43 protein-coding genes, 1 tRNA gene and 2 pseudogenes are annotated in these 45,200 nt (G+C 65.5%); 26 read left to right on the forward strand and 20 right to left on the reverse strand.

The features are described from left to right. The 4 genes and pseudogenes from VKG81_RS16785 to VKG81_RS16800 form a co-directional block, all read right to left on the reverse strand. Window positions 1–778, reverse strand: a pseudogene (locus VKG81_RS16785) (adenylate/guanylate cyclase domain-containing protein); the annotation flags it as partial. Between the two features lie 39 nt (window positions 779–817). Beyond that, on the reverse strand, window positions 818–1,363 hold the full coding sequence (locus VKG81_RS16790; protein WP_324397726.1) for a chromate transporter: 546 nt from the start codon (window positions 1,361–1,363) through the stop codon (window positions 818–820). Further along, a complete protein-coding gene (locus VKG81_RS16795) occupies window positions 1,360–1,923 on the reverse strand; it encodes a chromate transporter (protein WP_324397688.1) in 564 nt (187 codons plus the stop codon). Before VKG81_RS16795 ends, VKG81_RS16790 begins: the two co-directional genes overlap by 4 nt. Next, on the reverse strand, window positions 1,916–2,905 hold the full coding sequence (locus VKG81_RS16800) for a phospholipase D-like domain-containing protein (protein ID WP_324397689.1): 990 nt from the start codon (window positions 2,903–2,905) through the stop codon (window positions 1,916–1,918). The genes VKG81_RS16795 and VKG81_RS16800 overlap by 8 nt, the downstream gene beginning before the upstream one ends. Before the next feature lie 1,059 nt (window positions 2,906–3,964). Here VKG81_RS16800 and VKG81_RS16805 point away from each other — a divergent pair. The 5 genes from VKG81_RS16805 to VKG81_RS16825 all read left to right on the forward strand — a co-directional run bounded on the left by VKG81_RS16805 (window position 3,965) and on the right by VKG81_RS16825 (window position 8,368). Next, entirely contained in the window at window positions 3,965–4,141 is a 177-nt protein-coding gene (locus VKG81_RS16805) for a hypothetical protein (RefSeq protein WP_324397690.1), read from the forward strand. Between the two features lie 151 nt (window positions 4,142–4,292). Beyond that, complete coding sequence (gene ponA2, locus VKG81_RS16810; RefSeq protein ID WP_324397691.1) at window positions 4,293–6,764, forward strand: transglycosylase/D,D-transpeptidase PonA2; 2,472 nt, start codon at window positions 4,293–4,295, stop codon at window positions 6,762–6,764. A gap of 297 nt (window positions 6,765–7,061) precedes the next feature. Next, window positions 7,062–7,520, forward strand: a complete 459-nt coding sequence (locus tag VKG81_RS16815) for a hypothetical protein (RefSeq protein WP_324397692.1) — start codon at window positions 7,062–7,064, stop codon at window positions 7,518–7,520. Between the two features lie 13 nt (window positions 7,521–7,533). Continuing rightward, the gene (locus VKG81_RS16820; RefSeq protein ID WP_324397693.1) at window positions 7,534–7,767 is read left to right on the forward strand and encodes a hypothetical protein; all 234 of its coding nucleotides are present in this window, start codon (window positions 7,534–7,536) and stop codon (window positions 7,765–7,767) included. Between the two features lie 244 nt (window positions 7,768–8,011). After that, on the forward strand, window positions 8,012–8,368 hold the full coding sequence (locus VKG81_RS16825) for an amino acid aminotransferase (RefSeq protein ID WP_324397694.1): 357 nt from the start codon (window positions 8,012–8,014) through the stop codon (window positions 8,366–8,368). Window positions 8,369–8,804: 436 nt separating this feature from the next. Here VKG81_RS16825 and VKG81_RS16830 read toward each other — a convergent pair. After that, window positions 8,805–8,878: transfer RNA gene (locus VKG81_RS16830), tRNA-Leu, on the reverse strand. Between the two features lie 93 nt (window positions 8,879–8,971). On the opposite strand from VKG81_RS16830, the gene VKG81_RS16835 reads away from it, so the two are divergent. The 6 genes from VKG81_RS16835 to VKG81_RS16860 all read left to right on the forward strand — a co-directional run bounded on the left by VKG81_RS16835 (window position 8,972) and on the right by VKG81_RS16860 (window position 14,710). Continuing rightward, entirely contained in the window at window positions 8,972–9,595 is a 624-nt protein-coding gene (locus VKG81_RS16835) for an ANTAR domain-containing response regulator (protein ID WP_324397695.1), read from the forward strand. Between the two features lie 83 nt (window positions 9,596–9,678). After that, window positions 9,679–10,890 carry a branched-chain amino acid ABC transporter substrate-binding protein gene (locus VKG81_RS16840; protein WP_324397696.1) on the forward strand — a complete coding sequence of 404 codons (1,212 nt, stop codon included), beginning with the start codon at window positions 9,679–9,681 and terminating at the stop codon, window positions 10,888–10,890. Window positions 10,891–10,961: 71 nt separating this feature from the next. Next, on the forward strand, window positions 10,962–11,999 hold the full coding sequence (locus tag VKG81_RS16845; RefSeq protein ID WP_324397697.1) for a branched-chain amino acid ABC transporter permease: 1,038 nt from the start codon (window positions 10,962–10,964) through the stop codon (window positions 11,997–11,999). Further along, window positions 11,996–13,168: a branched-chain amino acid ABC transporter permease gene (locus VKG81_RS16850; RefSeq protein WP_324397698.1), complete on the forward strand. Its 1,173-nt coding sequence runs from the start codon at window positions 11,996–11,998 to the stop codon at window positions 13,166–13,168. Before VKG81_RS16845 ends, VKG81_RS16850 begins: the two co-directional genes overlap by 4 nt. Beyond that, window positions 13,165–13,992 carry an ABC transporter ATP-binding protein gene (locus VKG81_RS16855; protein ID WP_324397699.1) on the forward strand — a complete coding sequence of 276 codons (828 nt, stop codon included), beginning with the start codon at window positions 13,165–13,167 and terminating at the stop codon, window positions 13,990–13,992. Before VKG81_RS16850 ends, VKG81_RS16855 begins: the two co-directional genes overlap by 4 nt. Further along, window positions 13,976–14,710, forward strand: a complete 735-nt coding sequence (locus VKG81_RS16860; RefSeq protein ID WP_324397700.1) for an ABC transporter ATP-binding protein — start codon at window positions 13,976–13,978, stop codon at window positions 14,708–14,710. The genes VKG81_RS16855 and VKG81_RS16860 overlap by 17 nt, the downstream gene beginning before the upstream one ends. A 41-nt stretch (window positions 14,711–14,751) precedes the next feature. Here the strand turns inward: VKG81_RS16860 and VKG81_RS16865 are convergent, their stop codons facing one another. Both VKG81_RS16865 and VKG81_RS16870 read right to left on the reverse strand, forming a co-directional pair. Next, window positions 14,752–15,951 carry a lipid-transfer protein gene (locus VKG81_RS16865; RefSeq protein ID WP_324397701.1) on the reverse strand — a complete coding sequence of 400 codons (1,200 nt, stop codon included), beginning with the start codon at window positions 15,949–15,951 and terminating at the stop codon, window positions 14,752–14,754. Then, entirely contained in the window at window positions 15,948–16,391 is a 444-nt protein-coding gene (locus VKG81_RS16870) for a Zn-ribbon domain-containing OB-fold protein (protein ID WP_324397702.1), read from the reverse strand. The genes VKG81_RS16865 and VKG81_RS16870 overlap by 4 nt, the downstream gene beginning before the upstream one ends. Window positions 16,392–16,593: 202 nt before the next feature. Between VKG81_RS16870 and polA the strand changes: the two genes are divergently transcribed. The 3 genes from polA to coaE all read left to right on the forward strand — a co-directional run bounded on the left by polA (window position 16,594) and on the right by coaE (window position 22,024). Continuing rightward, complete coding sequence (gene polA / locus VKG81_RS16875; RefSeq protein ID WP_324397727.1) at window positions 16,594–19,257, forward strand: DNA polymerase I; 2,664 nt, start codon at window positions 16,594–16,596, stop codon at window positions 19,255–19,257. Window positions 19,258–19,399: 142 nt separating this feature from the next. Further along, window positions 19,400–20,842: a 30S ribosomal protein S1 gene (gene rpsA, locus VKG81_RS16880; RefSeq protein ID WP_324397703.1), complete on the forward strand. Its 1,443-nt coding sequence runs from the start codon at window positions 19,400–19,402 to the stop codon at window positions 20,840–20,842. 12 nt (window positions 20,843–20,854) lie between these two features. Then, window positions 20,855–22,024, forward strand: coding sequence for a dephospho-CoA kinase (gene coaE / locus VKG81_RS16885; protein ID WP_324397704.1), 1,170 nt, complete (start codon window positions 20,855–20,857; stop codon window positions 22,022–22,024). Here the strand turns inward: coaE and VKG81_RS16890 are convergent. Next, on the reverse strand, window positions 22,002–22,484 hold the full coding sequence (locus tag VKG81_RS16890; RefSeq protein ID WP_324397705.1) for a hypothetical protein: 483 nt from the start codon (window positions 22,482–22,484) through the stop codon (window positions 22,002–22,004). The genes coaE and VKG81_RS16890 overlap by 23 nt on opposite strands. A 375-nt stretch (window positions 22,485–22,859) precedes the next feature. Between VKG81_RS16890 and VKG81_RS16895 the strand changes: the two genes are divergently transcribed. Then, window positions 22,860–23,162: a hypothetical protein gene (locus VKG81_RS16895; RefSeq protein WP_324397706.1), complete on the forward strand. Its 303-nt coding sequence runs from the start codon at window positions 22,860–22,862 to the stop codon at window positions 23,160–23,162. A gap of 16 nt (window positions 23,163–23,178) precedes the next feature. Here VKG81_RS16895 and ligD read toward each other — a convergent pair whose 3' ends face one another. Both ligD and VKG81_RS16905 read right to left on the reverse strand, forming a co-directional pair. Then, window positions 23,179–24,099: a non-homologous end-joining DNA ligase gene (gene ligD / locus VKG81_RS16900; RefSeq protein ID WP_324397728.1), complete on the reverse strand. Its 921-nt coding sequence runs from the start codon at window positions 24,097–24,099 to the stop codon at window positions 23,179–23,181. A gap of 71 nt (window positions 24,100–24,170) precedes the next feature. After that, entirely contained in the window at window positions 24,171–24,677 is a 507-nt protein-coding gene (locus tag VKG81_RS16905; RefSeq protein WP_324397729.1) for a DUF402 domain-containing protein, read from the reverse strand. 223 nt (window positions 24,678–24,900) lie between these two features. Here VKG81_RS16905 and VKG81_RS16910 point away from each other — a divergent pair, with 223 nt between their 5' ends. From VKG81_RS16910 to VKG81_RS16920, 3 genes are read left to right on the forward strand one after another with little or no spacing between them, the layout of a single operon-like run. Next, window positions 24,901–25,389, forward strand: a complete 489-nt coding sequence (locus tag VKG81_RS16910) for a class I SAM-dependent methyltransferase (RefSeq protein WP_324397707.1) — start codon at window positions 24,901–24,903, stop codon at window positions 25,387–25,389. Further along, window positions 25,373–27,532 carry an excinuclease ABC subunit UvrB gene (uvrB, locus tag VKG81_RS16915; protein ID WP_324397708.1) on the forward strand — a complete coding sequence of 720 codons (2,160 nt, stop codon included), beginning with the start codon at window positions 25,373–25,375 and terminating at the stop codon, window positions 27,530–27,532. Before VKG81_RS16910 ends, uvrB begins: the two co-directional genes overlap by 17 nt. 50 nt (window positions 27,533–27,582) lie before the next feature. Continuing rightward, window positions 27,583–28,977 (forward strand): MFS transporter, encoded by a 1,395-nt coding sequence (locus VKG81_RS16920; protein ID WP_324397709.1) that lies wholly within the window; start codon window positions 27,583–27,585, stop codon window positions 28,975–28,977. Here the strand turns inward: VKG81_RS16920 and VKG81_RS16925 are convergent. Next, the gene (locus tag VKG81_RS16925) at window positions 28,971–29,624 is read right to left on the reverse strand and encodes a TetR/AcrR family transcriptional regulator (RefSeq protein ID WP_324397710.1); all 654 of its coding nucleotides are present in this window, start codon (window positions 29,622–29,624) and stop codon (window positions 28,971–28,973) included. The two genes, VKG81_RS16920 and VKG81_RS16925, sit on opposite strands and share 7 nt — an antisense overlap. Window positions 29,625–29,688: 64 nt before the next feature. Here VKG81_RS16925 and VKG81_RS16930 point away from each other — a divergent pair, with 64 nt between their 5' ends. The 5 genes from VKG81_RS16930 (at window position 29,689) to VKG81_RS16950 (ending at window position 32,130) form a co-directional block, all read left to right on the forward strand. Then, window positions 29,689–30,135, forward strand: coding sequence for a nuclear transport factor 2 family protein (locus tag VKG81_RS16930; RefSeq protein ID WP_324397711.1), 447 nt, complete (start codon window positions 29,689–29,691; stop codon window positions 30,133–30,135). Between the two features lie 55 nt (window positions 30,136–30,190). Further along, window positions 30,191–30,523: an SDR family NAD(P)-dependent oxidoreductase gene (locus VKG81_RS16935; protein WP_324397712.1), complete on the forward strand. Its 333-nt coding sequence runs from the start codon at window positions 30,191–30,193 to the stop codon at window positions 30,521–30,523. Window positions 30,524–30,556: 33 nt separating this feature from the next. Continuing rightward, on the forward strand, window positions 30,557–30,907 hold the full coding sequence (locus VKG81_RS16940; protein ID WP_324397713.1) for an alcohol dehydrogenase catalytic domain-containing protein: 351 nt from the start codon (window positions 30,557–30,559) through the stop codon (window positions 30,905–30,907). Next, complete coding sequence (locus VKG81_RS16945) at window positions 30,859–31,578, forward strand: zinc-binding dehydrogenase (RefSeq protein WP_324397714.1); 720 nt, start codon at window positions 30,859–30,861, stop codon at window positions 31,576–31,578. Before VKG81_RS16940 ends, VKG81_RS16945 begins: the two co-directional genes overlap by 49 nt. A 240-nt stretch (window positions 31,579–31,818) precedes the next feature. Next, window positions 31,819–32,130, forward strand: a complete 312-nt coding sequence (locus VKG81_RS16950; RefSeq protein WP_324397715.1) for a hypothetical protein — start codon at window positions 31,819–31,821, stop codon at window positions 32,128–32,130. Window positions 32,131–32,137: 7 nt separating this feature from the next. On the opposite strand, the gene VKG81_RS16955 is transcribed toward VKG81_RS16950, so the two are convergent. Next, window positions 32,138–32,797 (reverse strand): UdgX family uracil-DNA binding protein, encoded by a 660-nt coding sequence (locus tag VKG81_RS16955; RefSeq protein WP_324397716.1) that lies wholly within the window; start codon window positions 32,795–32,797, stop codon window positions 32,138–32,140. 24 nt (window positions 32,798–32,821) lie between these two features. Next, window positions 32,822–34,381, reverse strand: coding sequence for a hypothetical protein (locus tag VKG81_RS16960; protein ID WP_324397717.1), 1,560 nt, complete (start codon window positions 34,379–34,381; stop codon window positions 32,822–32,824). A gap of 279 nt (window positions 34,382–34,660) precedes the next feature. Here VKG81_RS16960 and VKG81_RS16965 point away from each other — a divergent pair, with 279 nt between their 5' ends. Then, window positions 34,661–35,107 (forward strand): universal stress protein, encoded by a 447-nt coding sequence (locus tag VKG81_RS16965; protein ID WP_324397718.1) that lies wholly within the window; start codon window positions 34,661–34,663, stop codon window positions 35,105–35,107. 6 nt (window positions 35,108–35,113) lie between these two features. On the opposite strand, the gene VKG81_RS16970 is transcribed toward VKG81_RS16965, so the two are convergent. The 6 genes from VKG81_RS16970 to VKG81_RS16995 all read right to left on the reverse strand — a co-directional run bounded on the left by VKG81_RS16970 (window position 35,114) and on the right by VKG81_RS16995 (window position 43,983). After that, a complete protein-coding gene (locus VKG81_RS16970; RefSeq protein WP_324397719.1) occupies window positions 35,114–36,124 on the reverse strand; it encodes a dihydroorotate dehydrogenase-like protein in 1,011 nt (336 codons plus the stop codon). Continuing rightward, window positions 36,124–39,696: a pyruvate:ferredoxin (flavodoxin) oxidoreductase gene (nifJ, locus tag VKG81_RS16975; protein ID WP_324397720.1), complete on the reverse strand. Its 3,573-nt coding sequence runs from the start codon at window positions 39,694–39,696 to the stop codon at window positions 36,124–36,126. The genes VKG81_RS16970 and nifJ overlap by 1 nt, the downstream gene beginning before the upstream one ends. After that, window positions 39,693–41,321: an NAD(P)-binding protein gene (locus tag VKG81_RS16980; protein WP_324397721.1), complete on the reverse strand. Its 1,629-nt coding sequence runs from the start codon at window positions 41,319–41,321 to the stop codon at window positions 39,693–39,695. Before VKG81_RS16980 ends, nifJ begins: the two co-directional genes overlap by 4 nt. 106 nt (window positions 41,322–41,427) lie before the next feature. Then, the gene (locus tag VKG81_RS16985) at window positions 41,428–41,910 is read right to left on the reverse strand and encodes an RDD family protein (protein ID WP_324397722.1); all 483 of its coding nucleotides are present in this window, start codon (window positions 41,908–41,910) and stop codon (window positions 41,428–41,430) included. Next, window positions 41,907–42,395, reverse strand: a complete 489-nt coding sequence (locus tag VKG81_RS16990) for a hypothetical protein (RefSeq protein ID WP_324397730.1) — start codon at window positions 42,393–42,395, stop codon at window positions 41,907–41,909. The genes VKG81_RS16985 and VKG81_RS16990 overlap by 4 nt, the downstream gene beginning before the upstream one ends. A gap of 67 nt (window positions 42,396–42,462) precedes the next feature. Further along, window positions 42,463–43,983, reverse strand: a complete 1,521-nt coding sequence (locus VKG81_RS16995) for an Hsp70 family protein (protein ID WP_324397723.1) — start codon at window positions 43,981–43,983, stop codon at window positions 42,463–42,465. A gap of 168 nt (window positions 43,984–44,151) precedes the next feature. On the opposite strand from VKG81_RS16995, the gene VKG81_RS17000 reads away from it, so the two are divergent. Continuing rightward, on the forward strand, window positions 44,152–44,400 hold the full coding sequence (locus VKG81_RS17000) for a hypothetical protein (RefSeq protein ID WP_324397724.1): 249 nt from the start codon (window positions 44,152–44,154) through the stop codon (window positions 44,398–44,400). Window positions 44,401–44,521: 121 nt separating this feature from the next. Further along, window positions 44,522–44,956, forward strand: coding sequence for a DUF6632 domain-containing protein (locus VKG81_RS17005; RefSeq protein ID WP_324397725.1), 435 nt, complete (start codon window positions 44,522–44,524; stop codon window positions 44,954–44,956). A 167-nt stretch (window positions 44,957–45,123) separates the two neighbouring features. Here VKG81_RS17005 and VKG81_RS17010 read toward each other — a convergent pair. Continuing rightward, a pseudogene (locus tag VKG81_RS17010) lies at window positions 45,124–45,200 on the reverse strand (MBL fold metallo-hydrolase); the annotation flags it as partial.

A 45,200-nucleotide genomic window follows, 5' to 3' on the forward strand; every position in this document is an offset into this window, starting at 1 on the left:
CGATGTCGGCGAACAGCACCGACGCGTCGTCGTACTTGTCGGCGATGATCGTGGTCGCCTGGTTCTTCAACCGGTCCGCGATGCTGAGGGGCAGGATGTTCGACAGCAGTGATTCGGAGCGCTGGTACTCCATCTCCATGGCGTCTTCCGCTCGCCCGATCTCCCGCATCGCATAAGCCACCGTCGCAACGATCATCACACAGGAGCTGATCGTCGAGACGACAAAGCCGACGACGGTGGACCAGTGTGGTTGCCCGGCGACCTCGGCCGGCACCAGGAACTGCAGTGCGATCACGATTGCCGCGCCGATCGCCACCAGGATCGACGCCAGCACGATGTGCTCGATGCCCAGGATTAGCACCGCGACGGTGGCTCCGACCAAGAAGTAGAACTGGACTCCGGACCCGGTACCCACGTTCCAGCAGACGACGGTCAGCGACACGTAGGAGGTGAAAATCAGCGTGAGCGGCGCGACAAGCTCGCCGAATCGGTGCAGCAGCGGTATCAACGCGAAGACCACCGCGCTGAGCAGCTGAATCAGGGCGATGCGCCACGCGCCCCCGGTGACGAACTCCATCACGGCGAAGCTGAGACTGACGGCCGAGCCGATCCATGTGGTGATGTTGAGCACCTGTCGCCGCCGCCGGACGCTGTCGGCGTAGTGCTGATTGCGGGCCGGTGCCTGCGGGTTCAGGCGCGGGGGAGGACCGCAGTAAGACCTGATGACCGGGCCTTCTATCGGCTCTGGCGCCGCCGCGCCGTGAACCTCGACGGCCATGTCAGCCAGCGTATCCGACGGGCGCCGCAGGCAGCGCGATCAGACCACGCCGAGATAGCCGATCAACCCGGCAGCGCCGACCACGATCAGGGGATTCGTCTTGGTGAATACGAAGGTCAGTGTGCAAGCTCCGGTAAGGAGGTATGCCCGCCAGTCATGATCCGCGGCCCTGCTCATCACCAGCGCGGTGGCCAATATGAGGCCCACCGTGAGCGGCGCGAAGCCCTTCTCGACAGCATGTCGCAATCGCGACTTCCGCGCCTTCTGCCAGAAGAGCGTGACGACATACATCAGCGACGCCGCCGGGATGATCATCGAAACGGTTGCGATGACACCGCCGATAATTCCGCCGAGAACGCCGCCGACCGACAGTCCGGCGCCATAGCCGACCAAGGCGACGATGAGAATGCTCGGTCCCGGCGCGGCCTGCGAAATGGAGAACACATCAGCGAATTGAGAATTGGTCATCCAATGGTTCACTCGCACCGCTTGCAGATGCATTTCGGGTAGGACCGCATTTCCGCCGCCGATCGAGAGCAACGACAGCGAACCGAACAATGTCAGCAGATGGAGGCAGGTGTTCATGCGGCGCTCTTTCTTGGCCAAGCCCAGATCAGGCTGAGCGGGGCAAGAATGGCAAGTGTCAGCGGAAGTGGCCAGCGCACGATGCCGCTCAAAACGAAGCTCGCGGCGAAGAGCATGACAGGCACCAGCCGGTTCAGGCACTTCTGGCCGGTCTTGATGACCATGGCGAGGGTCAGAGCCACGGCTGCAGCAGATGCGCCGTGAAGTGTGCCCTTTACCGCCGGCACCTCTTTGAAGCGGAAATAAACGTATCCCATGGCCAGAATGAAGACGAGGGGCATGAGGCACAGGCCGATCAACGCCGCCGCCACGCCCGGGATGCCGCCCATCTTCGTACCGACAAACACCGCCATATTCACTTGGTTCGCGCCCGGCATGATTCGGCACATCGTCATGGCGCTGAGGAATTCTTCTTCGCCCATCCAATTCTTCTCGACCACCAGCACCTCACGCGACCAGGCGGAAAGCCCGCCGCCGAACGAAGCGAGTGCAATGTGGTTGAACGTCCACGCCAGCTCGAATAGCGAGACCTTCTCGCGCCGCGACTCGATCTCACTCATGCCTGAGGTCTTTGTCGTCCGGAAAGTCGTCCTCGTGGTGCTGGCTGGGATCGATTGGATCCGGAGGGTCATAGTGATGAGAAAGGTCCCAGTCCGTATCGAAAACGTGCCTCAGCCGGGCGACAACATCAGGGTTGGTTATCGTGATGCCCAGTTCCCGACGCAGATCGAAGGCACTACGGTCGATATTCATCGAACCAAGCAACGCCCGCTCCTCGTCCGCGATCAGCAGCTTCGCGTGGACCCGCAAGTTCTTCTGTTTGTGCACCTTGACGCCGAAGCGGCGCAACGTGCGCAGCGATGCGAAGGTGTCGAGAATGTCCCAATCGCTGATGCCGTGCCTGCCGCCGCACAGAACGTGCACCTTGACCCCGCGATCAGCGGCAGCCGCGAGGTGATCGAGAATGACCGCGTCGACATATTTCGGGTGCTGAACATCCAGTCGATACTTGGCGCCGTCGATGAATTGGGCCATGTGATAACGCGAATTCGAGTTACTCCAGAGAAGCCCCTCGTAGGCCGGGCATGTCCAGTCGAGGTGCTCCCAATCAGCGTCGAACACCTCGGCGATCTGCGCAACGTGCTGAGGATCGTGCGTGATGATGCCATAGTCGCGGGTCAGCGAGAAGTATTTGGGGCAGAGATTGAAGGTGGCGACCAGCGCGGCTTTCTGGTCCGCGACAATTGACTTTTCGTGGGTCACGTAAAACTTCGGATTTGACCACTGGACGTCTACACCGGCACTCCGTAACTTCTCATATGTCTCGTCGTTGGCGCGGTCTCCTCCCGACCTTTTCGCGTTGAGCATAACCCGCACGTGTACGCCAGAATTGTGCCGATCGATCACCGTCTGTATCAAGCCCTCCTCGGTGAACGTGAATTGCTTCATCAGAAGAGATGTATCGGCTGATTCAATGAATTCGCGGACCGGCTCCAGGCCGTCATCGGGCTGTACAATGAGACGCGGCGTGAATGGAAGCATAACTGTGAAATCTAGCACCACGACAATGCTGCCGCTTTACAAATCGCGTAAGCGCCAATGCCAGGTAGGGCTACCCGATGCCCACACCGATACCGAACCGCCTCGTGGCTTGGCTGCCCGGCGAGCGGTCCGGATTGTGGATCGCAGATACCGCGCACCGCGACAGCGGGGCCCTGCTGTAACTGGTGACCCAGTTGATCTGCACGTCATAACCCTGGGGCTTGCAGGTCTGCAATGCCGGCTCGGCCGGCTCGGCCGGCCAGACAGGGTCGCGCCTGCGATCGATGCTGCCGTTCCCTCAGCAGTCAACCCCGCCGCCTTTATGTCCCAGCTTGAGCGACTTGGCTATTAATCCCGACCTGGGCGTAATCCGCCAGTGAAGGGCGCGAGTCTAAAAGGTGCCGGTGTTACCCCCGCCGCCGTGGAACCCACCGCCGTGGCCCCCGCGGCCGTGGCATTGCTCGGCAGGGCCGATCACGGGTGATGTGAGTTGAACAGACATCTCACGAGGAACGTGGCACCGATGGTGGTAAACGGCGGACTTTGTACAACCCAGACGGTTCCCAGGCGGATGCGGATTCACGATGCCATTGGGCGGTGGGTCCGCTGGCCACACAGAATGGTCACCCATTCATATTGAAAGCAACCGCTCGCGGAGACGAAACGGGGCCGCAAGACGTGACGATCGCTCAGGGTGATGACGCTTTCGAGACCCTCGGCTGCCGCGACTGGAACCTGCGTTAGAAGCCTGTCGCGAAACTCAAACGGCTGCGGCGTTCGTCGGCGTGTTGTCGCAGCTGGTTGAGTGTCGCGGCCTCGGCGGTGTGCCCTCGGTGGGATTCGAACTGTTCGGGGTAGTCCTGGTCAGGGGACCGAAACTGTTCTGAACTGCACAGATAGCCTCTTTCTGCCTAACTAGAGATAACTGTGACTGTGCCCAGAGTGTGGCCAGAGTGTGTCCACGGCGGTCGGGGGATAGGCTGCGTTGGTGCCCTTGTCCCCCGCCCATGAGGTGGTCGGGCTGGCCACGTACCAGAGAGCCGGGGATCTCCGATCACCATGGATCTGGTGGACCGGGTGTTCACCGCATTGACGACCCGGTTGCTCGGCGCGTTCGCCGAGGGTCCGGCGGGCGAGAGGCACCCGGCGGTCGACAACCTCGTACAGCTGGGTGTAGCGGGGGCCACACCTGCGCCGGTGACCGCGTATATCCCGCCCGCGCTCGTATCGCAGTAAGCACCGCCGAGCCATCGTGTCATTGGGGCGGCCAGGAGGTTTGGCCCAATCCTCTGGCCGCCGCCGTACGCCTTGAATTCCGCACCATCAAAGGCAATCTGTTCTGGGCATTCGCCGCAATCGCCGGGGCGGGGCCGCGGATAATCTAGGCATGTCGGAGCGCGCGCCGATATCGGCAAGGGTCGCCAAGCTGGCGGGGTGCTGTCTGCTGGCCGGGGTGGTGGCGGCGGCATTGATGTTTCCGTTCGCGGGCGGCATCGGGCTGTTGTCCAACCGCGCCTCCGATGTTGTCGCCAACGGCTCCGCGCAACTCCTCGAAGGTGACGTCCCGCAGGTCTCGACGATGGTCGACGTCGCGGGGAACCCGATCGCGTGGTTGTATTCCCAGCGCCGGTTCGAGGTCCGCACCGATCAGATCGCCGACACCATGAAGCTGGCGATTGTGTCGATCGAGGACAAGCGGTTCGCTGAGCACAACGGCGTGGACTGGCCGGGCACGCTGACCGGGCTGTCCGGCTACCTCTCCGGCAACCTCGACACCCGCGGCGGTTCGACGATAGAGCAGCAGTACGTCAAGAACTACCAGTTGCTAGTGACCGCGCAGACCGAAGCCGAGAGGCGGGCCGCTGTCGAGACCACACCAGCGCGCAAACTGCGCGAGATCCGGATGGCTCTGACGCTCGACAAGACCTTCTCCAAGGCGGAGATCCTCACCCGCTACCTCAACCTGGTGTCGTTCGGCAACGGCGCGTTCGGTGTGCAGGATGCCGCTCAGACCTACTTCGGCGTCGACGCCTCGCAGCTGAACTGGCAGCAGGCCGCGCTGCTGGCCGGCATGCTCAAGTCGACGACTGCCCTCGACCCCTACACCAACCCGGAAGGGGCGCTGCAGCGGCGAAACGTGGTGTTGGACACCATGGTCGACAATCTCCCCCAGCACGCCGACGAGTTGCGTGCCGCCAAGGCTGATCCACTGGGCGTGCTGCCCCGCCCGAAGGAGCTGCCTGGTGGCTGCATCGCCGCCCGCGATCGCGGTTTCTTTTGTGACTATGTGCTGGACTACCTCGCGCGGGCCGGCATCAGCAAGGAGCAGGTTGCGCGCGGCGGTTATTTGATCCGCACGACGCTGGACCCGAAGGTGCAGGCGTCGGTCAAGCAGGCGATCGACAAGGTCGCCAGTCCGACGCTCGACGGCATCGCCAGCGTGATGAGCGTGATCAGGCCGGGCAAGGACGCGCATCGGGTGATGGCGATGGCCAGCAACCGGACGTACGGTCTCAACAGCGACGCGCACGAAACGGTGCAGCCGCAGCCGTTCACGCTCGTCGGTGATGGGGCTGGCTCCATCTTCAAGATCTTCACCACCGCGGCAGCGCTAGACATGGGGATGGGCATCAACGCTCAGCTGCAGGTGCCGGGCTTCTTTCAGGCCAAGGGCTTGGGCAGCAGCGATACGCCCGGCTGTCCGAAGGAAACCTGGTGCGTGAAAAACGCGGGCCGCTACCGCGGGTCGATGAACGTCACCGATGCGCTGGCCACCTCGCCGAACACCGCGTTCGCGGGGCTCATCCAGCTCGTCGGGGTGCCACGCGCGGTCGACATGGCGGTCCGGCTCGGGCTGCGGTCCTACGCGATTCCGGGAACGGCGCGCGCCTACGACCCGACAGGCAACGAAAGCTTGGCCGATTTGATCAAGCAACAGAACATGGGCTCGTTCACTTTGGGCCCGTTCCAGCTCAACGCACTCGAGCTCGCCAATGTGGCGGCGACCCTCGCGTCCGGTGGCATGTGGTGCCCGCCGAGCCCGATCGACAAGATCTTCGACCGCAGGGGCAACCCGGTGTCGGTGACCACCGAGCCCTGTGACCAGGTGGTGCCGGAAGGACTGGCGAACACGCTGGCGAACGCCTTGAGCAAGGACGACCAGGGCAGCGGCACCGCAGCGGGCTCGGCCGGCGCGGCGGGGTGGACCCTGCCGCTGTCGAGCAAGACCGGCACCACCGAGTCGCATCGGTCGTCGGGATTCGTCGGCTTCACCAACAACTACGCGGCGGCGAACTACATCTTCGACGACACCAGCACACCCTCCGGCATCTGTTCATTCCCACTGCGCAGGTGCGGCGGCGGTGACCTGTACGGCGGCAGCGAGCCCGCACGCACCTGGTTCGAGGCGATGACGCCTATCGCCACCGATTTCGGCGACGTGCATCTGCCGCCAACCGATCCGCGCTACGTCGACGGCGCGCCAGGTGGCCAGGTACCGAGCGTGTCCGGCCTGAATCTGGATGCGGCACGTCAGCGCCTCAAGGACACCGGTTTCCAAGTCGCCGATCAGGCGACATCGGTCAACAGCTACGAGCCTTACGGTGCCGTGGTGGGTACCACCCCCAGTGGTCAAACCATCCCCGGGTCGATCATCACGATCAACACCAGCAACGGGATTGCGCCGGCACCGCCGCCAGCTCCGGTGGAGCGCGGGCCGATTGGTGGGCCGGATAGGGTTCCGCAAGACAGCCCCGGTCCTCCCCCGCCGGCGGATTCGACGGTCGTCGACATTCCCGGGCTGCCGCCGATCACCGTGCCAGTGCTCGAACCGCCACCGCCGCCCGAACCACCCGGCTAGCCGAGCCAGAAAGGGTGCTCTCTCTCGACGGGTGCGCCATCTTCTGCCTGCACGACGAAGCGCAGCGACGCACCGGCGGCACCCGGCGCCTCGCGGCCGGTGACCTTGCCTGTGGGACGGCCACGTCGCGATGATTGTCGGCAGCGGGATGATGATCGAAGCAGGGTATGCCCACGCGGCGTGGCAGGCCGTTAAGTATCTGCCCGCGACGCGACGATTAAGTATCTGCCCGCGACGCGACGATGGGCCGCGTGGTGAATGAGGTTGCGTGGCGGCCCCGTAACAGGAGACCAAATAATGCCTGACAACGCGCAGAGTTGGCGTGACATCAAAGACCAGCTCACCGAGGATCAGTACGCCCACCTGGCCGCCCTGGAAGATGCCGGCGGTCAGCCGGACGCGCTGCTGCTCGAGGCCCGCGAACTCGCCGCCGAGAACGAGGCCGAGGACGTGGCCGAGGAGGTGTGGTTCGCGCAGGTCGAGCCACCACCGGAAGCCAAGCTGGTTTTCGGCTGGCAGTCTGATGCCGACGAGGGGTGGTTCCGTGAGTTTTCCTGCCTCACCACGCGCGTCGGTGGGGTCGCGATGCACGTGGCTGGCCGCCAGTTCAGCGACGACCGGTGTGAGCGACGGATCGACTTGTGGGCTGACGACCCCAGCAAGCTGACCGCGGCGCAGGGCCGCGAGCTCGCCGCGGCGCTCATCGAGGCCGCCGACATGATCGACGCCCCGGCCGGGGAGAAGGACACCGGCTAGACACCAAACACAAGTGTCGGCCCGTCTCGGCATGGGGATCATTGTGGCAACGGCAGCCCTGACCATCGCCTCCGGCAGCAGCCAACAGGCACACGCCGACAACACATTCGGCGGCGCCAGCGTGACGATCACGCAGTCGGCTGCGCCGTCCACGATCGACAAGCCGTCGGCTCCCAGCCATTCACCGGTGGCTATGGCCACGGATAGCGGAAACCTAAACATTCCCGGTCAAGAACACTTTAAGTGATGCACCGAACGTGCGTGGTGCGGGCGGGCGCTGACCATCGCCGCCGCTGTGCTCGGGGTCTGAGCGCCAAAACGCACGGTGGAAGCGTGGCAGCTTCCCCGCTATTTCGGATATCCGAAATAGCCCATATTGGGCATTGTGACGCCGCGTCACAGGTCGAAAGTCCCTGTTTGTTGGGTCGCCCCGGAGCGCAATGTAGAGGCAACGGTTAGAGGGGGTAGGGCTTAAGTGAGGACACATTGCCATGACCACCACCACCGCCTACGACGTCCCCGACTACCCCGCCGACCCGGAAGCCGCCGCGCTGGAGATGATCGTGCGGCTGCCCGAGCGGATCATGCACACCAACATGTTCACCGAGCCGCTCCAGGCCTACTGCGGCGCCCTGCACTTCGAGGGAGCTTTCGCCGGCCTGTGCTGGGCTGACGCGAAACAGGTCGCGGCCGCGGTGTCGTTCGACATCACCCAGCGCGACGACGCCGCCGACTTCCTGCGTAACCGGGCGCGCGATGCACTCGCCGGCACCGACAACATGGCGTGGGATGACCAGGATGGTGTGGTGCGGGCGCTGACCATCGCCGCCTCCGTGTTCGGGTTGTGAGCGCCGCGAGAGCCTGCCAACCCCCAGGAGCCACCCATTGACGCACAGCCCCCGACGCCGCCTGCACGTGGCGTGATCTAGCCGACCAGCTCGCCCCCGAGCAGATCGCCCGGCTGACCGATCCAGAGCAGCGCGTCGAGACTGAACTTGTCGATCTTCCCGTTCAGCAAGCCCCACTGCCGGGTCAACACCATTGCCGGGGGTGCGGACCTAAACGAGACCTAAACGACGGTCCCCCGATCATGGCTTCGCGCGATGTACGGCGGTGACGTGGTAGCCGTTGCCGGGGCCCGCGCTTGCACTGCTGTGGTTGCCGAACACCTCGGCGGCGTTGTTGTTGCCACCCCCGGCGAACGAGATGCCACGATGGGCCAGTTCGCCCTAGCATTCGACATCCAAAACGCTTCTGCCAGCGGATATGCCATGGGGCATGGGGTGCCCCCGGTGGGATTCGAACCCACACTGTCTGGGTTTTGAGTCCAGTTCCTCTGCCAGTTGGGATACGAGGGCTGACGGCCTCCCACCATAGAGGATGGGGTGGCCATGTCCGACGTCACGACCCCGCAGTCGCCTCAACGGTCGCGCCACGACAGAATGTGATCCATGACCGGGCCAAGCTCTGACGCGCACAAGCCGCGGCGCGTCCTCGTCGCCGAGGACGAAGCACTCATCCGGCTCGACTTGGCGGAGATGTTGACGGAGGAGGGTTACGAAGTCATCGGTCAGGCCGGCGACGGCCAGGAAGCCGTGGAGATGGCCGAGGAGCTCGAACCCGACCTCGTGATCATGGACGTCAAGATGCCCCGCCGCGACGGCATCGATGCCGCCTCGGAGATCGCCAGCAAGCGGATCGCCCCGATCGTGATCCTCACCGCGTTCAGCCAGCGCGACCTCGTCGAACGCGCCCGCGATGCGGGGGCGATGGCGTACCTCGTCAAGCCGTTCTCCATCAACGACCTGATCCCGGCGATAGAGGTCGCGGTCAGTCGCTTCACCGAGATCACCGAACTCGAGCGTGAGGTGGCGACGCTCGCCGAGCGGCTGGAGACGCGCAAGCTCGTCGAACGGGCCAAGGGCTTGCTGCAAACAAAGCAGGGCATGACTGAGCCCGACGCGTTCAAGTGGATCCAGCGTGCCGCGATGGATCGCCGCACGACGATGAAGCGGGTCGCCGAGGTGGTGCTGGAAACCCTCGACACGACGAAAGACACCCCGTCGGCCAGCTAGCCGCGGTTATCCAACATCACGCACTCCCGCGAACTGTTGGCTATGTTTACCGGAGCGTTGACAGCCCAACCCGGAGGTGAGACGTGCGCGGTCGTGCGACGCGGAGTGCTCTGGCACTGAGTTCTGCCGGATTAGTCGTGATAGGCGTGGCCGCCTGCCACCAGTCCTCACCGGGACAGAACAACTCGCAGACCAACCTGAAGATCGTCGAGCAAGTGCAGATCGACGAGAACGGCAAAGTGGTCAACGCAACCGAAGGCGCCGCATCCGCCGACCCGGCCGGGGACGGCAAGGCCACCTGCCCACCTGTCAACATCGCGATGGCCGGCGCGTTGACGGGTCCCGACGCCGCGCTCGGCATCAATATCAAGTACGGGGTGCAGCTCGCCGTCGACAAGCACAACGCCGCCAACCCCGGCTGCCAGGTGCAGCTGAAAACGTTCGACACCGAGGGCGACCCACAGAAGGCGACCGCCATCGCCCCGCAGATCGTCGACGACGCGTTCACCATCGGGCTGGTCGGTCCGGCGTTCTCCGGCGAAACCAAAGCGACCGGCGGCGTCTTCGACCAGGCCGGGCTCGTCGCGGCCACCGCGTCGGCCACCAACGTGACCCTGTCCCAGCAGGGATGGAAGACGTTTTTCCGTGGACTCGCGAACGACGGCGTGCAGGGCCCATCAGTGGCGAACTACATGAAGAACACACTCAACAACAACAAGGTGTGCGTCGTCGACGACAGCACCGACTACGGCTTGGGGCTGGCACAGACAATCCGGCAGACGCTCGGGCCTGCCGCCAACGCCAGCTGCAACATCTCGGTGAAGAAAGGCGACAAGGACTTCTCGGCCGCAGTGACGCAGGTCAAAGGCATCAACCCCCAGTCGATCTTCTACAGCGGGTACTACGCCGAGGCCGCTCCTTTCGTGCAGCAGCTGCGTGACGGCGGCGTGACCGCGACCTTCATCGCCGGTGACGGCACCAAAGACCCCGAATTCGTCAAGCAAGCTGGTGAAGCATCCAAGGATGCGCTGCTGTCCTGCCCCTGCGGCCCGGCGAGCAAGTCGTTCGCCGACGAGTACACCAACAAGTTCAAGCAGGAACCCGGCACCTACAGCACCGAGGGCTACGATCTGGGCACCATCCTGCTCAAGGGCATCGACTCAGGGGCCATCACGCGGCCTGCGTTGCTCGACTACGTTCGCAACTACAACGGCCAGGGCATCGGGCGGAAGTACCAGTGGACGCCCGACGGTGAACTGACCACGACGTTGATCTGGATGTACAAGGTCCAGTAGCCGCTGACGACGGGACGCGTCCGAGACCGGAAGGCTCGGACGCGTTGTCGTAACCGAGGAGCTGCCAGGGGATGATCGACGACTGCATCGGCCACTGCGCCGTACACGCAGCCAATATCGGCTTCAACCTGGCCGGCTTACGAACCGGCTTCTGGCAGTTGACGATCGACGGGCTGTCCTGGGGGGCGATCTACGCGCTCGTCGCGGTTGGCTACACGTTGGTGTTCGGTGTCCTGCGGCTCATCAACTTCGCGCACTCGGAAATCTTCATGCTCGGTATGTTCGGGGCGTACTTCGCGCTCGACAAGATCCTTGGCTTCGCACCGAGCGGGAACGCCTACAACATGGGCATCGCTTTAACGGTTGTCTACCTGGGCATCGCGATGCTTTTCGCGATGGCGGTGTCGGGGTCGGCGGCCGTGGGTCTCGAGTTGGTGGCCTATCGTCCGCTCCGCCGGCGCAACGCGCGGCCGCTGACCTTCTTGATCACCGCGATCGGCATGTCCTTCGTGCTACAGGAATTCGTGCACTTCATCCTCCCGAAGCTGCTGCAGGGCTACGGCGGCAGCAACGCCCAAGAGCCGATCATCCTGGTGGTGCCGAAGACTCAGTTCGAAGTGTTCGGGGCCACCGTTTCCGACGTGACGCTGGTCATCGTCGCCGCGGCGTGCGTGTTGGCGGTACTGACCGATCTCGCAATCAACCGCAGCAAATTCGGTCGCGGTATACGTGCCGTCGCCCAGGACCCCACCACCGCAACGCTGATGGGGGTGTCGCGGGAGCGGATCATCACGACCACGTTCCTGATCGGCGGCCTGCTGGCCGGTGCCGCCGCGCTGCTGTACACGCTCAAGGTGCCGCAGGGCATCATCTACTCCGGCGGCTTCCTGCTCGGCATCAAGGCGTTCTCGGCGGCCGTGCTGGGCGGCATCGGCAACCTGCGCGGCGCGTTGCTCGGCGGCCTGCTCCTCGGTGTGATGGAGAACTACGGCCAGGCGCTCTTCGGCACCCAGTGGCGGGACGTGGTGGCGTTCATCCTGTTGGTGCTGGTGCTGCTGGTGCGGCCGACCGGGATACTGGGTGAAAGCCTCGGGAAGGCGAGAGTATGAGCTGGGCCCAGAAACTGGAACGCCCCGGCGACGTACTGCGGGAATGGTGGGGCGGGCTGAGCCGGGAAGCGAAATGGCTTGTCGGTCTTGTGGTTTTCGCGCTGATGGCGCTGCTGCCGCTGTATCCGCCGCCGTTTCTGGACACGCCTGGAATCAGCTTCGGCGGTGTAATGGCGCAGTTCGCGATGGTCGCGCTGATCGCGGTCGGGCTCAACGTCGTCGTCGGCCAGGCCGGCCTTCTCGACCTGGGCTATGTCGGGTTCTATGCGGTCGGCGCCTATACGGTCGCCCTGCTGACGAGCCCCGACAGCCCATGGAACAAGCTCGGGACGACCGGCTTGTTCAGCAAGGACTGGGCATGGCTGTCGTGTGTACCGATCGCGATCTGCGCGACGGCGATCGCCGGCCTGATCCTCGGCACCCCGACATTGCGACTGCGCGGCGACTACCTGGCGATCGTCACCCTCGGGTTCGGCGAGATCATCCGGCTGCTCGCCGACAACCTGCAAGACATCACCAACGGCTCGCGAGGGTTGAACCGGATCGCGTATCCGAGGCTGTTCCGAACCGACAAGGTGCCCGACGGCGTTTTCTCGAGCGGCAATGCCGCAGGTCACGCCAACTACGGGACCTGGTGGTTCTGGCTGGGCCTGATTCTGGTCGGGATCGTGCTGCTGCTCGTCGGCAACCTGGAACGCAGCCGCGTCGGGCGCGCATGGGTCGCGATCCGTGAGGACGAAGACGCCGCGGAAGTGATGGGCGTCAACACCTTCCGCTTCAAGCTGTGGGCGTTCGTGATCGGCGCCAGTATCGGTGGCCTATCGGGCGCGATGTACGCCGGACAGGTGCAGTACGTCGCACCGACCAACTTCAACATCATCAACTCCATGTTGTTCCTGTGCGCTGTCGTCCTCGGGGGGCAGGGCAACAAGCTCGGCGTGATCTTCGGGGCTTTCGTGATCGTCTACCTGCCCAACCGCCTTCTCGGTGTCCACTTGTTCGGCATCAACATGGGCGACCTGAAGTATCTGTTCTTCGGGCTGGCGTTGGTGATCCTGATGATCTTCCGGCCGCAGGGCTTGTTTCCGGTACGCCAGCAGCTCTTGGCGTACGGTAAGTCAGCGCGCGAACTCTTGCGTCGCGACCAGGCAAAAGAGGCCATCGCATGAGCGTGGAAGAAGTCGCTGGGTTACATCGCGAGGTGCATGCCGCCGAAGGCGAGATGCTTTTGGAGACAAAGGATTTGACTGTACGATTCGGCGGCTTGGTCGCGCTGGACTCAGTGACGTTCGGGATCAGGCGCGGCGAGATCCTCGGGTTGATCGGGCCCAACGGCGCAGGCAAGACCACCTGCTTCAACGCGATCACGGGTGTTTACCGTCCAAGTTCAGGAACGGTGATCTTCGACGGTGCGCCGCTCGGCCGGATCAAGCGTCACCAGATCACTCGACGCGGAATTGCCCGCACGTTTCAGAACATCCGGTTGTGGGGTGAAATGTCGGCACTGGAGAACGTCGTCGTCGGAACCGACGCGCGACACAAGACGTCGGTGCCCGGCGCCGTCTTCCGATCGCCGCGGCACCGCCGCGAAGAGCATGAGGCGATCGAACGGGCGGTGGCGCTGCTGAAGTTCGTCGGCATCGCCAATCGCGCCGAAGAAAAGGCCAAAAACCTGCCCTACGGTGACCAGCGGCGGCTGGAGATCGCGCGGGCACTCGCCACCGAACCCAAACTGCTGTGCCTGGACGAGCCCGCCGCCGGGTTCAACCACAGCGAGAAAGCGGCGCTGATCGAGCTGATCCAGAAAGTCCGCGACGACGGCTACACGGTGCTGCTCATCGAGCACGACATGCGATTGGTGATGGGCGTGACCGACAGGATCGTCGTGCTGGAGTTCGGCCGCAAGATCGCCGACGGGCTGCCCGCTCAGATCCGGGAGGACCCGGCAGTCATCGCCGCATACCTGGGAGTGCCAGATGACGAGCTCGAGTGACGCGCTGCTGGAGATTCGCGATGTGGTCGTGCATTACGGCCGCATCCAAGCCCTGCACGGGGTCTCGCTCGTTGTCCACGAAGGTGAGTTGGTCACGCTGCTGGGATCCAACGGCGCCGGCAAAACCACCACGATGCGAGCGATATCGGGTCTGCTGCCGCTGACGTCGGGCAGCGTATGGTTCGAGGGACGCAACATCACCAGGGTCAAGGCGCACAAGAGGGTTGCCTACGGGCTCATCCAGGCGCCGGAGGGGCGCGGTGTCTTCCCCGGCATGACTGTCGTCGAGAACCTCGAAATGGGTTGCTACGGACGCAAGTTCGGCTCGAGGGTTGAGCATAGCGAACGGCTCGACTGGGTGCTCGAGACCTTCCCGCGGCTCGCCGAGCGGCGCGCACAGGTAGGCGGCACACTGTCCGGCGGTGAGCAGCAGATGCTTGCAATCGGGCGGGCGCTGATGGCGCGGCCGCGGGTGCTGCTGCTCGACGAGCCATCCATGGGCCTTGCGCCGATGGTGATCTCGCAGATCTTCAAGATCATCTCGGAGATCAACGCGCAGGGCACCACCGTGCTGCTGGTGGAGCAGAACGCGCAGCAGGCCCTGAGCCGCTCGGACCGGGCCTACATCCTGGAGACCGGGACGATCACCCGCACCGGCCCCGCGCGGGAGTTGTTGGAAGATGACAGCATTCGCGCGGCGTATCTGGGCGTGGCCTAGTCATGAGCTCCAAGAAGCGACGTCTCGGCGGCACACAGGCTCTAGCGTGCGACGATGACTGCGGAGCCGTGGCCGAAGAGGCCCTGGTTGGCGGTGATGCCGACGGTGGCATCGTCGACCTGGCGGCCGGTGGCTTGGCCGCGTAGTTGCCAGGTGAGTTCGCAGACTTGGGCGATGGCCTGGGCGGGGATGGCCTCGCCGAAGCAGGCCAGCCCGCCGGAGGGGTTCACGGGGATGCGGCCGCCGATTGTCGTCGCCCCGCTGCCCAGCAGCGCTTCGGCGTCGCCTTTGGGGCACAGGCCCAGGTGTTCGTACCAGTCCAGCTCCAGTGCGGTGGACAGGTCGTAGACCTCGGCCAGGCTCAGGTCTTGCGGGCCGATACCGGCCTCGGTGTAGGCGGCGTCGAGGATGTGGTCCTTGAACACCCGCACCGGTGCGGGCACTGCCGCGGTGGAATCGGTGGCGATGTCGGGCAGTTCGGGTAGGTGCTGCGGATAGCGCGGGGTGACGGTGCTGACGGCGCGCACCGAGGGCACCCCGTGCAGCGAGCCGAGGTGGGTCCGGGCGAAGCCGGCGCTGGCCAGCACCAGGGCCGCGGCACCGTCGCTGGTGGCGCAGATGTCCAGCAGCCGCAGCGGATCGGCCACGACCGGGCTGGCCAGCACGTCGGCGACGGTGGTTTCCTTCCGGAACCGGGCGTTGGGATTGGCCTGGCCGTGGCGGGCGTTTTTGACCTTCACGGCGGCGAAGTCCTCGGCGGTGGCGCCGAACAGGTCCATCCGGCGGCGGGCCAGCAGCGCGAAGTACACCGGGTTGGTCGCGCCGATCAGATGGAAGCGCTGCCAGTCGGGGTCGTTGCGGCGTTCCCCGCCCACCGGGGCGAAAAATCCCTTCGGGGTGGTGTCGGCGCCCACGACGAGGGCGACTTCGCACAACCCGGCCAGGATGTGCGCGCGTGCGCTCTGCAGGGCTTGCGACCCGCTGGCACACGCGGCGTAGCTCGAGGACACCGGTACGCCGGTCCAGCCCAGTTTCTGGGCGAACGTCGCCCCGGCGACAAACCCCGGATAGCCGTTGCGGATGGTGTCGGCGCCGGCGACGAACTGGATCTGGCCCCACGCCAGCCCGGCTTCGGCCAGCGCGGCGCGTGCGGCCACCATCCCGTAGGCGGTGAAATCGTTGCCCCACTTGCCCCACGGGTGCATCCCGGCACCGAGGATGTAGACGGGTTCGGGGGTCATGCGATGCTCCACGCGTAGACGGTCCGCTGGGCGCCGTCGTCGTCGCGATACAGCGGCTCGATCGCCAATTCCATCTCCATGCCCACCGCCAGATCGGCGGCCCGCGTGCCCGCCACCACCTTGCCGAGCACGATCAGCCCCTCGTGCGCCAAGGCCACCGCGGCCACCGCGAACGGCTCAAACGGGTCCGGTGCCGGATACGGCGGCGGGGGCGCATAGTGGTTTTCGGTGTAGCTCCACACCGTGCCGCGGCGCGACAACGCCGCCGCCTCCAGCGTGGCGCCGCCACACGCCGGGTTCGGGCAGTCGGTCGCCCGCGGCGGAAACACATACGTCCCGCACAGCCCACACCGGCTACCCGTGAGATACGGCAACCCCGAATCATCGAAATCCCACCAGCCCTCGATCGCCGGCTTCACGTCATCGATTGCTTCTGGCACGGCGCCAGCGTACCGACAACCGCCGCAAAACTGAAACGTGTTCCAGTTTGCGCACGGCGGGATCGAGGTCGCCGGCGAGGCCTGACCTGATGTCAGCGCGGATGCCTAGAGTTAAGCCGTGAGCCCTGCAAGGACCGCACCGGTCAAGACTTCCGCTGTCAGAGCGCAGACCGAGACCTCCGCCGATGACCGGCCAATACTGATGCTGCTGGATGGCAATTCTCTGGCCTTTCGGGCGTTCTACGCACTGCCTGCGGAGAACTTCAAGACACAGGGCGGGTTGACCACGAACGCGGTCTACGGATTCACCGCGATGCTGATCAACCTGCTGCGCGACGAGGCGCCGACGCATGTCGGCGCCGCCTTCGACGTGTCCCGCCAGACGTTCCGGTCCGACAAATACCCGGAGTACAAGGCCAACCGGTCGTCAACCCCCGACGAGTTCCGCGGGCAAATCGAGATCACGAAGGAAGTGCTTGTCGCGCTTGGCATCACCGTCCTGGCCGAGCCGGGTTTTGAAGCTGACGATGTGATCGCCACCCTGGCCACCCAGGCTGAGCAGGCCGGCTTCCGGGTGCTCGTGGTCACCGGTGACCGTGACTCGTTGCAGCTTGTGAGCGACGACGTGACGGTGCTCTATCCGCGCAAGGGTGTCAGCGAACTGACGCGCTTCACCCCGGAGGCGGTCGTCGAGAAATACGGGCTGACCCCGGAGCAGTACCCGGATTTCGCGGCGCTGCGCGGCGATCCGAGCGACAACCTGCCCGGCATCCCCGGGGTGGGGGAGAAAACGGCATCGAAGTGGATCGCCGAGTACGGATCGCTGCAGAGCCTGGTCGACAATGTCGACTCGGTGCGCGGCAAGGTCGGTGACGCGTTGCGCGCCAACCTCTCGCACGTGGTGCTCAACCGCGAGCTGACCGATCTCGTCAAGGACGTACCGCTGGCCCAGACGCCGGACTCGCTGCGGATGCAGCCGTGGGACCGCGACCACATCCACCGGCTGTTCGACGATCTGGAGTTTCGGGTGCTGCGCGACCGGCTGTTCGACACGCTCGCCGCGGTCGAGCCGGAGGTCGACGAAGGCTTCGACGTCCGAGGCGGCGCGATCGAGCCGGGCGGGCTGGTCGATTGGCTGGCCGACCACGCCAGTGACGGGCGCCGGTCCGGGTTGTCGGTGGTCGGCACCCACAGGCCCGCCGGGGGGGACGCGACGGCCGTCGCCATCGCCGCCGCCGATGGCGACGGCATCTACATCGACACGTCCGAAATGACGCCCGACGACGAAGCGGCGCTCGGCCGATGGCTTGGCGACGAGTCGCAGCCGAAGGCGCTGCACGAGGCCAAGGCGGCGATTCATGACCTCGCCGGACGGAGCTGGGCCCTGGCCGGGGTCACGTCGGACACGGCGCTGGCGGCATACCTCGTGCGGCCCGGTCAGCGCAGTTTCACGCTGGAGGACCTATCGCTGCGGTACCTGCGCCGCGAATTGCGGGCCGAGAACCCGGAGCAGCAGCAGTTGTCGCTGCTCGACGACTCCGACGGCGTCGACGACCAGGCGGTACAGACTCAGATCCTGCGGGCCCGGGCGATCGTCGATCTGGCCGACGCGCTGGACGCGGAACTGACCCGCATCGACTCCGCTGCGCTGCTAGGCGACATGGAGCTGCCCGTGCAGCGCGTCCTGGCCGACATCGAAACGGCCGGTATCGCAGTCGATTTGGACCAGCTGACTGAGCTGCAAAGCCAGTTCGCGGCCCAGATCAGGGACGCCGCCGACGCCGCCTATGCGGTGATCGGCAAGCAGATCAACCTCGGCTCGCCCAAGCAGCTGCAGGTGGTGCTCTTCGACGAGCTGGACATGCCCAAGACCAAACGCACCAAGACCGGATACACGACCGACGCAGATGCGTTGCAGTCGCTGTACGAAAAGACCGGCCACCCGTTCCTGCAGCAACTGCTGGCCCACCGCGACGCGACGCGGCTGAAGGTCACCGTCGACGGCCTGCTGAACTCGGTGGCCCCCGACGGGCGGATCCACACCACGTTCAACCAGACGATCGCCGCGACGGGCCGGCTGTCGTCCACCGAGCCAAACCTGCAGAACATCCCGATTCGCACCGACGAAGGTCGTCGGATCCGCGACGCGTTCGTTGTCGGCGAGGGCTACGCCGAGCTGATGACTGCCGACTACAGCCAGATCGAGATGCGGATCATGGCCCACCTGTCCCGGGACGAGGGGCTCATCGAAGCCTTCCGCACCGGGGAGGACCTGCATTTCTTCGTCGCCTCCCGGGCGTTCGGCGTCCCGATCGAGGAGGTGACGCCGGAACTGCGGCGCCGGGTGAAGGCGATGTCGTACGGGCTGGCGTACGGTTTGAGCGCTTACGGCCTCGCACAGCAGCTGAAGATCTCCACCGAGGAAGCCAAGGTGCAGATGGAGCAGTACTTCGCCCGGTTCGGCGGGGTCCGCGACTACCTGCTCGACGTGGTCGACCAAGCCCGCAAGGACGGCTACACGTCAACCGTCCTCGGCCGGCGTCGCTACCTGCCCGAACTGGACAGCAGCAACCGCCAGGTCCGGGAGGCCGCCGAGCGGGCCGCGCTGAACGCGCCCATCCAGGGCAGCGCGGCCGACATCATCAAGGTCGCGATGATCGAGGTGAACGGCGCGATGCAGGAGGCCGGCCTGAGTTCCCGCATGCTCCTGCAGGTCCATGACGAACTGCTGTTCGAGATAGCGCCCGGCGAGCGGGACACCGTCGAAGCCCTTGTCCGCGACAAGATGGGCGGTGCGTATCCGCTGGACGTCCCACTGGAGGTTTCCGTCGGTTACGGCAGGAGCTGGGACCGGGCGGCGCATTAGTGGGGGCCGGCAGCCCGCAGATCGACGTTTCGGGAATACGCAGGCCCTGGTACCGGGTTTGGCCAGCATGTACCTAGTCGAGTAGCCTCGACAGGTATCCCTTTGTCCCTACGACCCAACCTGTCCGGAGCAACCCAACAACATGCCAAGCCCCTCCGTCACCTCGCCGCAAGTTGCCGTCAACGACATCGGCTCTTCCGAGGACTTCCTCGCCGCCATCGACAAGACAATCAAATACTTCAACGATGGCGACATCGTCGAAGGCACGATCGTCAAGGTTGACCGTGACGAAGTCCTCCTCGACATCGGCTACAAAACGGAAGGCGTCATCCCTTCCCGCGAGCTATCAATCAAGCACGACGTCGACCCGAACGAGGTGGTGTCGGTCGGGGACAAGGTCGAGGCCCTCGTGCTCACCAAGGAGGACAAGGAAGGCCGGCTGATCCTGTCCAAGAAGCGCGCCCAATATGAGCGCGCATGGGGCACGATCGAGGAACTCAAGGACAAGGACGAGGCCGTCAAGGGCACCGTCATCGAGGTCGTCAAGGGCGGCCTGATCCTCGACATCGGCCTGCGCGGCTTCCTCCCAGCGTCGCTGGTCGAGATGCGCCGCGTCCGTGACCTGCAGCCCTACATCGGCAAGGAGCTCGAGGCCAAGATCATCGAGCTCGACAAGAACCGCAACAACGTCGTGCTGTCGCGCCGAGCCTGGCTGGAACAGACGCAATCCGAGGTGCGCAGCGAGTTCCTCAACCAGCTGCAGAAGGGCGCGATCCGCAAGGGCGTCGTGTCGTCGATCGTCAACTTCGGCGCGTTCGTCGACCTCGGCGGCGTCGACGGCCTGGTGCACGTCTCCGAGCTGTCCTGGAAGCACATCGACCACCCGTCCGAGGTGGTTCAGGTGGGCGACGAGGTCACCGTCGAGGTGCTCGACGTCGACATGGATCGCGAGCGGGTTTCGTTGTCGCTCAAGGCGACCCAGGAAGACCCGTGGCGCCACTTCGCGCGCACGCACGCGATCGGGCAGATCGTGCCGGGCAAGGTCACCAAGCTTGTGCCGTTCGGTGCGTTCGTTCGGGTCGAAGAAGGCATCGAGGGTCTGGTGCACATCTCCGAACTGGCCGAGCGCCATGTTGAGGTGCCCGACCAGGTGGTCGCCGTCGGCGACGACGCGCTGGTCAAGGTCATCGACATCGATCTGGAGCGGCGCCGTATCTCGCTGAGCCTCAAGCAGGCCAACGAGGACTACACCGAAGAGTTCGACCCGTCGAAGTACGGCATGGCCGACAGCTACGACGAGCAGGGCAACTACATCTTCCCCGAGGGTTTCGACGCGGACACCAACGAGTGGCTCGACGGCTACGACAATCAGCGTGGGGAGTGGGAGGCGCGCTACGCCGAGGCGGAGCGGCGGCACAAGATGCACACCGCTCAGATGGAGAAGTTCGCCGCCGCCGAAGCCGCCGCGGCCGAGAAGCCGTCGGCCAACGGCGCGTCGCGCTCGGACGAGCAGTCCGCGGGCGGGTCACTGGCCAGCGACGAGCAACTGGCCGCGCTGCGGGAGAAGCTGGCCGGCAGCGCCTAACGGCGCCCGCGAATGCTCAGGATCGGGCTGACCGGCGGAATCGGCGCCGGTAAGTCGACAGTGTCTGAGACGTTCGCCGAATGCGGCGGTGTGGTTGTCGACGGCGACGTGATCTCCCGTGAGGTTGTCGCGCCCGGGACCGAAGGCCTTGCCGCGCTGGTCGACGCGTTCGGCGACGACATCCTGCTACCGGACGGTGCGCTGAACCGTCCCGCACTTGCCGCCAGGGCGTTCAGCAACCACGACCAACGGGCCACGCTCAACCGGATCGTGCACCCGCTGGTGGCGCACAGGCGTGCGGAGATCATTGCCGCGGTGTCCGAGGACGAGGTGGTGGTCGAGGACATCCCGCTGCTGGTGGAGTCCGGCATGGCGCCGCTGTTCCCGCTGGTCGTGGTCGTGCACGCCGACGCGGAGCTGCGGGTGCAGCGGCTCGTGGAACAGCGCGGCATGAGCGAGCAGGACGCTCGGGCGAGGATTGCAGCGCAGGCCAGCGATGAGCAGCGGCGCAAGGTTGCCGACGTATGGCTGGACAACTCGGGCAGCCAGGGTGAGGTGGTCAAGCGGGCCCGCGAGCTGTGGTACGACCGGGTGCTGCCGTTTGCCCACAACGTGCGTAGCCGGCAAACGGTTACGGGTCCGGCGACGGTGGTGCCGGCCGACCCGACTTGGCCTGACCAGGCGCGCCGGATCGTCGAGCGGCTCACGACCGCTTGCGGTTCGAAGGTGCTGCGCGTCGACCACATCGGTTCGACAGCGGTGCCCGGCGTGGACGCCAAGGACGTGATCGACGTGCAGGTGACGGTTCCGTCGCTAGCGGTCGCCGACGAACTGGAGGATGCGCTGACCGTGGCCGGTTATCCACGCATTCAGGGCGTCACCAGCGACGTGCCACACACCAGAGATCGAACCTTGTGGCAGAAGCGACTTCACGCGGCCGCCGATCCGGGTCGGCCCGCGAACGTCCATCTGCGTGTCGACGGCTGGCCGAATCAGCAGTTCGCGCTCCTGTTCGTCGACTGGCTGAAGGCCAATCCCGCTGTGCGCGAGGATTATCTGGCGGTCAAGCGGGCGGCCCAGGCTGCGCCGCAATACGCCGAAGCGAAGGAACCGTGGTTTCTCGACGGGTACCGCCGCGCGTGGGAGTGGGCGGGCTCGGTTAATTGGGCGCCGGCTGGCTGACGGGGCTCGTGTTGACAACGTTACCGTCGCCCGCGTTGGACAACGGAGCGCCGCAAGCCAGTACGCCATACATCGGGTCGTCGCTGGCCGGGGTCAGGCGAGGGCCGATGAACTGATCGGCCTTTGCGATGGTGGCGTCGTCGACCAGGATTTCGCAGTGCAGGTTGGCCGAGTAAGGCCATTGGATCGAAACCTGCATGCCGGCCTGCTGTGGATCGGCCAGTACCGCGTCGGCCTCGAAGGTCCGTCCCGGCAGCATCGTCGGGTTGGAGCTCTGCACCTGGGTGTCGTTGATCTTGTAGGTGATCGTCGCCCCACGGGCGAGCCCGTCGACCCGGGCGCGGTACGTGACGTTGTGCAGCACATCGTCGGCCAGCGCCGCAGCGGGGATTAGCTGGCCACCAACGAGTACCGCGGTCAGGCAGGTCGCACCGAGCAATGCGCGCGTGGTCGGCCTCATGTCGCGGAGCTTACGCCTGCAGCCACGTCGGGGTGCAAGCGGTTGCCAGATACCCCAGGGTGAAGATTGTGGTGGGCATTGCTGTCGCAGGTGGCCGGCCCGCGATTGCGGCGCCGCGCTGAGAGGTTTTGTGGCAGAGGGTGACTGGAGGATGACCGCTGCCGTGCCGTCGGAATCTGCTGTGCTCTAGGTCTTTCTCTGGGGGGTAGCAGGTATGTGCGACCTCCTGCTATCCGGTGGCCGTCATTTGATGCCAGCCCTGACGACATCGCCTGGCGTAGGCGGGATTCTAAAACCGGCTCTAACACGACCAGCCTAGCCACAAGAAGGGCCACGTCGCCGCGCCCAAGCGGCCCGCACAGAGGAGTTTCTACCATGAAGCGCTTTACGATCGGCGCTGCGATCGCCGGGATGCTCGCTGCCGGTTCTCTGGCACTGGCCTGCACCGCCGATGCCACCGCAATCAGCGGTTCATCGGCCTCCGACGCGATCAGTCAGCTGCGAGCACAGGGGTACAACGTGCAGCTCAACACGAATGGCACAGTTGATGTCCCGCTGTCGGAATGCACGGTTTCCGGCATCCACGGACTTCCGCAAACGTCCCCGGTCGGCCAGCCGGCCCACACCACACAACTGACGACCGTCTACGTCGACGTCGACTGCCCGCCCGACAACTAGCCGGCGGCGGGCGGCATCAGCGGGTCTCCCTGGTTACTTCGTCAGCGTCTTTGTCGGTGCGCAGGCCGATGTAGCGCGGGTGACGCAGCTTGCCGTCACGCGTCCATTCGGTGAATCCGACCTGGGCGACCAACTCCGGACGCACCCACGTCGCGCCAGGCTCGCGGACTCTCCCGGGAGTGAAGGGCTGTTCTTCCTGCCTGATGCCCGACAACCGCTCGTGTAGAGAGTCCAGCGTCGCGTCGTCGAAGCCGGTACCCACCTTGCCGGCATAAACCAGGTCACGGCCATCGTGGTAGCCGACCAGCAACGCGCCCAGTCCGACCCGGCTGCCGCGGGGGGCGGTGTAGCCGCCGATCACGAATTCCTGGTCGCGTACGCACTTGAACTTCAGCCAGTTCCTCGAGCGGCGACCCTCGTAGGCGGCACCGGCCAGCTTCGCGATCACGCCCTCGTCGCCGCGCTCGCAGGCCGCGTGGTAGGCCATCTCGCCTTCTTTCCAGCGGTGGGTGGTGTACCGAAGCGGATCATCAAACTGAACGGCGTTGCGCAGGAGCCGCTTGCGCCAGATACACGGCAGCTCGGTGGTCGCATACCCGTCCAGGTGGAGCAGGTCGAAGACGTAGTAAAAGATGGCGATCCGAGACGCCCGGGCGTGCTCCGGGTCCATGATGCCCAGTCGGCCCTGCAGACGCGCGAAGCTCGTGCGCCGGCCCTCGAATGCCACGACCTCGCCGTCGACGACGAAGCGGGAGGTGTCCTGCGCAGCGAGCGCGTCGGCGAGTTCCGGGTAGGTTCCGTCGAGAGGTTGACGATTGCGGGACAGCAGCCGCACATGGTCGCCGTCGCGAAACGCCAGGCAGCGCATGCCGTCGAACTTGCGCTCGAAGATCCACGCGGGATCGGAGAAGCGCTTATCGGTCAGCGTGGCCAGCATCGGCGGGCGCCACGACGGCACCGGCTCTGCCCGAAGCGCAGCGCGCAGGTCGTCGGGCAACCGATCAAGGGTCACCGGCCTCGCCACGTCAGCTCCATGCCGACGCCGGCCAGCCACTCGTGAAGGTCGTGGCCGCTGCGCGCCAGGCCGTCGATCGCGTTCACCGCCCGGTGTATCGCTCGCTCGACGGTGCGGCTGCCGAGCAGCCCGTGATGGTGCGCGTCGAGCAGATCGTCGATGTCGAGCAGATCGGTGCGCAACCCGGTATGGACGACCAGGTCGAGGTAGTGGTCTTCGGAGCGCCACACCGCTTCGCCGGGAGTGAACTCACCGACGTCGAGGTAGTAGTCCTGCTCGCGTTCGTGGCCCGGGTTGAAGTGGAAGATGTTCGCCCGCAGGCCCAGCGACGGCAGCAGCCACGACTCGAGGTAGTGGAACTGGGCCCGGCCGGGTGTCGGGCGTGCCATATACAGCCCCCACGGCCGCACGGCGTACAGGTCGACGGCCCGCACGATGCCCTTCGGGTCGGTGTTGGTGCGCGCGACTAGGTCGAACGTCTCGTGTTTCGGCGGGTGGATAAAGTCAGCATAGGCTCGGATAACGCTGAAATGACAAACACCAGCAGACCTTCGTTCAACCACAACGACTTCTATCACCGGCTCCTGCTGCGCACACGGTGCCGGTGCAGTGCGACCACGCTCTGGACAGCGGCTGCGGCACCGGCGTGTTCGCCAGGAAGCTGGCCCGACACGCACGATTTGTCGAAGCCGTTGACAAGGCTGCCGACGTGGTTGCCGACGCGTGTCGGCAGTCGATCGGCACCCGAACCTCGCTTACATCCAGGCAGATTTTTCCGACTACGACCTCCGCCCCACCGGGTACCAGTTCATCTCGTGCCTGGCGAGCCTCCACCACATGCCGTTCGCCGAGACCGTCTCGCGGCTGCGCGATGCATTGGTGCCCGGAGGCGTGCTCGTGGTGCTGGGCTGCTACCGCACGGCGACGCTTGCGGACTATCTGCACGACGTGGTGGCGGTGCCCGCGAACCTGGCGGCCCGAGCGGGTGTCGGAATGGCTGCGGTTCTTCACGGCGATCGCGGCATCGAATCGGCCACCGCACCGATCAGCGAGCCGCAGATGTCCTTGCTCGAGGTCAGGGCGGAAGCCTCGCGGCTCCTTCCCGGAAGTGAAACTCGGCGTTGGTTGGTCTGGCGGTACACACTCGTCTACCGACGCCGGGAACGTGTCGGTGACGACGCCTACCCTGGACCACATGGCTTTCGCGACTGAACACCCCGTGGTGGCGCACTCGGAATACCGCGCCGTCGAGGATGCCGTGCGCACGGGTGGCCGCTTCGAGGTGGTCAGCCCGTATACGCCCGCGGGCGACCAGCCCACCGCGATCGACGACTTGGAGCGTCGCATCAAGGCGGGGGAGCGCGACGTGGTGCTGCTCGGTGCCACCGGCACCGGCAAGTCGGCGACGACGGCGTGGCTGATCGAGCGGGTGCAGCGGCCGACGCTGGTGATGGAACCGAACAAGACGCTGGCCGCCCAGATGGCCAACGAACTGCGGGAAATGTTGCCGAACAACGCTGTTGAGTACTTCGTTTCGTACTACGACTACTACCAGCCCGAGGCGTACATCGCGCAGACTGACACCTACATCGAGAAGGACAGCTCGATCAACGACGACGTCGAGCGGCTGCGGCACTCCGCGACTTCCAGCCTGCTGTCGCGCCGAGATGTGGTCGTGGTGGCGTCGGTGTCCTGCATCTATGGTCTCGGTACACCGCAGTCTTACCTGGACCGTTCGGTGGAGCTGCAGGTGGGGACCGAGGTGCCGCGCGACGCGCTGCTTCGGCTGCTGGTCGACGTTCAGTACTCCCGCAACGACCTGGCGTTCACCCGCGGCTCGTTCCGGGTGCGCGGCGACACGGTCGAGATCATCCCGTCGTACGAGGAGCTCGCGGTGCGCATCGAGTTCTTCGGCGACGAAATCGAGGCACTGTATTACCTGCACCCGCTGACCGGCGAGGTCATCCGCAAGGTCGATTCGCTGCGCATCTTCCCGGCCACCCATTACGTGGCCGGCCCCGAGCGGATGTCGCACGCAATCTCGACGATCGAGGAGGAGCTGGCGGAGCGGCTGGCCGACCTCGAGCGTCAGGGAAAGCTGCTGGAGGCGCAGCGGCTGCGGATGCGGACCAACTACGACATCGAGATGATGCGCCAGGTCGGGTTTTGCTCGGGCATCGAGAACTACTCGCGGCACATCGACGCGCGTCCGGCGGGCTCCGCGCCGGCCACCCTGCTGGACTACTTCCCCGAGGACTTCCTGCTCGTCATCGACGAGTCGCACGTCACAGTGCCGCAGATCGGCGGAATGTACGAGGGCGACATCTCGCGCAAGCGCAACCTGGTGGACTACGGCTTCCGGTTGCCGTCGGCGGTCGACAACCGGCCGCTGACGTGGGAGGAGTTCGCATCGCGCATCGGGCAGACGGTGTATCTCTCGGCCACACCCGGGCCGTACGAGCTGAGCCAGTCCAGTGGCGAGTTCGTCGAGCAGGTCATCCGACCCACCGGCCTGGTGGATCCCAAGGTCGTCGTGAAGCCGACCAAGGGTCAGATCGACGACCTCATCGGGGAGATCCGCAAACGCGCCGAGGCCGACGAGCGGGTGTTGGTCACGACGCTGACCAAGAAGATGGCCGAGGACCTCACCGACTATCTGCTGGAGATGGGCATCCGGGTGCGTTACCTTCACTCCGAGGTCGACACGCTGCGTCGCGTCGAGCTGCTGCGCCAGTTGCGACTCGGTGAATACGACGTGCTGGTCGGCATCAATCTTCTGCGTGAGGGTTTGGACCTGCCGGAAGTATCGCTGGTGTCGATCCTCGACGCCGACAAGGAAGGGTTCCTCCGGTCATCGCGCAGCCTGATTCAGACCATCGGCCGCGCCGCCCGCAACGTGTCCGGCGAAGTTCACATGTACGCCGACAACATCACCGAATCGATGAAGGAAGCCATCGACGAGACGGAACGGAGGCGGGCCAAGCAGATCGCCTACAACAGAGAACATGGCATCGACCCGAAGCCCCTGCGCAAGAAAATCGCCGATATTCTCGATCAGGTATACCGGGAGGCCGAGGACAGCGACACCGTGGAGATCGGGGGTTCGGGACGCAACGCGTCACGTGGCCGTCGCGCCCAAGGTGAGCCGGGCCGGGCGATCAGTGCCGGGATCGTCGAGGGCCGCGACACGTCGAACATGCCGAGGGCTGAACTTGCCGATCTCATCAAGGATCTCACCGCCCAGATGATGGCTGCTGCGCGCGATTTGCAGTTCGAGCTGGCGGCCCGTATCCGGGACGAGATCGCCGACCTGAAGAAGGAACTACGGGGGATGGATGCCGCGGGGCTGAAGTGACCCCGCGGGCTCTTGATCTGAACCACGGTTGAGCTTCTACGGTGTAAGACGTGAGTGATGCGGCCACCGTTCTCACCGGGAGCTGGCGGGAGCTACTGGGCCGCGAGCACCTCCGAACGGCGACCGTACTCGCAAGCGGCGTCGGCCTGTACGCCACCAACGAGTTCCTGACCATCAGCCTGCTGCCCAGTGCCGTCGCCGACATCGGCGGCCAGCGGTTCTACGCGTGGGTCACCACGGTGTACCTCGTGGGCTCGGTGGCGGCGGCGACCACCGTCAGCCCGCTGTTGATCCGGTGGGGACCGCGGCTGTCCTATCTGATGACGTTCTTCCTCTTCGGTGCGGGCAGCGTCGGTTGCGCGCTGGCGCCCAGCATGGAGATTCTGCTGGTAGCCCGCACGGTGCAGGGTGTGGCAGGAGGCCTCCTTGCCGGACTTGGATACGCGGTGATCAATGCCGCGCTGCCGGGCCGGCTGTGGACCCGGGCTTCGGCTCTCGTGTCGGCAATGTGGGGAGTCAGCACGTTGCTGGGCCCGGCGGCGGGCGGGCTGTTCGCCCAGTTCGGCATCTGGCGCTGGGCGTTCGGGTCGTTGGCCGTGATGACGGCGGCGACGGCCACTCTGGTCCCCGGCGCGCTGCCGCACGGCCGCGCCTCGAGCGGCGCCCTGGCGACGTCCCGGATTCCGATGCGATCGCTGATCCTGCTCGGCGCCGCGGCGCTGGCGGTGAGCGTGGCAGGCATCCAGCGCACCGCGACCGCGACAGCGGGGCTGCTCGCCGCCAGTGTCGGGCTTGTCGGGTGCTTTCTCGTGGTCGATCGGCGGGTGCGGGTGGCGGTGCTGCCCCGCGCGGCCTTCGGCCCGGGCCCACTGAAGTGGATGTACGTGACGATCGGGCTGCTGATGGCGGCGACGATGGTCGACATGTATGTGCCGCTGTTCGGCCAGCGGCTGGCGCATCTGGTGCCGGTGGCCGCGGGCTTTCTCGGTGCGGTGCTCGCTGTCGGTTGGACGCTGTCGGAGATCCTCAGCGCCTCACTTCGCAGGCGACGGGTCGTTGCTCGTTTGGTGGCGGTAGCGCCGCTGGTCGTGGCGATCGGGCTCGCGCTGGCGGCTGCGACGCTGCGGACGAACCCGATGTGGTCGGTCATCGCGGCCTGGGCGGCGGCGTTATTCATCGTCGGCGCAGGAGTCGGGATCGCATGGCCGCACCTGTCGGCGTGGATCATGGGCGCGGTCGAGGATCCGGTCGAAGCCGGCGCGGCCGCCGCGGCCATCAACACCGTGCAGTTGATCTCCGGAGCGTTCGGTGCCGGCCTGGCGGGCGTCGTGGTGAACTCAGCCGAAGGCGGCGACGTTGCTTCTGCTCGTTGGCTTTTCGCGGTGTTCGCGGTACTCGCCATCCTGGGTGGATTCGCGTCCTTCCGGTCCAGGCCCACTCAGTGAGCTGGGGGCGCCGCCGCGAAGCCGCTGACGAGTGCGGCGATGTCGCGTCCAACGACCTCGGCATACGACCGGCCGCCGTACAGGCCGGCGGCCCAGTGGCGAGCGCCCTCGCCGACCATCGACTGCGCCAGATGAGCCAGGTGGGCAACATCGACATCGCGGGGCAGCTTGCGATCCGCCTGAGCGCGTTTGAAGAGGTCCAGAAACAACGTCGAAATCCGGTCGTGCGTCTTGCCTTCGGCCTGCGCCCGGTGCTCCTGGCGATAGCCCTCCAGGACAGCCTCGATGATCAGCTCCGGGGGATTGCGTCGCATCGTCTGCTCGAGGGAGGTCAGCGCGGCGCCAATGACCGCCGACACCTCATAGGGCTTGCGCAGCAGTTCGCGGGCTCTGCGGTGAGCATTCTCGGTCGAAAGCACACCGGCCTCGAAAAGCACGTCCTCCTTGTGGGGAAAGTAGAAGTAGAACAGCGCCTTGGACACGCCCGCCGCGCGGCAGATGTCGGCGACGGTCGTGTTCGCATAACCGTTGGTCCGCCACAGGGCAATGGCCGCCTGTACCAGGACGTTCCTCGTCGCGCGAGAGCGAGTGGGCCCCCATTCGGACTGACCACGGTCAGTCGCCAGGTTGACGACTTTATCCTGCATTACTCCTCGCTGAGATCCATCGAACTGTTGACTCAAGTCTAACTTCGATATTACGTTGACGGGTATGTCCAGCGATCGGGACGAGATCGTCGAGGTGCTGATCCGCTACGCGACCGCGATCGATCAAAAAGACTGGTCACTTTTCAAAACCTGCTGGGCCGAGGACGTGGTTGCCGACTACGGCCAACTCGGGCACTTCACCGACGTCGAGGCGCTGACCGACGTGTTCAGGGCTGCCCACGACCCGATGGGTCCGACCTATCACCGGATGTCGAACTTTGTGCTCGAGGTCGCAGGAGACCGCGCCACTGTGCGGTCTTATTTCCATGCCGTCTTGATGCTGAACCCGGGTGACTCGGGCAACTGGATCGACACCGTGGGCCACTACGACGACGCATTCATACGAACCGCCCAAGGTTGGCGGATCAGCCAGCGCGCGGTGCACATCGCACGGCTGATGACCGGTGGTGAGGTGGCCGCAGCGGCGACGTCACAACCGGCAGGGCAGTGAAATGACACACCGAGGCGCCGGCGACGAATTCCGGCGTAAGTACGGGAGTTGGGCCTTGATCGCGGGGGCCTCCGAAGGAGTCGGCGCAAGCCTGGCCGACCGACTCGCCGCACGTGGACTCGACTTGGTGCTGATAGCGCGTAACGGTCCATTGCTCGAGCGCGTGGCGCAAGAGGCGAGGGACCGCCACGGTGTCGAAGTTCGCCCAGTCGTCCTCGACCTCACCAGCGCCGACATGGTTTCCCGTCTGGCAGAGGCGACCGATGGCATCGAGGTGGGGTTGGTTGTCTACAACGCCGGCGCGGCCAACCGCACCACGACCTTTCTCGAAGACTCGCTTGAAGATTCGCTCGGCCAGGTCAAGCTGGCCTGCGTAGGCGTCAGCTGATTTCGCCACCCAACGAGCGAAAGGGCAATAGGCGTGAGGGCAGCGGTGTTGCGGGCCGGCGAGGTGCAGGTGCGCGAAACCGAGGATCCGGTTCCCGGCGCAGGCCAGCTCCTGCTGAAACCGCTGAGCGCCGCGATGTGCGCGTCGGACGTGCACTACATGGATCACCCCGACGATCCCGCCCCCCGGTTCGTCTACGACGCGGACCGAGACACGGTGATGGGTCACGAGTTTGTCGGCGAAGTCGTCGGCCTCGGCCCTGACTGCTCAGGCGCCTTCCCCATCGGAAGCCGTGTGACCAGCATGCCGCTGCTGATCCGCGCGGGGAGGAGCCGTTGGTCATCGGGCACCATCCCGATGCTCCCGGCGCCTACGGCGAATTGATGCTCGTATCTGAGATGTTGACCCGCGCTGTTCCGGACCGCGTCGGCGACGATGCCGTCGCTGTCGTCGATGCGTTCGCCGTTGGCGAGTTCTACGTGCGAAGTTCTGGTATCACTCCAGGGAACTTGCCCCTGGTGATCGGCGCCGGCGCCATCGGGCTGTCCGCGGTGGCCGCATTGGCCGCGAGAAATGTCGAGCCGATCATCGCGTCCGACTACAGCCCCGAGCGCCTGGAATATGCCAAAGCCTTCGGTGCTGACGTGCTCGTGAACCCGTTGGAGCGCTCGCCGTACGACGTATGGCGCGAAGTGGCCAAACATCAAGGGATCACGACGCCTCAGGTGATTTACGAATGCGTGGGCGCCGACGGGCTCGTGCAGAACATCGTCGAGTCCTGCGAGTTCATGGCGCGGGTCTTCGCCGCCGGCGGCTGGCACGGCAACGACTTGCTGTCGTGTCTCGATGCAACTCACAAGGGCGTCACCATCCAATTCGGTGGCGGTCCCCACCTGCAGGACTGGTACGGCACCCTCGAGGCGGTGATCGAAGGTCGGCTTGACCCGATGCCCAGTATCGGCAAGGTGATCGCTCTCGACGACGTCCCCGAGGCGCTTGATCAGGTCCGCAAATCTCACAGACCACCCCGAATCGTCGTCCACCCGTGCGGTTGAGTCGCCCAAGAGGGGTGCCCCGCTTGCGCGCCGTCAACGCCCCCTCGTGGCTCTGGTCCGCGGAGGCGCCAGGTTCGAGAAGGGCGCGCTCGTCGAACGACCCGACGAATCGCCATGGACAAACGTCGCGCCGTCAAAGTCTTGCTGTAGGAATCCTGTGGGTGCTCGAGGCGGAAACTGCTAATGCGTCCCGCGGCACTTGATAGCATGTCCGCAGACAGTCGACGGGAGGACAGTGACGTGAAAAACCTCATCGTCATCGGGGTCAGCGCCCTCGCGGCGATCGCGGCGTCGCTGATCCTGATCAGCCAGGCGGACGCGACACCCGACCAGAGCGGCCAGACGTTCGCCGAGGCCAAGGCAGCGCTGGCGCAGGCGGGCTTCTCGGTGGTGGTGGCCACATCCATCGGCGACCAGCTACCGCAGGATCAGTGCACCGTGGTGCGTCAAGAGACCACCACCGCGTCCGCTTTCGCCGGTGGCGGCTGGGCCGGCGCGGACACAACACCGCGAGTCCGACTGTCGTTGAATTGCAACAAGCCCAAGTCGTAGCCGGCCGCTAGCCCAACAGGCCGCCCGCGAACCGCAGGTCGGCGACAAGCGCGTCAAACGCCGTCTCGCGCTCCCCCGGCGGTGCGCGCAGCACCGATGACGGGTGCACAGTAACGACGACCGTCGGATCGAAGCCGAGTTTCAATCCCGGGTCGTCATCAGGTAGCCGCAGGGCCTGGCCGCGGTGCTGGGTGAGCCGAAAGTCATTGCCCATAAGAGACTTTGCGGCAGTAGCACCCATCAAGACCACCACGTCGGGCTGAACCGTCGTCAACTCCGCGATAAACCACGGCCGGCAGGCGATCACCTCGGTTCTGCTCGGTGTCTTATGGATTCGGCGTTTACCACGTTCTACCCGAGTGAATTTGAAGTGCTTCACAGCGTTGGTCACGTACACCAGGCCGCGTTCGATGCCGGCGGCGGCGAGCGCCTTGTCAAGCAAGTGGCCCGCTGGACCGACGAAAGGCAGGCCGGCGCGGTCCTCCTGGTCGCCGGGCTGTTCCCCGACCAGCATCATCTGCGCATCCGGCGAACCCGCTCCGAAGACGGGCTGATCGGCGTACCGGTACAAGTCGCAGCCGCGACAACCGCGCACGGCGGCTGCCAGGTCGTCCAGGTCGTGGGTGTCCGGCACGAAGTCCTGTGCCCCCGGCGCCCGCATTCGCATCACCCCGAGCCCACCTTATCGGGCTCATCGGGACGACTTGGTGACCTGGGCGAAGCTGAACTGCCATCGTTGCACGATGTGGAAGCCGAACCGCGCCTGCACCTGGTACGCGGGCGCGCGGGCCATCCTGGGCCCGGGAGGTAGGGCCACGCCAGTCGCACGGTCGGAGAGCGTTTTGTCGCGCTCCGACACCGTCCAGATCACGTTGCATTGTCTAACTCGGTCCACGACCGCCCATACCGAAACGGCGCCATCCCACAGCGTGTGCTGCCGCGCGGCCGGCATTCCGCGATCGAGGTCCTTCAGCTTGCCGTAGGCCGCGGGGCGCACCGCGGTGATGGGCCGGATGGGGCCGGGCTTCCATGCCGCGGTGTTATCCAACAGCAGGCAGTCGCCGGCGGACGCGTGAAAAGTCAGGACGTCGGCTATCTGACTGAAATCCATGCCTTCTTTCGCATACGGACCTCGTTGACTGAGGACGTAATTGGGCACGGCCACCGCCGCGAGTGCCAACAGCACAGCGGTGATGCGCCACGGAGTACGCGCGACGGTGACGATGCAGATTCCGAGCAACACCGCCATCGCCGGCACCGTGAAAAACAGGTACCGGGGGTAATAGAGGGGTTCTATGGCTGCGGAGTAAACGATCAGCGCGGTCGTCGGTATCACGATCCACGCCAGCGAGACTCGCAGGAGCGTGCGCGTGTCGGGGTCCGGCCGCCGGTCATGTCGGAGCCACACGACAAGCAGCGCGGCGGCGATGACGACGCCGGCGGCGACGGCGAACGGGACGCTCTTGTCGAAATACTGCTGAACCGCGACGTCACCGAAGCTGCGGGCGCCAATCGGGAAGATCCAGGCAACCTGGAATTTCTGGCCGTGAGCGAAGAGCATGAATGGAGTCAGCGCGAGAACCACCGCTGTCGATGTACCGGCCCACCACATGACCGTCGACCGTCGCGCCGACAGGATGGCCAGCAGGGCGCCGTAGACCGGCACCAAGAACACGAGATAGATGTTCAGCAGGATCGCCAACAGCAGCACGAGTGCATACAGCAACCACAACGACGGCCGGGCACGCCGCACCGCCGCCACCACCAGGATCGTCAGCCAGACCGCGAGCACGGCGGTCAACGCGTAGGACCGTGCCTCGATCCCCGCCCAGGTGGTACGGGGCAGAATCGCGAACATCACTCCCGAGCAGACTGCTACCGACCGCGAGGAAAACTGCTTTGCCAGCACCACCACGCCGGCGGCGGCCACGCCGACGGCGAGGCCGCTGGGAACCCGCGACCAGAACTCGGTAGCTGGAGAGAAAGTGAACCAGCCGTGCATGAGCAGGTAGTACAGGCCGTGCACGGCGTCGATGTTGCCGAGCAACTGCCACATCTCGGCGAGCGAACGGTTCTTCGACGCCGAGATCGTGGCACCTTCGTCGAACCACAGCGACGGCCGACTCGCACCGGCGAGCGAGATGACGACGGTCAGCACAGCGACCGCGACGGGGTCGTACCTTCCGGCCGGTTCCCGCGTCGCACGACGCACGCCCGTCGCGTGTTCGGGGCTCAGGGTCTGCGACAGCACTATCTGGGAGTTTAGGGCTTAGACCCCGCCGGTGACGGGTGAAGGCTCCGCTCGGGACATGCTGATCGACGAGCGCGCCGAAAGCGTTCTGGGCCAGAATCATTGCGTTGATCAGCCCGCGTTGACGCAGCCGAGTGGCCTCTGGAGAGTCCCGCGCCAAGCGGGTCGCCGGTAGGCGCTCACCCGCGCAAACGGTAAGGTGTCGCGAATCAGACCCACCGTCGTGCAGTGAAGCGTTACTGTCTGCGATGGCGTTTGCAAATGACACCGGGAGGGTAGATGGGCGCCTATCAGACCATCGTGGTAGGGACCGACGGCTCGGACTCCTCGCTGCGTGCGGTCGACCGGGCCGGCGAGATTGCTGCCGGCTCGAACGCGAAAGTGATCGTCGCGACGGCGTACTTCCCCCAGGGCGACGACCCCCGCGCGGCCGACCTGCTCAAGGACGAGGGATACAAGACCCAGGGCAACGCACCGATCTACGCGATCCTGCGCGAGGCCCGCGACCGGGCCAAGGCCGCCGGCGCCCACAACATCGAGGAGCGCTCGATCGTCGGGGCACCGGTCGACGCGCTCGTCGATCTCGCCGAGGAGGTCGACGCCGACCTGCTGGTGGTCGGGAACGTGGGTCTGAGCACCATCACCGGGCGGTTGCTCGGGTCGGTGCCCGCAAACGTCTCGCGCCGCGCGAAAACTGACGTGTTGATCGTTCACACCACCGGCTGAGCGGCCTCACCAAGGCCCGTACGCCCTGGTGTCGGCTTCGCGAACTATCCCGACGTAATCCTGTCGCTGCCGAGCCGTGCCGTCCTGCGTGACGGGCACGGCCAGCATGCCGCGCACTTCGCTGATCGCGGTGTAGCCCTTGCGACGCATCCAATCGCGCACTCCCTCGAGCAACGCCGAGGCGTGTCCTGCGCCGTGGCGCAGCAGCGCCGAGGCCGACTGCACGACGTCGGCTCCGGCGAGCAGGTACTTCACGACATCGGCGGCCTGCTCGACTCCGCTCGTGGCAGCGAGCGAGGCACGCACGCGCCCATGCAAAAGGGTGATCCACGTCAGCGGCAACCGCGCCTCAGCCGAGGTGGACAGTGTCAACCGGTGATCGGTGGTCAGGTTCTCGCAGTCGATGTCCGGCTGGAGGAATCGATTGAACAACACCAACCCGTCCGCGCCAGCCTCGTCGAGCCGGCGTGCCATGTCGGCGGTCGCGCTGAAATACGGGCTGAGCTTCACCGCGACCGGCACCTTCACCGCATCCTTGACTTGCGTGAGCACATCGAGGTGGCGTTGTTCCACGTCGCGTCCCGTGATACGGGCATCACCCGGCAGGTAATAAATATTCAGCTCGATCGCCGCGGCACCGGCGTCCTGCATCGAGCGTGCATAGCCCACCCATCCGCCTGGGGTGGCGCCGTTGAGGCTGCCGATGAGAGGGACCTCGACCGACGCCGCGGCGTTCTCCAGCAGTCGTAGGTAACGACGTGCACCGTGGTCCTGGTCGGCGTCTGCCGGGAAGAACGTGAGGGACTCTGCGTAGCTTTCGGCACCTTGGACGGCCAACCGCGCGTTCCGCTCGGCCTCCCGGCGAAGCTGCTCCTCGAAGAGCGAGTACAGGACGACGGCTCCCACGCCGGCACCGGCCAGGTACCGAATTCCGTCAAGTGTCCAGCTCAGCGGTGAAGCGGCGGCCAGCAGGGGATTGGCCAGAGACAGCCCCAGATAGCGGGTGGACAGATCCATCAGCGTTCCCTTCTGCCATCGGACGGAAACGCGTGCGGAGCGCGGGAAGCCATGTCCTCGTAGGTCTCCCAGCGCTGATCGACCGCTTGCTGCGCCAGCGCGAGCAGCCGGTCGGCCTCATCGGGGTCCGAATTGGCCAGCGTGCGGTAGCGCAGCTCGCGGTAGATGTATTCGGTGAGGGGAATCCGTGGTCGGTGCGAGTCCAGCAGAAACGGCGCCTTGCCGTCCGAGCGTGCCACCGGGTCGTAGCGGACGAGGGGCCAGTGGCCGCTAGCCACCGCACGGTACTGCTGATCGAGGCCGTCGCGCATCTCGATGCCGTGTGCGATGCAGTGGCTGTAAGCGATCACCAGCGACGGTCCGTCGTATGCCTCCGCTTCGCGAAACGCCTGCAGTGTCTGCTGCGGATCGGCGCCCATCGCAACCCGCGCGACGTAGACGTTCCCATATGCAATCGCTTGTAGCGCAAGGTCTTTCTTCGGCACAGTCTTACCGGTCGCGGCAAACTTCGCCACCGCGCCCAACGGCGTGGACTTCGACATCTGGCCGCCGGTATTGGAATACACCTCGGTGTCGAGTACCAGCACATTCACGTTGCGTCCAGTGGCAAGGACGTGGTCGAGCCCACCGGCGCCGATGTCGTACGCCCACCCATCGCCGCCGACGATCCACACGCTGCGGCGCACCAGATGATCGAGAACGCTGCGGAGCTCGTCGGCGACAGTGCGTTCCAGCCGGCCGAGGCGGCCCTCGAGTTCCGTGACGCGGGCGCGCTGGGCCGCCAGTTCGGACTCCTGTCGCTGCGGCGCCGCCAAAATGTCGTTCACCAACTCGGCGCCCAGTGCGTCGCGGTTCTCGGTCAGCAGTCGGCGGGCCTGCCCGGTGTGCGTATCGGCTGCGAGCCGGAAGCCGAGGCCGAACTCGGCGTTGTCCTCGAACAGGGAGTTCGACCATGCGGGTCCGCGGCCGGCGTCGTTGGTGGTCCACGGCGTGGTGGGCAGATTGCCGCCATAAATCGACGAGCAACCGGTGGCGTTGGCAATCATCAGCCGGTCGCCGAACAACTGCGAAAGCAGCTTCAGGTAGGGCGTTTCGCCGCATCCTGCACAGGCGCCCGGGAATTCGAACAACGGCTCGAGGAACTGTGTACCCCGCACCGTGCCGAAGTCCACACGGGACCGGCTGCTCGTCGGCAGAGTTTCGAAGAACGCGATGTTCCGGCGGCCCGGTTCCACAAGTGCTTCGCGGGCGGCGAGGTTGATCGCCTTAGTGGTCGGGACGCCCGGGACGACGGCCGGGCACGCTTCGACGCAGAGCCCGCACCCGGTGCAGTCCTCGGCGTACACCTGCAGCGTGTAGAGGCTGTCCGGCAGGCCGACTGCGTTCAGAGGGGCAGACAGGAACGTTTCAGGGGCGCCGTCAAGGCGGCTCTGTTCGAACAATTTCGTCCGGATCACGCTATGGGGACACACGAAGCTGCAGTTGCCGCACTGGATGCAGGCGTCGGGTTCCCACACCGCCACCAGGTCGGAGATGTTGCGTTTCTCGTAGGCGGCAGTCCCGCTCGGGTAACTGCCGTCCACTGGAAGCGCGCTGACCGGCAGCGCGTCACCGCGCCCGGCCATCATCTCCGCGGTAACGGTGCGGACGAATTCCGGAGCTGTGACAGGCACGATCGGTGAAGGCTCGTCGGTGGCGTCGACCCGCTCCGGAACGTCGATGCGGTGCAGCGCGCCGAGCGCGTGATCGACGGCAGCCATCTCCCGTTCCACCACGTCCGGACCGCGGTTGCCGTAGGTCTTGGCGATGCTGTCCTTGATCCGGGCGATCGCCTCTTCACGAGGCAGAATGGCGGATATCGCGAAAAAGCATGTCTGGAGCACAACGTTGACGCGGCCCGCCAAACCGGCCTCCCGGGCGATGCGGCCGGCGTCGACGGCGTACAGCCGGATCCGCTTGTCGATGACCTGCTGCTGCACCGCGCGCGGCAACGCATCCCAGACAGCGTCTGCCGGGTGGTGGCAATTGATCAGCAGCGCGGCGCCGGGTGCTGCACAGCCGAGCACGTCGGCCTGGCCAAGAAAGCGGAACTGGTGACAACCAACAAAGCTCGCGCCGGTGACAAGATACGGTGCACGAATCGGGTCGGGGCCGAACCGAAGGTGCGATACCGTCTGTGACCCGGACTTCTTCGAGTCATAGACGAAATACCCCTGCGCGTAGAGGTTTTCCTCGCCGCCGAGGATCTTGATGGTGTTCTTGTTCGCCCCGACGGTGCCGTCCGAGCCGAAGCCGAAGAACACCGCACGGACCGTATCGGGGGGTTCGATGTCGAAGTCCGTGTTATAGGCAACGCTCGTCCCAGAGACATCGTCGTCGATGCCGACGGTGAAATGCCCTCGCGGCCGAGGACTCGCGAGTTCGTCGAAGACGCCGGCGACCATGCCCGGAGTGAACTCCTTGGAAGACAGGCCATACCGCCCGCCGCACACCTTCGGCATAGTCGTGAGCTCGCCCCTGCCGTACGCTTCGCTCAACGCGGTGACGACGTCGAGGTAGAGCGGTTCGCCAACGGACCCCGGCTCCTTGGTGCGGTCAAGAACGGCGACGCGGCGCACGGTATCGGGCAGCGCGGCCAGCAACGCGGCGGCCGGAAACGGCCGGTACAGACGCACCTGCACAACCCCGACGCGTTCGCCGTCAGCTACCAGGGCGCCCACCGTCTGTGCCGCGGTCTGCGCGCCCGATCCCATCAGCACCAACACCCGTTCGGCTTCCGGGTGGCCCGTGTACTCGACGACGTGCATCGCTCGTCCGGTGCGCTTGCCCAGTTGGGCCATCAGGTCTTCGACGACGCCCGGTACGCGCGCGTAAAACGGGTTCACCGTTTCACGCGCCTGGAAATAGGTGTCGGGGTTCTGCGCCGTACCGCGGATGAATGGCCGCTCCGGGGACAGCGCCCGGTCACGATGCTCGCGGACCAGCGCCTGGGGTATCAGGGCCCGCAAGTCGTCGTCGGCAAGCAGATCGATTGTGTTGAGCTCGTGCGATGTTCGGAAGCCGTCGAAGAAGTGCACGAACGGCACGCGGGTGCGCAGCGTGGCCGCCTGCGCGATCAGCGCCAGATCGTGGGCCTCCTGTACCGATGCCGAAGACAGCAGCGCAAACCCAGTCTGCCGAACGGCCATCACGTCGGAGTGGTCGCCGAAGATGGACAGCCCTTGAGCGGCGAGGGCCCTTGCGGCGACGTGGATCACGGCCGAGGTGAGTTCGCCGGCGATCTTGTACATGTTGGGGATCATCAACAGCAGGCCCTGCGACGACGTGAACGTCGTGGCCAGTGTGCCGCCTTGCAGTGCGCCGTGCAGCGCGCCCGCAGCGCCGCCTTCGCTTTGCATCTCAACCACGGTGGGGACGGTGCCCCACACGTTCGGGCGTTTGCTGCTGGCCCATTCGTCGGCCAGTTCCGCCATCGGCGACGACGGCGTAATCGGGTAGATGCAGCAGACCTCGTTGAGTCGGTAGGCGACTGACACCGCTGCCTCGTTGCCGTCGATCGTGACGCGCGTCATGTCTGCTCCGCCACCATGTCGATGGCGTGGACCGGACACTGCTCGAAGCAGGCCGCACAGCCGGTGCACCGGTCGTAGTCGAACCGGTACCGATGGCCTGCGCCGAGCTTGATCACCGCGTCCTCCGGGCAGGCGCCGAGGCAGCCGTCGCACTCGAAACAGTTGCCGCACGAGAGGCAGCGGGCCGCTTCGAACGTCGCGGCCTCCGCCGTCAACCCACCGACAACCTCATCGAAGCCACCGACCCTCTGCTCCGGCGGCAGGATCGACTGGCTGCTGCGTGCAGCGTCACCGAAGTACCACAGGTGCAGCGTGTCGAAGCTCGCCACCGGATGCTTCGGTGGCCGCTCTGCGGCGTTGCCGCGCAGCCACATGTCGATATTGTGCGCTGCTTTCTTGCCGTGGCCGACGCCTACGGTGACTGTTCGCTCGCACGGCACCATGTCGCCGCCTGCGAACACGCCGGGGCAGCCGGTCATCATCGTCGGCGACACGCGGACATTGCCGTCGTCGTCGAATTGCACGCCGGGAAGCGTGTGCATGAACGCCGACTCGGTCTTCTGGCCCAGCGCCATGATGACGGTGTCGGCCGCGAGCGTTTCGAATCTGCCGGTGGGCCGAGGCCGGCCGTTCTCGTCGAGTTCCATGATCTCGACGTGTAATTCGTGGCGGTCGAATGCGGTGATCGTGCGCAGCCAGTGGATGCGGACGCCTTCCCGCTCGGCATCTTGCGTCTCTTCGGCATGGGCGGGCATCTGAGCGCGGCCGCGACGATAGATGATGACCGCGTCTTCGGCGCCCAGGCGACGGGCGACCCGAGCGGCGTCCATTGCGGTGTCGCCGCCGCCGTACACGGCGACGCGGCGGCCGACCTCGGGTCGTTCCCCGGAGGAGACGGCGCGCAGGAACGACAGCGCGTCGAGCAGCGAGCCGGCGTCGGCGGTCGGGATGTCGACCCGTTTGGCGAGGTGGGCGCCGACCGCGACGAAGACCGCGTTGAAGTCGCCGGCGCGGCTTTCGGCGGCGAGGTCTTCGACCCGGTGCCCGCAGGTAAATGTCACGCCGATTGCCGCGATGCGGTGTATCTCCGCCTCGAGGACGTCGGGGGGGAGTCGATAGTTCGGGATGCCGTAGCGCATCATGCCGCCGGGCTGCTCGCCGGCATCGCGGACCTCGACCTGATGGCCGAGCCGGGCCAGATGATAGGCGGCGGACAGCCCGCTGGGGCCGGCGCCGACGACGAGCACTTTGTGGCCCGTCGGTTCAGGCGGGCGATCGAACTGCCATTCATGTTCGAGCGCGGTGTCGCCGAGGAATCGCTCGACCGCGTGGATGGACACAGCGGCGTCGAGATTGGCCCGATTGCACACCGACTCGCACGGGTGATAGCAGACGCGGCCGTGGATCGCGGCCAACGGATTGTCGGCCACCAACTGTCGCCATGCCTGTTCGTGGCGGCCGGCTTTGGCATGGCTCAGCCATGCCTGAATGTTCTCGCCGGCCGGGCAGCCGGCGTTGCACGGCGGCAGCAGATCGACGTAGACGGGACGCTGTTCCCGGACCGGACCAGCCCGCGGATGCCCGTGCAACAGATCCGGCACCGGCGACAGATCCCCGAGCCACATGACCACAGCCTCTGCGGGCGAGGGGTTCAGCAGTAGGGGCTAAGGTCACCGCGCGCCGGCTCGTCGGTCATCAGCTTCGCGCTGAACGTTGTGGCGTCGCCGGCACCTACGCCGATCCCCGATCGTCCGAGCCCGCCTCAGCAGCCGATCGTGAGTACACCACCCGACTGCGGAGCACGATGTCCTGCAATGATCTCCGTTGCCGGTCGATCGCGACCCACACCAACCCGATGGGGAACAAAACACAGCTGGCAGCCCGCAGTAACGCGACGAGGGGGCGGAGTCGTTGCGAGCGTCGTCCGACGACTCGAAGTCCCATCGTGACGGCGCCGACGGTGCACCCGGATACAGTCCAGCAGCCGGTAAGGTAAACGACCGCGACAACAAACGTGACCAGGGTGGAAAAGACGACATTGAGCTCCGGAAGGCTGAAGGCGACCGGCGAATAGACGAGCTTCACCAGGATCAGACCGACGTAGAGCCCAGTCAGGATCAGCAGAACGACCACAAGGTCGATAACCGCCGCCAGTCCCCGGGTGACGATCCCCGCCGCATGCTCATCGCCGTGCGCCGGACCCCCCGGGATCACTGCCCGTCCCGGCCACGCCCCAGCACTCGGTCGACGAACCCGGCGACGAGGTCGTCCGCGCGCTCGCCCTGGCTGCGAACGTCGGTCATCACCTCGGCGGTCACCGAACTCGTCGACTCACGAATGATCCCGGGCAGGTCGACGCCGTCGATAACCCTATCCGCCAGGGCGATCAGGTCGATCTGGTTGATCACAGCGTCGATGTCGATATCTCCGACGAGGGCATTGAGATCGAGCCGCTCGCGGACAAGAGTGGTCAGATCGATCTCGTCGAGTATCAGGTCAACCAGTTGGGCGGCGACCGGCATCACCCGCGCCATGACCGGGTCCAGGTTCTGGCTGATCCACCGGTCGCCGCGCTCTGACAACTCATCGACGCCGCGGTGCACCAACGATCCGACGACCGGCAGTCGTTCGACAGCTCGATAAAGGGCCTCCGCACCGCCCAGCGCCATCGCAGTGGTGCCGACGGCGACCGACACCATCGGGTTTTTCAGCACGTGGAGGCCAGCCACCTCCGCATAGTAGTTCCCGAACGACGATCGGCGGTGCTCACGGGCTCACGGGGGCGTGCCGCGCCAGCCGGAAAGTCTGCGTGAAATTGGCCGGCCGCGTCGTCAGGGTCACCTCCACGGCGCCACCGGGCGTGACGACGTAGCGCTCCTCGACATCGGGCCCGTTGTTCCAGCGGCCGACAGGCTGACGGGCGAGGTCCTCCGTGCCGTAAAGGTCCGGGTCGAACGGGAAATACACCGGGTCGTAGGGAGTCACGTCCCCGTCGGGGCGACCCGCGAACAGCCGGCTGCACTCCACGAACCGGAAGTGTCCGATGTTGTGCGCCGCGCGATATTTTCGCGTGACGACGAGCGGAGCCTGGCCGACGGCGGGAAGCGGGACATCCTTGGGAAGGATCGGGTCGAAGACGACGTCCTCGCCCCGGTGTGCCTCGCGGAAGACCCCAAAATGCCGCGACAAGCGTTCGGACAGCTCAAAGCCGGCCTCTTTGTCAAGGAAGACCGCAAGGCCGATCGCGGTCGCCGCAAAAGGATGAGGCGAGCGTTTGACACGCTTCTCGCCGAACGACCTGCGCAGCGTCCGGGCAACGAGCGGAAAGCTTCCGGTCCCTCCCACCACATAGATACCGGCCACCTCGGACCAAACCACGTCGCCGCCCTCTCGGGCCGGGTCACGGAGGACGCGAGAGAGGACCTCGACCGTCTTTTCGACGAGCGGCGCACAGGCCGCATAGACGTCGTCGATCGCGCAGCAGAACGGCGCCCGGTCGACAGCGGAGAGGTCTACCAAGAAGCGGCGTGTGTTCGCCCCAACCGCTTCCTTCCGAACGGCGCACTCCTCCAGCAGGAGGTCATGTGTGGCGGCGTCCAGTTTGCGCAGCCTGGACCGTTCGAGGACCAGCTTCAGGATCACCTCATCGAAGTCGTCGCCACCGAGGCGTTGGATGCCCTCGCTCGTGACGACCTGGTTCAGACGCCCCGTCATCTTCAGAAGTGAAGCGTCGAATGTGCCGCCCCCGAGGTCGTAGATCAAGACGTACTCACGGTTGGCGGTGATTGTGGAGCGGTATCGGTGCGCATACTCGAAGCCCGCAGCCGACGGCTCGCTGAGGAGCGCGACGACCTCGAAGCCCGCCTTGGCGAAGGCGTCCAGGGTCAGGAAGCGCTGGGCGCTCGAGGCGTTGGCCGGCACGCTGACCGCAGCCTCGACACGCTCGCGCGACCCGAGGCAAGCGTTCGAGCGATGCTGAAGGTCGCTCTTGAATTGAGCAAGGAAGCTCGCGAGCAGGTCAACCAGGGGGTAGGAGCGCCCGCCCAGGCTCACGTCGGTCCGGGGCCCGGCGTCGTTGAGCAGCCTCTTGAAAGACCTGAGGACCGACCAACCTGGTTCGTGGCGGAGCGCGGCGGCGTCCAAACCGAAGCGCAACTCTCCAGCGGCGTTCGCAGCGACGAGCGAAGGCCAGGTGTCTTGCCCGTCGAACGACGCGACAGGGTAGTTGCCCCTGTCGACGACCGCCGCGACGGTGTGAGTCGTGCCGAAGTCGATGCCGAGCTTCATCCCGCCAAAGTCTAGGCGCCGCAGGGGTGAACGGCAGCCTCGCGCCGCCGAACGGGCTCATGGCTGAGGAGCACATTGGGGATCTTGGGATCTGTACTCACCCCATTGGGTACTTGTCTCGGGAATACTGTGCGGCAACCAAAGCATCTGCAGAGAGGAATCCCAGCGATGGTCACGAAACGTGCCGAAGCGGCGCAGTACCTCAAGGATGCCGGAGGCTTGAAGCTTGTCGTTTTCGGAGCGGATGGGCACGAGGTCGCGGCGATGTTCGTGCAAGGCTCGGTGACATACGACGAGGAGGAAGCCACCTTCATTGCGGTCGCCGAGGATGGCCACACGGTTGGGGAATTGTTCGTGGACCAGACGGTCGGTTACGACGAGAACACAGACGCGTTTGTCATCCGTACCGCGCGATAGCAACGGGCCAGCGGATGTTGTGCCCCTGCACCGAGCTAACTGGCGGATTGGTCGAGAAAACGTCGAATCGGAACTCACCTTGAAGCGCATAATTGACACCCCCGCATAACCAGGAGCACAAATGGCATCCGCATACCGACTTCTTCAGCTCGCGCTCGCCGTCTTTGGCGTGGTTGCTCTCCTTCTCTATCCCCTGGCGCTGATCTGGCCGTCGGGGTGGGCGTGGCATTCTGGCGCGCCGTACGAGTCGGAGTACTTCATGATGATCGTGGGCATCTACGCCACACTGGGCGTCTTTCTGATCAACGCGGCGCGGAACCCGGAGGCCAATCTCAGTTTGATCTGGTTCACCGTGTGGTCCAGCGTCGTACACGGCGTCATCATGGCGGTGCAGTCCTTCGGTGACGGCCACATGGGGCACCTGTGGGGAGATGTCGCGGCGCTGCTTCTGGTGGCCGTGGTCTTGGCGGTGCTCGTGCGTGCGTCCGGCCTCAAACAACCTCCTGCTGAACGAGTGCGCCTGCTTAGCAACAAGGAGGCCGCTGGTCAGGGGTAAGAGAGACCGAGCGGTTAGCGGCGACGCCAGCCGACGACGGTCGTTCTGCACCCTCATTGACACCTGGTTTCGATCATCGTCCCGTCGCCGACGATCAATCGCGACGTGGCCGTCCCACACTGCGGGGTCGCCTGGCAGTAGGTCGGTGGCCACCCCTGGGTTGTCTGTCACCAACCCCGCGCGCGCCACTCGTCTAGGTGCGGGCGTTCCGCGCCGAGGGTGGTGTCGTCGCCGTGTCCGGGAT

Origin of the sequence: Mycobacterium sp., assembly GCF_035314905.1 — a bacterium.
In the GTDB taxonomy this organism is placed as follows: Bacteria; Actinomycetota; Actinomycetes; order Mycobacteriales; family Mycobacteriaceae; genus Mycobacterium.

Coding starts and splice junctions, on each gene's coding strand:
- VKG81_RS16955 (WP_324397716.1), bottom strand. CDS start 32,797: ATGCGAATGCGGGCGCCGGGGGCACAGGACTTCGTGCCGGACACCCAC.
- VKG81_RS16850 (WP_324397698.1), top strand. CDS start 11,996: ATGAGCTGGGCCCAGAAACTGGAACGCCCCGGCGACGTACTGCGGGAA.
- VKG81_RS16825 (WP_324397694.1), top strand. CDS start 8,012: ATGACCACCACCACCGCCTACGACGTCCCCGACTACCCCGCCGACCCG.
- uvrB (WP_324397708.1), top strand. CDS start 25,373: ATGGCTTTCGCGACTGAACACCCCGTGGTGGCGCACTCGGAATACCGC.
- nifJ (WP_324397720.1), bottom strand. CDS start 39,696: ATGACGCGCGTCACGATCGACGGCAACGAGGCAGCGGTGTCAGTCGCC.
- coaE (WP_324397704.1), top strand. CDS start 20,855: ATGCTCAGGATCGGGCTGACCGGCGGAATCGGCGCCGGTAAGTCGACA.
- polA (WP_324397727.1), top strand. CDS start 16,594: ATGCTGCTGGATGGCAATTCTCTGGCCTTTCGGGCGTTCTACGCACTG.
- VKG81_RS16800 (WP_324397689.1), bottom strand. CDS start 2,905: ATGCTTCCATTCACGCCGCGTCTCATTGTACAGCCCGATGACGGCCTG.
- ligD (WP_324397728.1), bottom strand. CDS start 24,099: ATGCTGGCCACGCTGACCGATAAGCGCTTCTCCGATCCCGCGTGGATC.
- VKG81_RS16895 (WP_324397706.1), top strand. CDS start 22,860: ATGAAGCGCTTTACGATCGGCGCTGCGATCGCCGGGATGCTCGCTGCC.
- VKG81_RS16925 (WP_324397710.1), bottom strand. CDS start 29,624: ATGCAGGATAAAGTCGTCAACCTGGCGACTGACCGTGGTCAGTCCGAA.
- VKG81_RS16795 (WP_324397688.1), bottom strand. CDS start 1,923: ATGAGTGAGATCGAGTCGCGGCGCGAGAAGGTCTCGCTATTCGAGCTG.
- ponA2 (WP_324397691.1), top strand. CDS start 4,293: ATGTCGGAGCGCGCGCCGATATCGGCAAGGGTCGCCAAGCTGGCGGGG.
- VKG81_RS17000 (WP_324397724.1), top strand. CDS start 44,152: ATGGTCACGAAACGTGCCGAAGCGGCGCAGTACCTCAAGGATGCCGGA.
- VKG81_RS16860 (WP_324397700.1), top strand. CDS start 13,976: ATGACGAGCTCGAGTGACGCGCTGCTGGAGATTCGCGATGTGGTCGTG.
- VKG81_RS16890 (WP_324397705.1), bottom strand. CDS start 22,484: ATGAGGCCGACCACGCGCGCATTGCTCGGTGCGACCTGCCTGACCGCG.
- VKG81_RS16930 (WP_324397711.1), top strand. CDS start 29,689: ATGTCCAGCGATCGGGACGAGATCGTCGAGGTGCTGATCCGCTACGCG.
- VKG81_RS16970 (WP_324397719.1), bottom strand. CDS start 36,124: ATGGATCTGTCCACCCGCTATCTGGGGCTGTCTCTGGCCAATCCCCTG.
- rpsA (WP_324397703.1), top strand. CDS start 19,400: ATGCCAAGCCCCTCCGTCACCTCGCCGCAAGTTGCCGTCAACGACATC.
- VKG81_RS16990 (WP_324397730.1), bottom strand. CDS start 42,395: ATGGTGTCGGTCGCCGTCGGCACCACTGCGATGGCGCTGGGCGGTGCG.
- VKG81_RS16855 (WP_324397699.1), top strand. CDS start 13,165: ATGAGCGTGGAAGAAGTCGCTGGGTTACATCGCGAGGTGCATGCCGCC.
- VKG81_RS16980 (WP_324397721.1), bottom strand. CDS start 41,321: ATGTGGCTCGGGGATCTGTCGCCGGTGCCGGATCTGTTGCACGGGCAT.
- VKG81_RS16995 (WP_324397723.1), bottom strand. CDS start 43,983: ATGAAGCTCGGCATCGACTTCGGCACGACTCACACCGTCGCGGCGGTC.
- VKG81_RS16790 (WP_324397726.1), bottom strand. CDS start 1,363: ATGAACACCTGCCTCCATCTGCTGACATTGTTCGGTTCGCTGTCGTTG.
- VKG81_RS16845 (WP_324397697.1), top strand. CDS start 10,962: ATGATCGACGACTGCATCGGCCACTGCGCCGTACACGCAGCCAATATC.
- VKG81_RS17005 (WP_324397725.1), top strand. CDS start 44,522: ATGGCATCCGCATACCGACTTCTTCAGCTCGCGCTCGCCGTCTTTGGC.
- VKG81_RS16815 (WP_324397692.1), top strand. CDS start 7,062: ATGCCTGACAACGCGCAGAGTTGGCGTGACATCAAAGACCAGCTCACC.
- VKG81_RS16865 (WP_324397701.1), bottom strand. CDS start 15,951: ATGACCCCCGAACCCGTCTACATCCTCGGTGCCGGGATGCACCCGTGG.
- VKG81_RS16835 (WP_324397695.1), top strand. CDS start 8,972: ATGACCGGGCCAAGCTCTGACGCGCACAAGCCGCGGCGCGTCCTCGTC.
- VKG81_RS16965 (WP_324397718.1), top strand. CDS start 34,661: ATGGGCGCCTATCAGACCATCGTGGTAGGGACCGACGGCTCGGACTCC.
- VKG81_RS16805 (WP_324397690.1), top strand. CDS start 3,965: ATGGATCTGGTGGACCGGGTGTTCACCGCATTGACGACCCGGTTGCTC.